Below are 57,671 nucleotides of genomic sequence, written 5' to 3'. Positions count from 1 at the left end.
TCGACGGTGAGCCGGTGTCGTTCGGGCCCGCCGACGGGAACCGTGCCGTCGAGCTGCAGCCCGGTCACCCGCAGCGGCCCGGCCGGCGCGGCACGGGCGCCGGACGCCGACACGTCTAGGTCGAGGGTGACCCGGTGGACCCGCCCGTCGACGGGTATCTCCCCGGCGCTCAGCCGGTACGCGATGCCGTAACCGTCCTCGACGACGACGGTGACCAGGGGCGCCAGTCCGGAAGGGGAACGGCCCGACCTGGCCTCCTCGTCGGTGATCCGCAGGTCGAGCGCGAGCCGCCGGGTGCCGTCGGGCAGCGACACCGAGGGTCCGGCCGCCTTGCTCCGAGGAGCGAGGTCCCGCAGCAGCCGCTGAACGGGCTCGTCGGCGAGATCGCCGCGCATCAGCATCCCCTCCCCGGCGTGCGCCGTGTCCAGAGCGAGCACCGTCGCCCTACGGCCGCCGGAGAGGTCCGTGGTGGCGCGGTAGGCGGGGGCGGCATCCCGTATCCCGGGCAGCGAAGCGTACAGACCGGTCTGGCCGGGGCCGCCCGGCCTGCTGTCCAGCACCCGCACGGAGGCGCCGGTCCCGAAGTCCGCCTGGTCGCCCTGCGACCGCTGCCACGACGCGCTCTGCCCGATCGCCAGCATTCCGGTCGTCACGGCGAGGACCAGCAGCAGCACCGGCCCCGCCCCGCGCAGCGGACGCCGGCTGAACTGCCAGCCCGCCAGCGCCGCCGGCAGGCCCCGCCCGCTCGCGGCGCGCCGCTCCGCCAGCCGCGCCAAGAGCGGCAGCAGCCGCAGCGTCAGCACAGTCCCGGCCAGCAGGGCCAGCGCGGGCGCCGCGACCAGCAGCGGATCGATGCCCAGATCGCCCGCCCGATCACGACTGAGCGCGCCGCCACCGGACGAGCCGGTCTGCCGGTCCAGTTGCCAGTACGCCACCGCCGCGATCAGGAGCAGCCCGACATCGGCCCCGGCGCGCACGGGCGCGGCCCCCGCCGCGGCCCGGACACGCCGCAGCCTCGACGGCGCACCCGCCGTCGAGGCCAGCGCGGGCGCGACGACCGCCGCCGCGCAGCACACCGCGACCCCGGCCGCGACCAGCCAGACCTGGGTCGATGGAGCGTCACCGAGCCGCAGTCCGGTCCGGTCGAGGGACGACCAGCGGGCGAGCAGCCGCACCAGCGGGCCGGACAACAGCGCGGCACCGGCCGCGGCCGGTACGGCCAGCAGCAGCGCCTCCAGCGCGGCAAGGCCCGCGATCCGACGGCGCGAACCGCCCCGCGCCCTCAGCAGATCTCTCTCGCCCGCCCGCTCGGAATCGAGCAGCCGGGCCACCAGCAGCAGGGCGTACCCGGCGAGCAGCACCAGCTGGACGGAGACGATCATCAGGGTGGACCGGGACACCAGCAGCGCCCGCCCGGTCCGGTCGAGCACGGCGGGCAGCGCCGTCCGCACGGTCGCGCCGCCACCGAACACCGGGTTCTCACCCAGTACTTCGGGCACGCGTGCGGACGCCTCGCGCAGCGCGCCGATCCCGTTGATGGTCAGGCTCCGGTAGTCGGCCCTCGCCACCCACCCGGTGGTGCCCGCGGAGGTGCGGCCGGAGGCCAGGACGGACGGGTCGGCGAGCAGCGGGCCGTAGGTGGTGAAGACGACGGTGCGCACCCCGTGGCCGCCGAGCGCGTCCAGCTGCCAGTACGGGTCGGAGCTGTCGGCCACCCGGTACACGCCGGTGACCCGGACCGTCAGGGGCGCGCCGCCCAGCCGGTCGGTGAGGGCGATCCGCGCTCCGGGCCGCAGCTTCAGCCGGTCGGCGGCGACCTCGGGCAGCGCCACGGGAACGGGAGCGGTGAGCGCCGCCGGGGCCGGGCCCGGCAGCGCGCCCGAGACCAGCCTGATCCGTGACCGGTCCAGGGCGGCGAAGTGGGTGAGGTCGGGTTGCCCCGCGCGGGCATCGCTGCCTTGGAGGGAGCGGGGCAGCGCGTACGGCCCCGAGCTCTGCAGCTTTCGTACGGTCACCGGGAGCCCGGCGAAGGTCCCCCGCGCCCCGCGGACCGCCGCGTCCTGCGCCGCGTCCCGCCGGCCTTGGGGCACGTCCGCGGTGATGACGAGTGAGGCGGAGGCCGCGGCCGGGCCGCTCAGATTCTGTCGGAGCGCCGCGTCCCCGACCGAACCGGAGAACGCGGCGAGGGCGGCCAGCACCGAGGTGGTCAGCAGCACCGCGAGCAGGGCGGCGGCGAGCAGCAGCCGATGCGCTCGAACGCGCAGCAACAAGAAGCCCGTCACTCGTCCCCCACCCGATTGCCGAGCTGTCCTCTCGCCAACTCCACACGAATATCACGGGGTTTACGATCTGGCACATGAGTTCAATTCCGTATGGGACGTGTCGATGACGGACAACACCAGCACACGGTCCGGTGCCGCCCTCGCGGGCGATCCGTCCGGCGAGCCGATGGTGCGGGTGGAGAACCTGCACCACTCGTACGGCACGGGCGCCGTGGCCGTGCACGCGCTGCGGGGGGCCTCCTTCGACATCCGGCGCGGTGAGCTGGTCGCCCTCAAAGGCCGTTCGGGCTCCGGCAAGACGACACTTCTCCACCTGATCGGCGGGCTGGACTCCCCGGACCGCGGCCGCGTCGTCATCGACGGCACCGACCTGTCCGCACTCGGCGAGAACGAGCTGCTGGAACTGCGCCGCGACCGCATCGGCTACATCTTCCAGTCCTTCGGGCTGATCCCCATCCTCACCGCGGCCGAGAACGTGGGAGTGCCGCTACGGCTCCGCAGAGCCGATCCACACGAACGTGAGGAGCGCGTGGCCCTGCTGCTCGCCCTGGTGGGGCTCGCCGACCACCACGCCCAGCGCCCGGCGGAGCTCTCCGGCGGCCAGCAGCAACGGGTGTCCATCGCCCGGGCCCTCGCCAACCGCCCGGCCCTGCTGCTCGCCGACGAGCCGACCGGGCAGCTGGACGCCCAGACCGGCCTGGCGGTGATGGAACTGCTGCGGGCCGTGGTCAGCAGCGAGGACGTCACGGCCCTGGTCGCCACGCACGACCCCCAGCTTCTGGGCCTGGCCGACCGGGTACTGGAGTTGAGCGACGGCGAGGTCATCGAACACTGACTAGGCGGCCCCGCTCGTCAGCGCGGACACCTTTCCGACCGCCAGGACCACCAGCAGCACCAACAGCCCCGCGCACACGGCCCCTTGGACGAGGGCCCGGCGACGGTCCCGGGGCGCGTACGCGTACGCGAGGGTCACCACGCCACCCGCCAGCAGCCCGCCGAGGTGGCCCTGCCAGGAGGTGAGTCCCGCCGAGATGAGCAGCCACAGCAGCAGGCCCGCCATGAACCGGTTGACGGCGCTCATGTCGGCGCCGAGACGGCGGGCCATGACGTAGTACGCGGCCCCCAGCCCGAAGATCGCGCCCGACGCGCCGAGCGTGGGCGTGTCCGGCGCGATCACCAGCACGAGGACCGAGCCGCCGAGCGCCGAGAGCAGATAGAGCGCGAGATAGCGGACCCGGCCGAGCTGGGTCTCCACCACCCGGCCCAGGTTCCACAGCGAGACCATGTTCATCACGATGTGCAGAATCCCGAACGTGCCCTCGGTGGGCGGCAGATGGAGGAACGCGCCGGTCAGCAGCCGGTACCACTCCCCGTCAATGACGCCTTCGGGGTGGTAGCCGGAGGGGTAGGTGTGCTGCCAGACGTAGTGTCCGCCGTCCGGGCCCGCCAGTCCCGCCCCCAGCATCTCGAACCGGTCCACGATCGCCGGGCGCACCACCTCACCCACGTACGCCAGCACGTTGAGCGCGATCAGGACGTACGTCACCACGGGCATCGTCGAGATCCGGCCGCCGAAGGCCGTGCGGGCCTGCCGGACGGACCGGGCGCCCTCCTTCACGCACTCCACGCACTGGTGGCCGACGGATGCCTCGCGCATGCAGTCCGGGCAGATGTAGCGGTCGCACCGCGTGCAGCGCAGATGGGACTCCACCTTGGGATGGCGATAGCAGGTGGTGACGGCGGACTCGGTGGACTCGGGTTCCACGGCCGGCTCCTTGGGGGTGCAGAGGGGGACGATGAGCCGGTGGGGGCGGCGGCGAACAAAATAGCGAACGTCGGTGTGCGGGTGGGACGGCAGGGCGCCGGTGGTGACGTAATCTCGGCACTCCCGTCACAGCTCAGCGCACCGAAGGGAGCCCGCATGCCCGAGATCGGCGTCAGCAAGGTGGAGGAGACCGCGCCCGCCCTGGTCAGTCTGTACAAGAGCGCCGGTGTCTCCCTCACCAAGCACGGGCTGAGCGGACAGCGGGCCGCGGTGTATCTGGTGGTCGACTACTCCGGGTCGATGAAGCCGTACTACAAGGACGGCAGCGTGCAGGCGCTGGCGGACCGGGTGCTCGGCCTGTCGGCGCACCTCGACGACGACGGCACCGTCCCGGTCGTCTTCTTCTCCACGGACATCGACGCGGTGACGGACATCGCGCTCGACAACCACCAGGGCCGGGTGGAGAAGATCGTGGCCGGCCTCGGCCACATGGGGAAGACCAGCTACCACCTGGCCATGGACGCCGTCATCGACCACTACCTCGACAGCGGCACCGAGGCCCCCGCCCTCGTCGTCTTCCAGACCGACGGCGGCCCCATCAGCAAGCTCGCCGCCGAACGGTACTTGTGCAAGGCGGCGACGCTTCCGCTGTTCTGGCAGTTCATAGGGTTCGGCGACCCGGACAGCCGTCAGTTCGAATTCCTGCGCAGACTCGACGAGCTGCCGGTCCCGCAGAAGCGGGCCGTCGACAACGCCGGCTTCTTCCACGCCGGTTTCGACCCTCAGAAGGTCTCCGACGGCGAGCTGTACGACCGGTTGGTGGGCGACTTCCCCCAGTGGCTGACGGCCGCGCGCGAGCGGGGGATCGTCCGGTGACCGTGCGCGCGCTGCCGGCCGCCGAGCGGGTCGCCGTGCCCTGGAAGAACGGTGGCGGGGTGACGCGTGAGATCGTCGCCCGGCCCGAGGGCGCGGACATGGGCGACTTCGTGTGGCGGGTGAGTCTGGCCGACGTCGGGGCCGACGGACCGTTCTCGGCGTTCGCCGACGTGGACCGTATCCTCACCATGGCCGAGGGCGAGGGGATGGAGCTGACCGTCGGCGGCGAACGCCGGCGTGTCGACAAGCGGTTCGTTCCGCAGAGCTTCCCCGGCGATCTGCCGACCGACTGCCGCCTCCTCGGGGGCCCGGTCGTGAACCTCAACGTCATGTGGCGCAGGGGCGGCGATGCGGCCCCGACCGTCACGGTCGCGGATTCCTCGCGGCCCCTCGCCCTCCCGGCGGGCCCGGCCGTCCTGGTCGTCGCGCTCGACGGGACCGCCGAGGTGGCCGAGGTGACCCTCGGGCGGTACGACGCCGTGCTCCTGGCCGACGAGGAAGCGACACTCCACGCGACAGGCCGCACCGCCGTCATCGCCCTCACGCCGAGAGGCTGAGCCGCCCGCCCCGAGGCTTTCAGGGGCGCGGGGCTGTGACATTGTGCGGCTCCGTCGCGTGGGCGCGACCAACCCCCACCCACCTGTGGCGCACGAACTCCGCCCGCGGGCTGGGGCGGAGCCCCCAGGCATGGGACGGAGCCCCCAGGGATGGGACGGGTAGGGGCGGCGGGGGCGAAACCCGCTGCGGCGTGACGCCCCGTTGGCTTTGCGGAGGTGTCATGCCACCCTGGTGGGCCGAGGGGAGCGGCTTATGGGTGCACTGGAGAGCAACTCAGGGCGTACTACGGGGACTTCGAGGGATGAAGTCGGCAAGGGGGAGCGGCTCGCGGACTGGGCCGACGGGCGGCTCGGGCTGTACGCACTGGCCAAGGCCAATATGCGCAAGGTCTTCCCGGACCACTGGTCCTTCATGCTCGGCGAGGTCTGCCTCTACAGCTTCCTCATCCTGATTCTGACCGGCGTCTACCTCACGCTCTTCTTCGAGCCGAGCGCCGCCGAGGTCGTCTACCACGGCTCGTACGAGCCGCTCAACGGCATCCTCATGACCCGCGCGTACGAGTCCACCCTCCACATCAGCTTCGACGTGCGCGGCGGACTCCTGATCCGGCAGATCCACCACTGGGCGGCGATCGTCTTCCTCGCCGGGATGCTCGTGCACATGATGCGCGTCTTCTTCACCGGCGCGTTCCGCAAGCCCCGTGAGGTCAACTGGCTGTTCGGCTGGACCCTGTTGATGCTCGGCCTCATCACCGGACTGACCGGCTACTCACTCCCCGACGACCTGCTCTCCGGCACCGGCGTCCGCTTCGCCCAGGGCGCGATCCTGTCGGTCCCGATCGTGGGAACGTACCTCTCCTTCTTCCTCTTCGGAGGCGAGTTCCCGGGCCACGACATCATCCCGCGCTTCTTCCCGATCCACGTCCTCCTGCTGCCGGGCATCATGCTCGGCCTGGTGGTCGCCCATCTGATCCTGGTCTTCTACCACAAGCACACGCAGTACCCCGGGCCCGGACACGACCAGAAGTCGGTCGTCGGTATGCCGTTCCTGCCGGTCTACATGGCCAAGGCGGGCGGCTTCTTCTTCCTCGTCTTCGGGGTGCTGTCGCTGATGGGTGCGATCGCCACCATCAACCCCGTGTGGGCCTTCGGGCCCTACCGCCCGGACCTGGTGACGACCGGCGCACAGCCCGACTGGTACCTCGGCTTCTCCGAGGGGCTGATCCGGGTGATGCCGGGATGGGAGATCAACGCCTGGGGCCACACCCTGCAACTGGGCGTCTTCATCCCGTTCTCGCTCTTCCCGCTCATCATGACCGCCATCGCCGTCTATCCGTTCATCGAGGCGTGGATCACCGGGGACAGACGGGAGCACCACATCCTGGACCGGCCGCGCAACGTCCCCACCCGCACCGGCCTCGGCGTCGCCTGGCTGACACTGTACGGAGTGCTCCTGGTCGGCGGCGGCAACGACCTGTGGGCCACCCACTTCCACCTCTCCATCAACGCCATCACCTGGTTCGTACGGGTCGGCTTCTTCGTCGCGCCCGCGCTCGCCTTCGTCGTGACACGGCGGATCTGTCTGGGGCTCCAGCGACGGGACCGCGACAAGGTGCTGCACGGCAGGGAGACCGGGATCATCCGGATGCTCCCGCACGGCGAGTACGTCGAGGTGCACGAACCACTCTCACCGGCTCAGCGGTTCACGCTCACCCAGCACGAGCAGCCCCCGCCGTACGAGGTGGGACCGCTCGTCGACGCGAACGGCGTCGTCCGACGGGTCGGCCCCGGCCGCAGGCTGCGCGCCCGGCTCGCCCGCGCCATGTACGGGCCCGACACCCAGATCCCGAAGCCGACGGCGGAGGAGTACCGGGAACTCACCAGCGGCGAGCACCACCACTGAGGACCTCGGCCCGGCACTCGGTCGGCGTGCCCCACGCGGTACGCAGGGCGCGGGCCTTGGTCAGCCACAGGGACAGGTCGTACTCCGCGGTGTAGCCGATCGCGCCGTGCAGCTGGAGCGCGGTGCGCGCGGTGGCGTACGCCGCCTCGCAGGCCGTGACCTTGGCGGCGGCCACGTCGGCGGGCGTCATGGTCAGGGCCGCGCCGAACAGCAGCGGGCGCGCGAACTCCAGGGCGATCTTCGCATCGGCGAGGCGATGCTTGACCGCCTGGAACGAGCCGACGGGAACGCCGAACTGGGTGCGCCGCCTGACGTATGCGACCGTCCGGTCGAGGAGCGCGAGACCGACGCCGAGCGCCTGGGCGGCGGTGGCGAGCCGGGCCCAGGCAAGGGCACGGGCGACGGGAGGGTCGGTGGCGAGGAGTTCACCCCCCGGCGTCAGGACGGTGAGGCGGCGGGCAGGGTCCAGGGAGGCGCGTACCGGGCCGTGGCCGGGGGCGAGACGCAGTCCGTCGGCCGCCAGCGCGAGGCGGGTGGTCGCCGCGTCGCCGTCCAGCGCGTACGCCCCGTCGAGGGCCAGGGTCGCCGACGCCTCGCCCGAGGCCAGCGCCGGGAGCAGCCGCCCCGCCGGGCGGGGATCCGCCAGCTCGGCCAGCAGGGTGGCCGCCGCGACCGTCTCCACCAAGGGGCCCGGCACCGCGTGCCGACCCAACTCGACGAAGCCCAAGGCCAGTTCCACCGGGTGCGGGCCCACCCCCTCGTACGCCTCCGGCACCGCGAGCGCGAACACGCCCGCCTTGGCGATACGGGACCACAGCGCGCGACCGCTGCCGTGGTCACCGCGGCTCCAGTCCCGTACGACCGACGGTGTGTCCGCGGCCGTCAGCATCGCGTCCAACGAGTCGGCGAACGCGCGCTGTTCGGCGGTGACGAGGAAACGCATCAGCGGCGGCCCTTCGGGAGGCCGAGCAGACGCTCGGCGATGATGTCGCGCTGGATCTCGTTGGTGCCGGCGTAGATGGGGCCGGCGAGCGAGAAGACATACCCCTCGGACCAGTCCGTGTCCGCCAACTCGCCTGCCTGACCGAGGAGATCGAGCGCCGTCTCGTGCAGCGCGATGTCGTACTCGGACCAGAAGACCTTGTTCAGGCTGGCCTCCGGACCGATCTCCCCCGCTCTCGACCCCGCTCGAGCGGGCGCGCCCCCACCGCCGTCGAGGAAGCGGGAGGCGCCCGCGTAGGTGAACAGCTGGTAGGCACGGGCGCCGATCAGCGCGTCGGCCACCCGGTCGCGCAGGGACGTGTCGGACGGGTCCCCGTGCGTGCGCCACAGCTCGACCAGCCGGTCGGCGGAGGCGAGGAAGCGGCCGGGGGAGCGGAGCGTCAGCCCGCGTTCGTTACCCGCGGTCGACATGGCGACCCGCCAGCCCCCGCCCGGCTCGCCGATCACGTCCTCGTCCGGGACGAAGACCTCGTCGAGGAAGACCTCGGCGAAGGCCGGTCTGCCGTCGAGGCGGCCGATGGGGCGCACGGTGACCCCGGGCGCCCGCAGGTCGAACATCAGATAGGTCAGGCCCTGATGAGGCCTCGGCGTGTCCGGCTCGCTGCGGAAGAGGCCGAACGCGCGGTCGGCGAAGGCGGCCCGCGACGACCACGTCTTCTGCCCGCTCAGCAGCCGGCCCCCGTCCGTGCGCACCGCACGCGAGGTGAGCGAGGCCAGGTCGGACCCCGCCTCCGGCTCGGACCACGCCTGCGCCCAGACGACCTCCCCGGTGGCCATGGAGGGGAGAACCCGGGCGCGCTGCTCCCGCGTGCCGTGAGCGAAGAGAGTGGGCGCCAGGAGGTTGATGCCGTTCTGGCCGACCCGGCCCGGCGCGCCCGCCGCGTAGTACTCCTCCTCGAACACCAGCCAGCGCACGATGTCCGCGTCCCGGCCGCCGTACGCCGCCGGCCATGACACCACCGACCAGCGGTCCGCGGCGAGTTCGGCCTCCCACGCGCGGTGTGCCGCGAAGCCCTCCTCGGTCTCCAGGGACGGGAGGGGCGTCCGTGGCACATGGGCGGCGAGCCAGGCCCGGGCCTCGGCGCGGAAGGCCTCGTCGGCGGGGGAGAGGGTCAGATCCATCGGCAGCACCTTCCCTAACAAGTGTTTGGTAGGTTAGCGTGGAGGTATGAGCGACGTCGAGAGTCCGGCGTACGTCACCGGGCACGGGCTGCTGAAGGGGCGCACCGCCGTCATCACCGCCGCCGCGGGCGCGGGCATCGGCGGGGCGACGGCGCGCAGGTTCCTGGAGGAGGGCGCGCGCGTCCTGATCAGCGACGCGCACGCGCGCCGGCTCAAGGAGACCGCCGCGGCCCTCGCCGAGGAGTTCGGCGCCGCGCGGATCGCCTCCCTGCCCTGCGACGTCACCGACGAGGACCAGGTCCAGGCCCTCTTCGGCACGGCGACCGGGCTGTACGGCGGCCTGGACATCGTCGTCAACAACGCGGGCCTCGGCGGCACGTCCGCCCTCGTCGACATGACCGACGAGCAGTGGTCGAAGGTCCTCGACGTGACACTGAACGGCACGTTCCGGTGCACGAGGGCGGCGCTGCGGTCGATGAAGGAAGCCGGCCACGGCGTGATCGTGAACAACGCCTCCGTCATCGGCTGGCGCGCCCAGGCGGGTCAGGCGCACTACGCCGCCGCCAAGGCCGGGGTCATGGCGCTCACCCGGTGCGCGGCGATCGAGGCCGCCGAGTACGGGGTGCGTGTCAATGCGGTGTCACCGAGTCTCGCCATGCACCCGCACCTGGTGAAGGTGACCACGCCCGAGCTGCTGGAGGAACTGACGGCCCGCGAGGCCTACGGCCGGTACGCGGAGCCCTGGGAGGTGGCCAACGTGATCGTCTTCCTGGCGTCCGGCTACTCCTCGTACATGACGGGCGAAGTCGTCTCCGTCAGCAGCCAGCATGCGTAGGGCGTCGGCGGTCGGCACCCCTGGGACCACAATGGAACCGTGCCTACCAAGAAGAAGCCCCAGGTGACCGCCACCCCCGAGCGGCGCCGCGAACTCCTCGACACCGCCGCCGAGGTCTTCGCCGAGCAGGGCTACAACGCCACCACCGTTCGCAAGATCGCGGACCAGGCCGGGATGCTCGCGGGCAGCCTCTACTACCACTTCGACTCCAAGGAATCGATGCTGGAGGAGATCCTGCGGACCTTCCTCGACGAGCTCTGGCACGGTTACGACGCCGTCCTGGACGCCGAACTCGACCCGCGCCGGACGCTGGAAGCCCTGGTCACCGAGTCCTTCCGGGAGATCGACCGGCACCGCGCCGCCGTCGCCATCTACCAGAAGGAGTCCCGGCACCTCGCCGCCCAGCAGCGCTTCGCCTTCCTCGCCGAGTCGCAGCGCAACTTCGAGAAGGCGTGGCTGAGCACGCTGGAGCGCGGCGTGGCCGCCGAGGTCTTCCGGGCCGACCTCGACATCCGGCTCACCTACCGGTTCGTGCGCGACACCGTGTGGGTCGCCGCGTCCTGGTACCGGCCCGGCGGACAGCACAGCCCCGAGGAGATCGCCCGGCAGTACCTGTCGATGGTGCTGGACGGCATCTCCGTACGCGAACAGCCCATGTCCTGACCCATGTCCGAGAGGGAGTCGTCATGGCCGAGGCCTACATCGTCGAAGCGGTCCGTACGCCCGTCGGGCGGCGCGGGGGAGGCCTGAGCGCTGTCCACCCGGCCGACCTCGGCGCGCATGTCCTCAAGGCGCTGGTCGAGCGGTCCGGCGTGGACCCGGCCGCCGTGGAGGACGTCGTCTTCGGCTGTCTGGACACCGTGGGGCCGCAGGCCGGGGACATCGCCCGCACCTGCTGGCTGGCGGCCGGGCTCCCCGAGGAGGTGCCGGGCGTCACCGTCGACCGGCAGTGCGGCTCCTCCCAGCAGGCCGTGCACTTCGCGGCCCAGGGCGTCCTGTCCGGCACCCAGGACCTGGTGGTCGCGGGCGGCGTGCAGAACATGAGCCAGATACCCATCGCCTTCGCCTCCCGTCAGGCCGCCGAACCCCTCGGCCTCACCGAGGGCCCCTTCGCGGGCAGCGAGGGCTGGCGGGCGCGCTACGGCGACCGGCCCGTCAACCAGTTCGCCGGCGCCGAGATGATCGCCGCCAAGTGGGGCATCAGCCGCCGCGACCAGGAGGAGTTCGCCCTCCGCTCGCACCGGCGGGCGATCCGCGCCATCGACGAGGGCCGCTTCGCGCGCGAGACCGTGGCGTACGGCGAGGTCACGGTCGACGAGGGCCCGCGCCGGGACACCTCACTGGAGAAGATGGCGGGCCTGAAGCCGGTCGTCGAGGGCGGCACCATCACCGCCGCCTGCTCCTCCCAGGTCTCCGACGGCGCCGCCGCGATGCTGCTCGCTTCCGAGCGGGCGGTACGGGAGCACGGGCTGACCCCGCGCGCCCGCGTCCACCACCTCTCCGTACGCGGCGAGGACCCCATCCGCATGCTGTCTGCGCCCATCCCGGCCACCGCGTACGCCCTGAAGAAGACCGGCATGTCTCTCGACGCCATCGACCTCGTCGAGATCAACGAGGCCTTCGCCCCGGTCGTCCTCGCCTGGCTCAAGGAGACCGGCACCGACCCGGAGAAGGTCAACGTCAACGGCGGCGCCATCGCGCTGGGGCATCCGTTGGGGGCGACGGGCGTGAAGCTGATGACGACGCTCCTTCACGAACTGGAGCGCACCGGCGGCCGGTTCGGCCTCCAGACCATGTGCGAGGGCGGCGGCCAGGCGAACGTGACCATCATCGAACGGCTCTGACGACTCTCTTGCGAGCATCTGGTCGGCTGCCTCCTCGACCGCGTCCAGAACCGCTATGGGCACGACGGCACCGACTCGCTCGCCTTTGCGGGTGATCACCGTGACTTCGCCGGCCTCGGCGTTACTCAGGATCTCGGCCAGTCGCGCACGGGCCTCGCGGATGCTCAGCGTCTCGGTCATGCCACATGTGTACACCGTGCTGTGTACATACATCATCTGCGGGAAGACTGCGGAGAACCGCCCCCGCTTCCGTCATCACGCGCTCGACCAGCTCCGCGCACGACGGCAGATCCTCGATCACTCCCGCCACCTGTCCCGACGCCATCACCCCCAGATCCGTACGCCCGTCCACCATCGACGACTTGAGCAGCATCGGCGTGTTCGCGGCGAGCAGCACCTGGCTCCAGGTCAGCTCCTTGCCGTGCTTCATGGCGAGACCGTCGCGGACCATCCGCGACCAGGACAGCCCGGATATCCTCCGAAAGCCCGCGGCCCGGCGGACGGCATGCGCGAGGGCCCTCGCACGGCCGGACCTCTCCAGGGAGTCGACGAAGTCCGTACGCAGCATGCGGTGCGGGAGGCCGTCCACGGCCGTGGTGACCGTGACGTCCTTGACCGTCGCCGCCAGGTACTTCGCCTTCACCGCGTCAGGGACCGTCGAGTCCGAGGTGAGCAGGAAACGGGTACCCATCGCGATGCCCGCCGCCCCGTACGCCAGCGCCGCGACCAGCCCCCGTCCGTCGTGGAAACCGCCCGCCGCGACCACAGGGATGTCGACCGCGTCCACCACCTGCGGCAGCAGCACCGTCGTCGCGACCTCGCCGGTGTGTCCGCCGCCCTCGCCGCCCTGCACGATCACCGCGTCGGCACCCCAGGCGGCCACCTTCTCGGCGTGCCGGCGCGCCCCGACGGAGGGGACGACGATCACGCCCGCCTCCTTCAGCTCGGCGATCAGCTCGCGGGAGGGCGCGAGGGCGAAGGACGCGACGCGTACACCCTCGTCGATGATGATCCGTACCCGCTCGCCCGCGTCCCCGGCGTCGGCGCGCAGATTCACCCCGAACGGCGCGTCCGTACGGGACTTGACCTCACGTATGGCCTCTCTCAAGTGGTCGAGGGCCATCGTCGCGGAGGCCAGGATGCCCAGCGCTCCCGCGTTCGCCGTCGCCGACACCAGGCGGGGGCCCGCCACCCAGCCCATGCCGGTCTGTACGACGGGGTGGCGGACACCGACGAGGCGGGTGAGCGCGGTCTCCATCAGCTCCTGACCTCTCGGTCCCGGGCGCCGCCCGGATCGATGACCTCGCGGATCAACTTCCGTTCCTCCGGCGTCGGTTCACGGGTGCCGGGCACCTCGTCCGGGATCGACAGAGGAAAGCCCGTCGCCTCCCGCACCTGTTCCACGGTGACGCCCGGGTGCAGCGAGGCGAGGCGCATCGAGTGGTCAGGGGTGGCGAAGTCGAAGACGCCGAGGTCGCTCACCACGCGCGGGACGCGGTGGAAGCGGGTGGCGCTCGGGCCCGCGGCGGCGGCACGGTCGTACCCCACCCCGCACACCATGTCGACCCGCTCGACGAAGACGCGCGGGGAGTGCCTCGGGACCCAGTAACTGGTCGGGTTGTTCAGGGTGTTGACCGGGGCGCCGCGCACGCCGAGCAGCTGGCGCGTGGGCCTGGACCAGTCGCCGATGCAGGAGATGTTCTGGTTGCCGAAGCGGTCGATCTGGCTCGCGCCCATCATCACGTGCCGGCGCCCGCCGGTGACCATGGTCAGGTGCTGTCGGTACGGCAGCCAGCCCTCCGGGGTGCCGTCGAGGCCGACGAGCATGGCCTCGCCGTCGGTCAGCAGCAGGTCGGGGGAGAAGGTGCGCTTGGCGAGACGGGCGCCGATGGAAGGGATCGCGCCCATGGGGCTGGCGAGCACCTCGCCGTTGTCCCGCCAGGCCTCGGCGCAGGCGATCACGCAGTACTCGGCGCGGGTGACCGCGGGTGCGGGTGAGGGTGAGGGTGAGGATGCGGGGCTCAACGCTGCTCCTTGTGCCAGGCCCGTACGGCGGACTGGTAGGCCTGTTCGTCGCCGGCGAGGAAGCGTGCGGCGAACTCGGCGTAGGGCGTGGTGGCGTACAGCTTCTGGAAGGGCTCGTCGCGTCCGTGGTCGGGGACGCAGGACGTGAAGTGCGCGCCGTTCGGTGTCTCGACGACGCCCGTCACGCTCGACCGCTTGAGCAGCAGGGTCTGCGGGGCGGCCTCCTTGGTGAGCTCCGCCGTGTCGACCATGCGCTCGCAGGAGACATACGCGGCGTCGGCCGCCTCGCAGAACAGGTCGTCGAAGTACGGGTCCGGGCCCAGATACTGCCCGTTGCCCAGGCGGTCGGCGCGGTTCATGTGGACCAGGGCCGCGTCCAGGCGCAGGGCGGGCATGGCGACGAGCTCCTCCCGTACCCCCGAGGAGACGTCGGCGTACGGCGAAGTGACCGTGCGCAGAGTGGGGTTGACCCGCATCACGTCCGAGCCGAGCCCGGCCCGGACGGGGAGGAAGGGCAGGCGGTTCGCGGCGGCGTGCAGGCCCCACATGAACATCGCCTCGTCGACCTCCATCAGCTCGAACGCCCCGCGCTCGCGCGCCGCCCGGTAGTGCGGTTCGAGCGGGATCGAGTCGAGGGTGGTGAAGGCGGTGACGAGCACCCGGATCCGGCCGGCGGCGGCGAGCAGGCCGACGTCCGGGCCGCCGTACGAGACCACGGTGAGATCGGTGATCTCGGACCGGAGCAGTGCTCTCACCAGGGCCATCGGCTTGCGGCGCGAGCCCCAGCCGCCGATGCCCAGGGTCATCCCGCTGTGCAGCCGGGAGACCACCTCGTCGGGAGTCATGGTCTTGTCGCTCATGTGCCGACCCCCTCCTTCCCGAAGGTGTCGCGGACGCGGTCGGCGACCCCGCTGAGGTTCGCCTCGAAGGTGAAGCCCTGCTCGAAGCGGTAGCTGCGGCGCACGTCCACGGGGTCGATGCCGTTGAGCGCGGCCTTTGCGAGCCGGATCAGCTCGCCGTCCTTGGCGGCGATCTCGCGAGCCAACTCCAGCGCGGCGCCTCGGAGCTCCTCGCGCCGTACGACCCGCCACACCGAGCCGTGCGCGTGCAGCTCGGCGGCGGTCGCCGTGCGCGAGGTGTAGTACAGCGCGCGCATCAGATGGCCCGGGACCAGGCGGGCCAGATGCGTGGCCGCGCCGAGGGCGCCGCGGTCCAGCTCGGGCAGGCCGAAGGTGGCGTCCTCGCTCGCCACGATCGCGTCCGCGTTCCCCACCAGCCCTATCCCGCCGCCCAGGCAGAAGCCGTGCACCGCCGCGACCACGGGCACCTCGCACTCGTAGACGGCGGCGAAGGCCTCGAAACAGCCGCGGTTCGCCCCTATGAGCGCGCGATGGCCCCCGGTGTCCCTGGTGTCGCGCTGCATCTCCTTGATGTCCACGCCCGCGTTGAAACCGCGCCCCTCGGCCGTCAGCACGACGCACCGGACGCCGGGGTCGCGGCCCGCCGCGCGGAGGGCGTCGGCCAGGTCGAACCAGCCGCGCACCGGCAGCGCGTTCACCGGTGGGAAGTCGACCGTGACGACGGAAATCCCCTTTTCCGGGGACGAGGTGGAGACACCCATGGACGCATCAGCTACCTTTCCACCTCAGTACCGTTCCACCAAACGTTTGTTAGGTGCACACTCTCGAAGCTAGCAGTGAATGCATCCGGGCGGGAGGCCCTGTGGACAACCTGGATCTCGGGGGCAGGACCGTCGTCGTCACGGGCGGCACCCGCGGAGTGGGGGCCGGGATCGCGCGGGCGTTCGTCGAGGCGGGCGCGGCCGTGGTGGTCTGTGCGCGCAGACCCCCCGACGTGCCGCTGGAGGGAACGGAGTTCGCGTCCGTCGACCTCCGTGATCCGGCCGCCGTGCACGCCTTCTTCGCCGCGCTGCCCCGGCTCGACGTGCTGGTGAACAACGCGGGCGGCGCACCCTACCGTCCGTTGACGGAGGCGGACGGCGAGCGCCACGCCCGCGTGATCGAGCTGAACCTCATCGCGCCGCTGACCGCCTCGCTCGCGGCGTACGAGCACCTCAGGCGGGCCCGGGGATCGATCGTGATGATCGGCAGCGTGAGCGGGGCGCGGCCGTCACCCGGGTCGGCGGCGTACGGGGCGGCCAAGGCGGGCCTGGAGAACCTGGCCCGTTCGATGGCCGTCGAGTGGGCCCCCGACGTCCGGGTCAACACCCTCGTCGTCGGCATGGTCCGCACCGAACTGTCCCATCTGCACTACGGGGGCGAGGACGGCATCGCCGCCGTCTCCCGGACCGTCCCGCTGGGCCGCCTCGCCGACCCCTCCGACATCGGCGAGGCCGCCGTCTTCCTCGCCTCGGACGCGGCGAGGTACATCAGCGGGGCCTCGCTGCTCGTCCACGGCGGCGGTGAGCGGCCCGCCTTCCTGGACGCCGCGACCGCCAACAAGGCCGACACATCAGACACATCCGACACGTTCGACACGTTCGACACGTTCGACATGTTCGACACGTCGGACAAGGAGGACTGAGATGAGTGGACCGCTGCTGTGCGAGGGGCGAGTCGTGATCGTCACGGGCGCCGGGCGCGGACTCGGCCGCGCGCACGCCCTCGCGTACGCCGCCGAGGGGGCGCGGGTCGTCGTGAACGACCTCGGGGTGGGCCTCGACGGCACCCCCGGCCCGGAGGGCCCGGCCGTGCGGGTCGTGGACGAGATCCGGGCGGCGGGCGGACAAGCGGTCGCCCACGGCGGCGACATCGCCACCACCGAGGGCGCCGCCTCCGTCGTACGCACCGCCTTGGAGACGTACGGACGCCTGGACACCCTCGTCAACAACGCGGGGTTCCTGCGCGACCGGATGCTCGTCAACCTCGACGAGGACGACTGGGACGCCGTGCTCCGTGTCCACCTCAAGGGTCACTTCCTGCCGCTGAAGTACGCGGCGGCGCACTGGCGGGCGGAGGCGAAGGAAGGCCGCACGCCCCGGGCCAGGGTCGTCAACACCAGCAGCGGGGCCGGGCTGTTGGGTTCGGTCGGACAGGGGAACTACAGCGCCGCCAAGGCCGGGATCATCGGGCTGACCCTGGTCGCCGCGGCCGAACTGGGCCGCTACGGCGTCCAGGTCAACGCGATCGCCCCCGCGGCCCGCACCCGGATGACCGAAGGCGCCTTCGTGGACACCATGGCGGCACCCGACGCCGACTCCTTCGACGCGATGGCACCCGAGAACGTCTCGCCCCTGGTCGTCTGGCTCGGCGCGACCGCGAGCACCGGCGTCACCGGCCGCGTCTTCGAGACCGAGGGCGGCCGCATCACCGTCATGGAGGGCTGGCGCCCGGGACCGAGCGCGGACAAGGGGGCACGGTGGACTCCGTCCGAGGCCGGCGAAGCGGCCCTGAAGCTCCTGGCGGAGGCGGAGGTTCCGGGGGCGGTGTACGGGGCGGGGCAGGGGGCGGGGTAGCGGGCCTCGCAGGTCGGATGCGCCAGGTGATCTCAGGTCTTCCGGTCGAGCCTCGCCAGCGCGCGTGTCGCGTGCTCTCGTACCTTGCTGTCGGCGCCCTCGGCGAGGGCGCGCAGGATCGCCAGGCCTTGGGGGGTGCCCAAGCGGCCCAGTACGTCCGCGCCGAAGGCCTGGCGGAGGGGGTCGGGCGCGGCGCACCACTGGACCGCAGCCCGGAACGTTTCCTCGTCGCCGCGGTGGCCGAGTGCCGTCGCCGCCTCGGTCCAGTCGTCGTTGTCGGGGTCCGCGGGGCGCAGGGCGCGGGCGGCCAGTTCGGCGGCCGGGGCGGCGATGCCGAGGGCGGATTCGAGGAGGGTCGCTATCGCGGCGTGGCCGGTCTGCTGGTCGTTGCCCGCGACGGGGTTCCCGGCCGGGTCGAGGAGCTGGACCTCGACGGTGATGCCGCCGTCCTCCGGACAGCGGTGGGTGACGGAGGGGTGGCCGGGGCCCCAGGTCTCTTCCAGGCCCGCGCGCAGTTCGGCCTCCACATCGAGGGCGAGCCGGCGGTGGGCCTCGGCGAGGGCCGCCGACCGCGCCCGCGCTCCGCGCCGCAGGAGGGCGCGTACACAGCCGGGCGAGCCCCGGCGGGCGGCCGCGACGAGCGGGGGCTCACCGGTGGGGCCCGGGCGGTCGGGGTCCGCGCCGGCCGCGAGGAGCTCCGTCACCACCGCGACCCGGCCCAGCCGCACCGCCCAGGTCAGCGCCGTGAACCCGAACTCCTCCACCGTGTCCGGAGCGGCCCCGGCCGACAGCAGGGCGTGTACGACCTCCGTGTGTCCACCGCACGCCGCCCCGCACAGCGGCGCGTCCGTGCCCTGGCTGAGCCGGTCGGGCGCGGCCCCGGCCGCCAGCAGCAGCCGTACGACGCCGGGCCGGTCGCTCACCGCCGCCAGATACAGCGCCGTCTGGCCGTCCTCGTCCACCGACTCCGGACTCACCCCGGAGCGCAGCAGCCGTACCACCGCGTCCTCGGCACCCTCGTACACAGCCGTGAAGAGGAGTGCCGCGGGGTCGTTCGTGCTCATCCTTCGACCTTCGCTCGCGAAGGACGCGCGAGGCAAAGGCTTTTGGGGTGTTCTGTCTCACCCCTTGGGTCTCTTACGTCCCTCAGGTGTCGCACTCCAGCACCGTCCTGCACAGCGCGCAGCGCGCCCGCACCCGGCCCCGCACCGGCACCCTGATCCGCTGGTGGCAGGTCGGGCAGGGGAAGGAGACGCGCAGCGGGCCGCGGCTGTCGGGGGTGAACGCGTAGGGGACGCCGGGCTGCGGGCCCGGGGTGTGGTGGTCCTGGGCGTGCCGCCGGTCCTTCGCGTAGCGGCGGCGGCCCGCCCAGCCGGCCGCGGTCAGCGGGGGCTGCTGCTCGTCGCTGCGGGCCTGCGCCATGCCCTTCGTGTACGCCGTGTACGCCTGCGGGCTGGTGAACCAGATCGAGGGGTCCTCGCCGAAGACCAGGGCGCGCTTGGCGAGGACGTAACCGAACTCCTCCGGGGTGAGGTAACCGAGCTTCTGCGAGGAGACCGCGTCCTCCCGGTAGGCGTCGAGAAGCAGCCAGCCCGCGCCGAGGTAGGTCGCCGCGGTGTCCGTGAGGATCTCATTGTCGCGTGTGCCGGGGAAGCAGAGGTCGAGGCGGTGCAGGTAGACGTGCATCGCCTCGTGGGCGAGGGCCGCGCCGATGTCCCGGCGGTGGGTGCGGAAGCGGTCGTTCAGTTCGACGAAGTACTCCGGGCCCGCCGTGAGTTCGACGTTCGCCGCCTGCGTCATCTCACGGAAGTTGATGATCATCCGGGCGTCCGGGAGGTGGTAGTGGCGCACCAGCTCGCGGGCCACGCGCTGCGCGCCCAGGTGCAGATCGTCGATGTCGCCGAAGGCCACGTCGGCGGGGGGCACGCTGGTCGCGAAGGTCTGGATGGTGTCGTACGAGAGCCGTTTGTAGAGCGCGGTGATCGATGCCCGCACCGTGTCCAGATGCGGGTAGCCGTGCTTGACGGGTCCGCCGTTCGCCACGTCCGCACCCCCTGAAGACGTCGGCCCTCTTGAACTCAACCGTGAACTCCACTCTAAGCGCGGATTCGGTGAGCGGAGGGGTGTGACCGGCCGAATCGCGGTCCTTGCCGGAGCACACGGGTGTCTCAATAATTCGCAAAGGCTTGGCTGGGGCATGTCATTCGGTATGCGTGACGAGTCGCGGGTGGAGGCCGGTCGCGCAGTTCCCCGCGCCCCTTACAGGGCGCTGTTGTCAGCGCGGGCCGGCAGCTTCAGCCCGTCCGGCGTCCGAGGACGAGGCCGTTCAGGCCGATGCGGGGGTCTGGGGGCGGAGCCCCCCAGGGACGGGACGGGTAGGAGCGGCGGGGGCGAAGAACTCGGTTGCCCCTGCCGCGCCGCTGAACGCAGAGTCATCGACCCGTCGTCGGCGAAGCCGGGTCCGGGCCGCGCAGGACCGGTGCCGTCGGCGTCAGCGAGGTCTCCTGGAGCTCCAGGATCCACACGTCGTTGGCACCCTCGCGCAGCACCGGCCCGGGAACGTACAACGACCGCTGCGGCCCCACCGACCAGTACCGGCCCAGATTGAACCCGTTGATCCACACGAACCCCCGCGTCCAGCCCGGAAGTTCGAGCAGGGCGTCCCCGGCGCCGCGCACCTCCACGGCGCCCCGGTACAGCCCACGGGCACCCTCCGCCGAAAGCCCCTCGAACGGCACCCCGCCCACGCCGTCGTCGTCGAACGCGTCGAGGCGCAGCCCCCGAGCCCGTACCCCGTTCAGATACTGCCGCTCGTGCAACAGCCCCCCGGTGATGCCCTTCGGCTCGCCCGAGCGCGGCCCGTAGTTGACCCTCCCCAGGGACTCCACCCACGCCTCCACGCGCGCGTGCCCCGCGACGGGCTCCTTGAGCCGCGGATCGTCCTCGGTGAGCACCCCGGCCGCCGCCCCGTCGACGTACACCACCGCCAGATCCCGCAGCCCGCGCAGCAGGAGCGGGTACGGCTGCCGCGGACCCGGGACGGTCACCTCGTACTTGACCAGGCCACGGTCGACATCCAGTTCCTCGAAGGTGGGCGGGACAGGGTATTCGGCATCCGGGCCGCCCAGCGTCTCCAGTACGGCGTCCAGGGAGGCCCATTCCCGAAGCTCCACGGCCGCGGACGCGCCCAGCGATGCGGGCGCCGGCGGCAGATCCGGCAGCGGCCCGTCCGCGTACTCGGCCAGGATCTCCCTGAAGCGCCAGAACTTCTCGGTGGGGCGCCCGAGTTCGTCGATCGGCGCGTCGTAGTCGTACGAGGTCACGTCCGGCTTCAGCGGGCCCTCGTGCAGCGCGCCGCCACCCCGGTCCGCGCCCGCCCAGCCCGCGAAGTTGGTGCCCCCGTGCGCCATGTAGAGGTTGACCGACGCCCCGCACTCCAGGATCTCGCGCAGCGCCTCCGCCGCGTCCCCGGCATCCCGTACGACGTGCTCGCCGCCCCACCGGTCGAACCAGCCGCACCAGAACTCCATGCACATCAGCGGCCCCTCGGGCCGGTGCCGGCGCAGCACGTCGAAGGCCTCACGCGCGCGGGAGCCGAAGTTGGCGGTCGCGAGGACGCCGGGGAGCGAGCCGCTGGTGAGCATGTGGTCCTCGGGACCGTCCGAGGTGAACAACGGGACGCTCACGCCCTCGGCGCGCAACACCTCCGCCAGACGGCTCAGATACACCTGGTCGGAGCCGTAACTGCCGTACTCGTTCTCGACCTGCACCATCAGCACCGGCCCGCCGCGGTCGATCTGCCGCGGCACGACCTCCTGCAGCAACTGGTGGAACCAGTGCTCCACCTGCCGCAGATACTCCTCGTCCCTGGTGCGCAGCTTCCCCGTCAGCCAGTGCGGCAGCCCGCCGTTCTCCCACTCCCCGCAGATGTACGGGCCCGGACGCACGATCGCCCACAGGCCCGCCTCCCGCGCCGCGTCCAGGAACCGGCCCAGCGCCTGGACATCCCGGAACTCGCCCGGGCGCGGCTCGTGCAGATTCCACGGGACGTACGTCTCCACACAGTTGAGCCCCATCGCCCGCAGCATCCCCAGCCGATGCCCCCAGTGTTCCTCACGCACCCGGAAGTAGTGCAGCGCGCCGGACAGCAGCCGCACCGGGCGCCCGTCCAGCAGAAAATCCGTGTCCCCCACCGTGAACTCGCTCATGCGCTCACCCTCACCCCTGGCGGCGGCCGCGTCCATGGACAAAGATCGGCTCTGGTTGGACCAAAGAGTGACGCCAACCGGACGGGCGGCAGGACGCCGTCGGCCGCAAGGGCGGGGTGGAGCCGGGAGGACAGCGGATGTACCACACCTGGATGCGGTATTTCACTCCCGCTCCCGTCCACCACCGACTCGGCCTCGCCTGCCTCGGTGTCGGCCTCCAGCACGGCGAACTGCCCACCGTAGGGCCGCGCACCCTCGACCACCACGTGGCCGTCGTCGTCAGCGCGGGCGGCGGCTGGTTCCAAGGCACCGACGGACACCGCCACGCCGTCACCGCCCCCGCCCTGCTCTGGCTCACCCCCGGCGTACCGCACCACTACGGGCCCGACCCCAGCTGGGACGAGTGCTTCGTCGACTTCACCGGGCCCGCCACCGCCACGTACACCGAACTCGGCTACATCGAACCGGACCGCCCCGTCGTACCGCTCTCCGACGCGGCCGACGCCCGCGCCACCGTCGGCCGCATCGCCCGCGCCGCCCGCCGCGGCAACCCCCTCCTCGAAGTCGAGACCGGCGCCGCCGTCCACGAACTCCTCGTCGCGCTGCGCCGCGCCCGCGCCGACCTCGCCCCCGACGGCGACCCGGTCCTGCACGCCCTCGCCCGCGACGCCTTCCAGCCACTGTCCGTCGCCGAGCACGCGACCCGGCACGGCATGACCCCCGCCGAACTGCGCGCCACCGTCCGCCGCGGCGCCGGCTGCAGCCCCAAGGACTACCTCCTCGGCATCCGCCTCGGCCGCGCCAAGGAACTCCTCGCCGCCACCGAACTCCCCGTCGCCGCCGTGGCCCGCCGGGTCGGCTACGACGACCCCGCCTACTTCTCCCGACTGTTCACCCGCCGCGTCGGCATCCCCCCGGTCCGCTTCCGCGAACAACAGGGCCGCACCCTGTCCGGCGGCTGGAACAACCGGATTCCGGACCCCGACGATCCGCCCATGATCGAGAGCCCGCACGCCACGTAGGGTGGGTCCCCATGACCAGCGACACCAATGGCACCAGCGACACCAGCGGCATCAACAGCACCAGCGGCGCCGGCGAAACCAACGCCCGGGTCGACCCCGCCGTCCGCGCCGAACTCGCCCGGCTGCGCGACAGCATCGACAACATCGACGCCGCCGTCGTCCACATGCTCGCCGAACGCTTCAAATGCACCCAACAGGTCGGCCACCTCAAGGCCGCCCACCAACTGCCGCCCGCCGACCCGTCCCGCGAGGCCCACCAGATCGCCCGGCTGCGCCGCCTCGCCGAGAACGCCAAGCTGGATCCGGCCTTCGCGGAAAAGTTGCTGAATTTCATCATCGCCGAGGTCATCCGCCACCACGAGCGCATCGCGGACGGCACCGGACACGGCAGCGCGGCCACGGGGGAGTGACACCGGACGCCCCCAGCGTGCATCCTGCGTGAGCACTCCCTGTCAGGTGTCAGGCCAAGGGCACATGCCACCCGCCCGTACCGGACCAAGGGCACACGCCACCCGTCCGTACGGGCCCGGGTCGACATGCGACCGATCGAGGGGACGTCGCGCCATGCCGTCGGATGCCAAGATCCTCATCGTCGACGACCACGAGGACACGCTCTACGCGCTCGAAAGCGCCCTGGCCCCGCTCGGCCACCCCGTGACCCGCGCGACCAACGGCGACGACGCCCTCAAGGAGGTCCTGCGCGGCCAGGTCGGGCTGCTCCTCCTCGACGTGCGCATGCCCGGCGTCAGCGGCCTCGACGTCGTGCGCTACATGCGCCGCGTCGAACAGACCCAGCACATCCCGGTCATCCTGCTCACCGGCTTCGGCCCGGACACCGAACTGTCCGCCATCGCCTTCGGCCTCGGCGTCGCCGACCTCGTCATGAAACCCGTCGACCCCTGGGCCCTGCGCACCAAGGTCCGCTACCTGTACGACACCCACCAGCGCCGCCAGGCCCTGGAGGCGGAGGCACGCGAGTTACGCGCCCAGAGCAAGGAACGCGCGTCACCGCCCGCCCCGGGCCGCCCGCACCCCGACACCCGCGTCCCCCTGCAACGCGACGGCCACACCGGCGCACGGGAACAGGATCGCACCCCGTGACCACCAGGGGACAAACAGTGCATACCGGTCCACCCCTGTGCCCTGTCGGCGCCATCAGGCAGCATGTCCCCATGTCCGTACTGACGCGCGACGAAGCGCAGACCCGTGCCCAGCTCCTCGACGTCCACCACTACGGGATCGCACTCGACCTGACCCGCGGGGACGAGACCTTCGACTCCCTGACCGTCATCCGGTTCACCGCCCGCGCCGACGCGGACACCTTCGTCGAGCTGAAGCCCGCCGAGCTGCGCTCAGCCACCCTCGACGGACAGCCCCTCGACCCCGAGACCCTCGACGAGAACCGGCTGCCCCTCAAAGGCCTCACCGCCGGCGAGCACGAACTGCGCATCGACGCACGGATGCGCTACTCCCGCACCGGCGAAGGCATGCACCGCTTCACCGACCCCACCGACGGCGAGACCTACTTCTACACCCAGCTGTTCATGGAAGACGTCCAGCGCGTCTTCGCCGCCTTCGACCAGCCCGACCTGAAGGCCGTCTTCGAACTCTCCGTGACCGCCCCCGACGGCTGGACCGTCCTCGCCAACGGCGTCACCGAACACCTGGGAGAAGGCCGCTGGCAGGCCGCCCCCACCCCACTGATCTCCACCTACCTCGTCGCCGTCGCCGTCGGCCCCTGGCACTCCGTCCGCACCGAGCACCGCGGCCTCCCCTTCGGCATCCACTGCCGCCGCTCGCTCGCCCCCTACCTCGACGCCGACGCCGACGAGATCCTCGACGTCACCCGCGCCTGCTTCGACCGCTACCACGAGAAGTTCGACGAGCCCTACCCCTTCGACTCCTACGACCAGGCGTTCGTCCCCGAATTCAACGCCGGCGCAATGGAGAACCCCGGCCTCGTCACCTTCCGCGACGAGTTCGTCTACCGCTCCGCCGTCACCGACACCGAACGCCAGACCCGCGCCATGGTCATCGCCCACGAAATGGCCCACATGTGGTTCGGCGACCTCGTCACCCTGCGCTGGTGGGACGACATCTGGCTGAACGAGTCCTTCGCCGAGTACATGGGCTACCAGACCCTCACCGAAGCCACCCGCTTCACCGACACCTGGACCGACTTCGGCGTCACCCGCAAACCCTGGGGCTACGACGCCGACCAGCGCCCCTCCACCCACCCCGTCGCCCCCGACCCGGACGCCGTCCCCGACACCGCGTCCGCCCTGCTCAACTTCGACGGCATCTCCTACGCCAAGGGCGCCTCCGCCCTGCGCCAACTCGTCACCTGGCTCGGCGAGAAGGACTTCCTGGCCGGCATCAACACCCACTTCGCCCGCCACAAGTTCGCCAACGCCACCCTCGCCGACTTCATCGACAACCTCGCCTCCGCCACCGAACGCGACGTACACGCCTGGGCCGACTCCTGGCTGCGCACCACCGGCGTCGACACCCTCACACCCTCGATCGACGAGTCCGAGGGCCACTGGCACCTCACCGTCGACCGCGACGGCAGCCGCCCGCACCGCATCGCCGTCGGCGCCTACGACACCGTCCCCGGCGAGGACAACCGACTGATCCCGCGCGACCGCCTCGAACTCGACGTACCACAGGCCGACCCCGTCACGCTCGGCCCGGGCCGCCGCCCCGCCCTGCTCCTCCTCAACGACGGCGACCTCTCCTACGCCAAGATCCGCTTCGACCCCGACTCCTTCCAGACCGTCCGCACCGCCCTCTCCGGCCTGCCCGAACCGCTCACCCGAGCCGTCGTCTGGAACGCCCTGCGCGACGCCGTCCGCGACGGCGAACTGCCCGCCATGGCCTACGTGGACGCCACCCGAGCCCACCTCCCGCACGAGAGCGACCTCGCCCTCGTCCAGGGCGTCCTGTCCTTCGCCACCGCCCACGTCGCCGACCGCTACCTCCCCGCCGAGGACCGCCCCACCGCCCTCGCCACCCTCACCGACCTGTGCCGCGACCTCATCCGCCGCACCGAGGACGGCTCCCACCCCGGCCTGCGCCTGACCGCCGTACGCCACTTCATCGACGTCGCCGCCCACCCCGACACCATCAGCGCCTGGTTCTCCGAAGGCACCGTCCCCGGCGGCCCCGAACTCGACCCCGAGCTGCGCTGGCGCATCCTCGGCCGACTCGCCGTCCTCGGCGCCATCGACGACGCCGTCATCGAGGCCGAACTCGTCCAGGACCCCAGCGCCACCGGCCAGGAAGGCGCCGCCCGCTGCCGCGCCGCGCTGCCGGACCCGCAGGCCAAGCGCAAGGCGTGGGAGGAGATGTTCGCCTCCGACCACCTCTCCAACTACCTCTTCACCGCCACCGCCCAGGGCTTCTGGCAGCCCGAACAGACCGACCTCGTCCGGGAGTACGTCGACCGCTACTGGCCCGACGCCGTCGCCCTCGCCGCCCGCCGCGGCCCCGCCATCGCCGACGCCGCCGGCCGCTATGCCTTCCCCGTCCACGCCGTCACCCCCGAAACCCTCACCCTCGGCGAAGCCTGCCTGCGCGACGCCGACCCCATCCCGGCCCTGCGCCGCAAACTCATCGACCAACTCGACGACCTGGCGAGGGCATTGAAGGTCCGCGGGATGTAGATCCGCGGGATGCAGGTCCGCAGTACGTAGGTCCGCAGTACGTAGGCCGGGGGCCGGAGGACATCCGGTCCCACACGACCACGCGGCGGGCTGATCACCCCTCCCAGGCTCGAAAAGGCCAGGGGTGATCAGCCGAACGCGCCCTTTCAGGAGCGCGGGGCTGCGCCATGGTGCGGCCCCGCCGCGTGGACGCGACCAGCCCCCACCGCCCCGCTCCCAACAAACCACCGCACCACCCCCACCCCACCGCCGAACCCGCGTAGCACCTACGTCCCCCACCCACATTTCCTCCGCCCGCCAGTACCCCCTTTCGGGTCGGATCGTTGCCCTTTCGGGGCGCGCAGACCCTGTTTCCGTACAGGCTGGTACTCCCCCCTGCCGCGCGCCCACCGGAGGACACCCCATGAGCACGCCGCCCCTCGCCTCAGGACCCGAAGGCCCCGGCGCACTGCGGCCGCTGCTCGACACCGTGCTCGACGCCCTGCGGGAGGGCGGCGCCGCCCGCGGGGGACCGCTGCCCGCGGGCGGCCCGGAGCGCGTGGCCCGGCGCGTACGGGACGCCGTCGGCGACGTACTGCCCCAGCAAGGCACCGACGACGCCCTACGCGTCCTCGTACGAGTCCTCGCCGAGGGCGCCGCCGACCCCGCCGACCCCCTGTGCGCCGCCCACCTGCACTGCCCACCCCTCGCCGTCGCCACCGCCGCCGACCTCGCCGTCTCCGCCCTCAACCCGTCCATGGACTCCTGGGACCAGGCCCCGGCCGCCTCGGCGCTGGAAGCACTCGTCACCCGCGCGCTGGCCCAGGAGATCGACGCCGGCGACGCGCTGGTCACCACCGGCGGCACCGAGTCCAACCAACTCGCCCTCCTCCTCGCCCGAGAAGCCCACGCCGGCGTACGCCTCGTCTGCGGCGCCAACGCCCACCACTCACTGCCCCGCGCCGCCTGGCTGCTCGGCCTGCCCGACCCCGTCGTCGTCCCCGCCCCCGCAGGCACCATGGACCTCGCCGCTCTCGACGAAGCCCTCACCGACTGCGGCGATCAGCGGCTCCGCCGCGGGCAGGGCCCCCGCGGCACCCACGGCAGCCTCCTGGTAGCCGCCACCGCAGGCACCACCGACGCCGGACTCATCGACCCCCTGCCCGACATCGCCGACCTCTGCGCCGCCCACGGCGCCCGCCTCCACATCGACGCCGCCTACGGCGGAGGCCTCCTCTTCAGCGACCACCACCGCACCAAGCTCGACGGACTCGACCGCGCCCACACCGTCACCCTCGACCTGCACAAACTCGGCTGGCAACCCATCGCCGGGGGCCTCCTCGTCGTCAAGGACCCCCACGACCTCGACGCCCTGGACCACCGCGCCGACTACCTCAACGCCACCGACGACACCGAAGCCGGCCTCCCCGACCTCCTCGGCCGCTCCCTGCGCACCACCCGACGCCCCGACATCCTCAAAATCGCCGTCACCCTCAAAACCCTGGGCCGCGAAGGACTCGGCGCACTCGTCGACCAGGTCTGCGCCCGCGCCCGCGAACTGGCCGACCTCGTCGAAGCACACCCCGGCTTCGAGCTCTACGACCCGCCCACCCTCAGCACCGTCCTGTTCCGGCCCGCCGAAGCCTCGGACGAAGCCGTCGCCGCCGTACGCCGCACCCTCCTGCACGAAGGCCGCGCCGTCCTCGGCCGCGCCCTGCTCGACGACCGCCTCTGGCTCAAAGCCACCCTCCTCAACCCCCACACCCGGCCGGGCGACCTGGCCGCGCTCCTGAAACTGGTGGAAGGACACACACCACGATGAGCCCGACGCCCCTCCTCCCACCCCACGAGCCCGACGCGCCCCGCGACGTCGTGGGCATCGGCATCGGCCCGTTCAACCTCTCCCTCGCCGCCCTCGCCCACCCCCTGCCCGAACTCGACACCGTCTTCTACGAACAACGCCCCGGCTTCGACTGGCACCCCGGCCTGCTCATCGACGGCGCCACCCTCCAAGTCCCCTTCCTCGCCGACCTGGTGACTCTCGCCGACCCCGCCAGCCCCTGGTCCTTCCTCAACTACCTCAAGGACCGCGACCGCCTCTTCCCCTTCTACTTCGCCGAGCGCTTCCACATCCAGCGCGCCGAATACGACGCCTACTGCCGCTGGGTCGCGGACAACCTCCCCGGACTCCACTTCGGCCACCAGGTCGACGCCGTCAGCTGGGACTCCGAACGCGCCCTCTTCGAAGTCGACTTCACCCGACTCGACACCGACGGCGAAGCCGAAGCCCTCGGCCGCACCTACACCCGCAACATCGTCCTCGGCGTCGGCACCGCCCCCCACATCCCCGACGCCCTCAAACACCTCGCCGAAGCCCCCGGCGTCCCCGTCATCCACGCCGCGGACTACCTCGCCCACCGCGAACGCTTCCTCACCGCCGACCACATCACCGTCATCGGCGCGGGCCAGTCGGGCGCCGAGGTCTTCCTCGACCTCCTGCGCAACCGGCCCGCCGGCCGCGAGAAGATCCACTGGCTCGCCCGCACCGAAGCCTTCGCCCCCATGGAGTACTCCAAGCTCGGCCTCGAACACTTCACCCCCGACTACACCCGCTACTTCCACGCCCTCACCGAACCCGTACGCGACCGCCTCCTCGCCGCCCAATGGCAACTCCACAAAGGCATCGACGCCGACACCATCGCCGCCATCCACGACGAGCTCTACCGCCGCACCCTCCACGGCGGCTGGCCCGACGCCGTCCTCACCCCCGCCGTCACCGTCCGCACCGCAGGCCGCGTCGCCACCACCAAGGTCGAACTCCACCTCGAACACGGCCATCAAGGCGCCCACACCCGCCTCACCACCGACGCCGTCGTCCTCGCCACCGGCTACCGCGAACGCCCCCTCGGCCAGATCCTCGCCGGACTCGACCCCTACCTACACCGCGACAGCGCCGAACGCCCCCGCATCGACGACCAGTTCCGCCTCGTCCTCGACCCCACCGTCACCGGCCACGCCTACGTCCAGAACGCCGAACTCCACACCCACGGCGTAGGCGCCCCCGACCTCGGCCTCGCCGCCTGGCGCAGCGCCACCATCCTCAACTCCCTCACCGGCAAAGACCCCTACCCGCTCCCGCGCCGAACGGCCTTCACCACCTTCGGCCTCGAACCCCAGCTCCAGATCCCACCCACCCGTCACACCACCCAGACCCTCACCCCGCTCGTCGAGGGACGGTAGGAAAACCACGGACACGGGCTCACGCCAACGACGCCGGCGAGAAATCCATCGCCGGCGTCGTGGACGCATCACCCCCGAAGCTCCGAGAGCCCCAGCCAGGGTCCAGAAAATTACCCCCTGCCGCCGCCGAGGCCGCCGTCGCCGCCTGCGCGGACGGAGCCGCGACCGCACCGGTCAACGCCACCCCCGCACCCGTCACGGCGGACTTCTTCAGGAACTTCCGGCGGTTCAACGGCATCTCTACGGCTCCTTGGGGAATGGTCAACGACGCGCGTAGATTCTGACCCACACATGACACTCCGGAACAGGTCCGGAAGGTTTCCGTCTGGTGACCAGCGAGCACCACAACACCCCTCCCAGTGACAGAGTGGGACGTATGGCCCCCACCGCAGAGGAACCCCAACCCGCACTCCCCTACGGAACCCCCGCATCACCCCGCATCGCCGTCCGCGGCGAATCCCACCTCGAAGTCGACCCCGAAATCGCCCGCATCGGCATCACCGTCAGCGCCCGCGGCACCGACCGACGAGAAGCCCTCGCCGACCTCACCCGCCGCAACACGACGGCCATGGACCTGGTGAAGTCGTACGGAGACGCCGTCGAACGCCTCGAAACCGGCGCCTTCTCCATCAGCCCGGAACTGACGAAACACGGCCGCGGCGAACGCGTCCACGCCTACCACGGCCGCGTCCACATCACCGCCGAACTCACCGACTTCACCGCACTCGGCGAACTGACGACACGCCTCGCAGACCTCGACCTCACCCGCGTCGACGGCCCCTGGTGGGCCCTGCGCCCCGGCTCACCCTCCCACCGCCAAGCCCGCCAACAAGCGGTCCGCGAAGCCGTCCAACGCGCCCGCGAATACGCCGAAGCCCTCGGCACCACCCTCGCCGCCCTCGTCGAACTCGCCGACATCGGCGCCGAGAGCGCCCAGCCCTACCCCGCCGCCCCCGGCCGCGCCATGCGCTCCATGTCCTTCGCCGGAGCCGCCCCCGAAGAAGCCGCCCCCCTCGACCTCGAACCCCAACGCCAACACGTCTACGCCCAGGTCAACGCCCGATTCACCATGGCACCACCGGAGCTGTGAACCGCAGGGGAGAGAACAGGGGCGGGAAGTCGCCTTTTCCTCTTAGATATATGCAGGAACAGATCCACGCGGCCGGGGGATCGCAAAGAATCAATCCGCTCATCAGAGCACCCCGGCGCACAATTCAACTGTTGTCAATAAGGCTTCACGCAAAGGTTGTTGAGTAGTCACGCTGGACCAATTCTCTACCCACCGGTAAGGCCTAGGCTCAAACCATGCGCCGAGCAAAAATCGTCTGTACATTGGGCCCCGCCACCGACTCGTACGACCAGCTCAAAGCCCTGGTCGAAGCCGGAATGGACGTAGCCCGCTTCAACCTCAGCCACGGCACCCACGCCGAACACGAGGAGCGCTACCAGCGCGTGCGAAAGGCCTCCGACGAGACCGGCCGCAGCGTCGGACTGCTCGCCGACCTTCAAGGCCCGAAGATCCGACTCGGCCGCTTCACCGAAGGCCCCGTACTCCTTGAACGCGGAGACACCTTCACCATCACCGTCGAAGAGGGCGCCGAGGGCGACCGCCTCACCTGCGGCACGACGCACTCGGGCCTCGCGGCCGACGTCACCCCCGGCGAACGCATCCTCGTCGACGACGGCAAGGTCTGCCTCGAAGTCACCACCGTCGACGGCCCCCGCGTCCACACCACCGTCATCGAAGGCGGCATGGTCTCCGACCACAAAGGCCTCAACCTCCCCGGCGTCGCCGTCTCCGTCCCCGCCCTCTCCGACAAGGACGAAGCAGACCTCCGCTGGGCCCTGCGCACCGGCTTCGACGTCATCGCCCTCTCCTTCGTCCGCAGCGGCCACGACATCCACGACGTCCACCGCATCATGGACGAAGAAGGCCGCCGCCTCCCCGTCATCGCCAAGGTGGAGAAGCCCCAGGCCGTCGACAACATCGACGACATCGTCGCCGCGTTCGACGGCATCATGGTCGCGCGAGGCGACCTCGGCGTCGAAATGCCCCTCGAACAGGTCCCGATCGTCCAGAAGCGCGCGATCAAGCTCGCCAAGCGCAACGCCAAGCCGGTCATCGTCGCCACCCAGATGCTCGACTCGATGATCGACCACTCCCGCCCGACCCGAGCGGAGGCGTCCGACGTCGCCAACGCCGTCATCGACGGCACGGACGCGGTGATGCTCTCCGGCGAGACCAGCGTCGGCAAGTACCCCATCGAAACGGTCCGGACGATGGCCCGCATCGTCGAGGCCGCGGAGGAAGACATCCTCGCCAAGGGCCTCCCGCCCCTCACCGAACGCAACAAGCCCCGCACCCAGGGCGGCGCGGTCGCCCGAGCGGCGGCGGAAATGGGCGACTTCCTCGGCGCCAAGTTCCTGGTGGCGTTCACCCAGTCCGGCGACACGGTCCGCCGCCTGTCGCGTTACAGGTCGCCGATCCCTCTGCTGGCCTTCACCCCGGACCCGGCGACCCGCTCGCAACTGAACCTGACGTGGGGCGTGGAAACGTTCCTGGGCCCGCACGTCGATTCCACCGACGCGATGGTCGACCAGGTGGACGAGCTGCTCCTGAAGTACGGCCGCTGCGAAAAGGGCGACATAGTGGTCATCACGGCTGGCTCGCCGCCCGGGGTGTCGGGCACGACGAATCTGGTACGGGTCCACCACATCGGGGAGGACGACAGTCCCAAGTAGGTCCGGCTGTCAGTACTTGGGACCGACGTGGGCGTCCATGAGAACGACGGAGGCTTTGCGGGCGACGGAGATGTTGAACGGGTCGCTGCCGCGCGCCAGCGTCGTCCACTCGACGCCCACGCGGTCGAGGGTGTCGGTAAAGAGCTTCCGGATGTCGTCGGACTTGTTGGCGAAGAAATACCGTGGGTACTCGTAGCGCTTGCGCTCGCCGGCGACGAGGCGGGTCGTCCAGTTCGTGATGCGACAGCCGTCGGAGTGGATGAGCCCGCGGATGAATTCCCACGGGTGAGCGTCGACGATTTCCTGTTGCCAGGGTTCGAGGACGATCGGGCGCTCGTGCTTCTTGCCGGGGCCGTGCTGGGGAAACATGCAGTACAGGTGTTTCGAGTAGACCTTCACGTTGCGGCAGCCTGTCTTGCGGACGCGACATACGGCGTTGTCGGGGAAGACCGCGCGCATGGCTTGCTCGCAGTCGTCCATGAGTCCGGGCCATGCTTCACAGCACGTGATCATGAGGTTGGGCACGCGGTGCTCGGAGTAGCGACTGATGTGGCCGTCGCCCAGATACAGGCCGAGTAAGTAGCTGTAGGCGGGCTCGTCAAGGTCGCGTCCATCGCACCGTGGGCACTTGGGGTCATGCTTGCCTGGGCACTCGCCGCGTTTCGCGCGGTCCATGTGCTTCCAGTAACTGACCGTCCCGAGCGGGACGTTGAATCGCCGCGCCACGTCTGCGTTCCGTGCGCCGTCGCGCAGCAACGAGAGTGCCTGCCGTCTAACCTCGGTTCCGTGAAAGATCATGCGGCCACTCTGTGTCACTGATCGTGGCGTTGCGCAGCAAAAAGCGGATGTTCACGAGAAGGGGAACATCCGCTTAGCTGGAAAACTGTGCCGGGTGCGGGATTCGAACCCGCAAGCCCTCACGGGCAGAGGTGTTTGAGACCTCCGTGTATGCCGTTCCACCAACCCGGCGTAAGTGGCTGTCCGGAAGCATACCGGGTCACCGCAGCTCGCTGCAGCTAGGTAGGCTCTTGGTCAGCAGCACATGCCCGGCCCGTAACGAGGAGCCCCCGTGACCGCCCCCGAGTCGCCCCAGCCCGTCGCCGACGACGACAAGTCGCACGTGCCTCCGCTGACGACCCGTGTCGTCATCGCTGAGGACGAGGCGTTGATCCGCCTCGATCTGAAAGAGATGCTCGAGGAGGAGGGCTACGCCGTCGTGGGCGAGGCGGGGGACGGGGAGCAGGCCGTCGAGCTGGCCCGTGAGCACAGGCCCGACCTCGTGATCCTCGACGTGAAGATGCCCAAGCTCGATGGGATCTCCGCCGCCGAGAAGATCGCCGAAGAAGGCATCGCCCCGGTGCTGATGCTCACCGCGTTCTCGCAGCGCGACCTCGTCGAGCGGGCCCGCGACGCCGGCGCGATGGCGTACCTCGTGAAGCCCTTCAGCAAGAGCGACGTCGTACCGGCGATCGAGATGGCCGTCTCGCGGTTCACGGAGCTGAAGCAGCTGGAGAAGGAGGTCGCGGACCTCAGCCAGCGGCTGGAGACCCGCAAGCTCGTGGACCGTGCGAAGTCCGTGCTGCAGACGGAGTACGGGCTGACCGAGCCCGCCGCTTTCCGGTGGATTCAGAAGACCTCCATGGACCGCCGTATGTCCATGCAGCAGGTCGCCGAGGCGGTCATCGCGGACGCCGACGAGAAGAAGTCCTCGAAGGGCTAGCCGGACACGAGTACCCGGACATCAGTACCCGGACATCAGGACAACGAAGAGGCCCGCACCCCCGGATGGGGGCGCGGGCCTCTTCGTATCGGCGTAGGAGCTAGTCCTCGCCCAGGTACGCCTTCCGCACGGACTCGTCGTGCAGGAGGTCCTGTCCGGTGCCGGAGAGGACGATGTTGCCGACCTCCATGACGTGGCCCTGGTCGGCGAGGGAGAGCGCCGCCTGGGCGTTCTGCTCGACGAGGAGGATGGTCGTGCCGGTGGACTTGAGTTCGGCGATGGTGGCCATGATCTTCTGCATCATGATCGGCGAGAGGCCCATGGAGGGTTCGTCGAGCATGAGCAGCTTGGGCTGGGACATGAGGGCGCGGCCCATGGCGAGCATCTGCTGCTCGCCGCCCGACAACGTTCCCGCGGCCTGCTTGCGGCGTTCCCCGAGGATGGGGAAGAGGTCGTAGGCGCGCTGGATGTCCTTCTCGATGCCTGCCTTGTCGTTGCGGAGGAAGGCGCCGAGGCGGAGGTTGTCCTCGATGGTCATGCGGGGGAAGATGTGCCGCCCCTCGGGGGAGTGGGCGAGTCCCAGCGAGACGATCTGGTGGGCGGGGGTCTTCTTCAGCGACTTGCCGTCGAACTTGATCTGTCCGCCGACTGGCTTGAGGAGGCCGGACAGGGTGCGCAGCGTCGTGGTCTTGCCGGCGCCGTTGGTGCCGATGAGGGTGACGACCTGGCCGGCGTCGACCTTGAAGGAGATGCCCTTGACGGCTTCGATCTTGCCGTAGGCGACCCGGAGGTCCTCGACTTCCAGGAGTGCGGTCATCGGTCGGTCTCCTTGCCGGGCGCGGCGTCCGTGGTGGTGTCGGCGTGTGCCTCGGCTGCCTCGATCTCGGCGATCTCCTCGGCGCCGGGGGCGCCTTCGAAGGGCTCTCCGAGGTAGGCGGCGATGACGCGTTCGTCGCCCTGTACGGTCGCGCTGTCGCCTTCGACGAGTTTTTCGCCTTGTACGAGGACGGCGACGCGGTCGCAGAGGTTGAAGATGAACCGCATGTCGTGCTCGATGACGAGGACGGCGATGCCCTTGTCGCGGATGGCGAAGACCAGTTCCTCGGTGGCCCGGGTCTCCTGGGGGTTCATGCCGGCGGTGGGCTCGTCGAGGAGGAGGAGGCCCGGCTCGCTGGCCAGGGCTCGCGCGATTTCGAGCTTGCGCTGTTCGCCGTACGGGAGGTTCCTGGAGAGGTGGTCGCGCTTGTGGGCGAGGCCGATGAACTCGAGGAGTTCCATGGCGCGTTCTTCGGAGGCTTTCTCGGCCTTCTTGAAGCCGGGGCCGCGCAGGAGTGCGGACCACAGGCCTTCCTTCGTACGGGTGTGGCGGCCGACCAGTACGTTTTCCAGGACCGTCATGTTGGCGAAGAGACGGATGTTCTGGAAGGTGCGGGCGACGCCGGCCGCGGTGACCTTGAAGGACTTGGGCGGCAGGAGGTTGCCCTTGTAGCGGACCTCGCCCTCGGTGGGGGTGTAGAGGCCGGTGAGGCAGTTGAAGAAGGTCGTCTTGCCGGCGCCGTTGGGGCCGATGAGTCCGACGATCTCGCCGCTGTTGACGGTGAGGTTGACGTTGCGTACGGCGGTGAGGCCGCCGAAGCGCATGGTGACGCCTTTGGCGTCGAGCACGGTTTCGCCGGGGGCGGTGGCGCCGGCGGCGTCCTGGGTGGTGGTGTCGGTGGTCATGGTGGTCAGGCCCCTGCCTTGCTGAGGACTGCGGGTGCTTCGGCCTCTTCGTGGAATTCGAGTTGGCGGCGCCGGTTCGGGATGAGGCCTTCCGGGCGGAAGCGCATCAGCAGGACGAGGGTGAGGCCGAAGGCGAAGAGTTGGTAGTTGCCGAGGAACTGGAGCTTGGCCGGGATGAGGTAGAGCAGTGCTGCGCCGACGAGGGGTCCGCTGATGGTGCCCATGCCGCCGAGGACGACGGCGGCGAGCAGGAAGGCGGAGTTGGGCGGTACGACGTGGGCGAACTGGTACTGCTCGGGGGTCACGGTGTAGGTGACGTGGGCCTGGACGGACCCGGCGAGGCCGGCGAGGGAGGCGCCGAGGGCGAAGGCGATGAGCTTGACGCGGAAGCCGTTGATGCCCATGGCGAGTGCGGCGGTCTCGTCCTCGCGGATGGCGATCCAGGCGCGGCCGATGCGGGAGTTGCTGCTGCGCTGGAAGACGACCACGACGACCAGTGTGATGAGGAGCATCAGCAGGAAGTAGTTGGCGAATCGCGCGATGGTGAATCCGGCGAAGCTGTGTTCGGCGCCGAAGTCGAAGCCGAGGATGTTGAGGTTGGGGATCGCGGAGATGCCGTTGGAGCCGTTGGTGACGTCGGGGCCGGAGGTGCCGTCCATGTTGAGGACGGTGATGCGGAAGATCTCACCGAAGCCGAGCGTCACGATGGCGAGGTAGTCGCCGCGCAGACGGAGGGTGGGGGCGCCGATGAGGACGCCGAAGATCATGGCGACGGCCGCGCCGAGCAGGGCGGAGGCCCAGAAGGGCCAGTGGACGTGGAGTGGTGAGGAGGGGGAGCCGGAGACCAGGGCCGAGGTGTAGGCGCCGACGCCGAGGAAGGCGACGTATCCGAGGTCGAGGAGGCCGGCGAGGCCGACGACGATGTTGAGGCCGAGGGCGACGGTGGCGAAGATCAGGATGTAGACGCCGATGGTCGCGTACTGGTCGTCGGACTGGGTGAAGGGGAAGGCGGCGGCGGCGATGAACGCGCCGATCATCGTGATCGTGCGGTGCTTGGCGGTGAGCGCGGAGACCCGGGCCACGAGTCCGGCCTTCGAGGCGGCGGCGAAGCCGAAGCCGACGGTGATGAGGAAGCCGACGAAGAGTTCGTCGTATTGGGTGCCGATGCCGTAGGTGAAGACGGTCAGGCCGAGGGTCAGCGCGACGACGATGATCAGGATCTCGGCGTATGCGGGCAGTTTGCGGGCCGGGGTGGCGCGTCCGGCGGCGAAGGCGGCCTTGATGACGGTGCGGGTGTGGCGCGCCTTGTGCTGGAACTGCTCCCAGGAGGTGTCCTCCGGGTCGGCGGGGTCGGGCTCCGGCCGGGTGAAGGGCAGGGAGAGCGAGCCGAGCAGTGCGGCGAGGGTGGCGGCGGCCACGATGAAGCCGCCGGCTTCGAGGTTGACGACGCCGCCGAGTTCGTCGCTGATCGCGATGACGGTGTACCAGGCGGTGGCGAAGGTGCCGAGTGCGGCCAGTTTGAGGGCGCTGTCGGCGCCGGCGGGTACCAGCCAGCGCAGGCCCTTGACGCCGTAGGAGGCGAGGCTGAAGAGGGTGGTGAGGGCGCCGCCGATGAGGACGAGGACCTGCAGGCCGCCGGGGTAGCCGTAGACGGTGAGGTCGCCGGGGAAGGCGGGGGTCCAGGTCCAGGCGAGGAAGGCGGAGATGATGGTGAGGGCGCCGCCGCCGACTGTGAGGGCGCGTCCGATGTGTGGCGGGATGCCGATGAGACCGGAGGTGGCGCCGGAGGCGGGGGTGCTGGGGGTCTCGGGTGCGGTGGTCTGTGTGGTCATCGGTGTCACGCCCTGTCCGCGACGCGCTCGCCGAGCAGGCCCTGGGGCCTGAAGAGGAGCACGAGGATGAGGAGTACGAAGGCCCAGACGTTGGCCCAGGACTGGCCGCCGAGCTGGTCCATGCCGGGCACGTCGGCGATGTAGGCGGTGGCCATGGTTTCGGCGATGCCGAGGACGAGGCCGCCGATCATGGCTCCGTAGATGTTGCCGATGCCGCCGAGGACGGCTGCGGTGAAGGCTTTGAGGCCGAGGATGAAGCCCATGCGGAACTGGACCTGGCCGTATTTGAGGCCGTAGGCGACGGCTCCGACGGCGGCGAACGCGGCGCCGAGGGCGAAGGCGACCACGATGATGCGGTCGGTGTTGATGCCCATGAGTTTGGCGGTGTCGGGGTCCTGGGCGGTGGCCTGCATGCCGCGTCCGGTGCGGGTCTTCATGACGAAGTAGGCGAGGATCGCCATGCTGATGGGGGCGGCGATCAGCAGGAAGACGTCGCCGGTCTGGATGGTGACGTTGCCGATCTGGAAGGGGCCGCCGTTGATCTGCGGGAAGTTGATCGATTCCTTGGCGCCGGGGTACCAGGCCCACACGGCCTGCTGGAGGGCGAGGGAGAGGCCGATGGCGGTGATGAGGGGGGCGAGGCGTGGTGCGGTGCGCAGGGGGCGGTAGGCCAGCCGTTCCGCTCCCACGGCCACGGTGACTGCGGCGATGACGGCTCCGAGGAGCATCAGTGGCAGTGCGATCCACATGGAGGTGCCGTCCGGCAGGACGTACAGATAGACCGTGAGGGCGCCGAACCCTCCGATCATGAAGATCTCGCCGTGGGCGAAGTTGATGAGCTGGACGATGCCATAGACCATTGTGTAGCCGATGGCGACCAGCCCGTACATGGATCCCAGTAGCAGGCCGTTGACCAGCTGCTGCGGCAGTTCGTTCACCGCATGTCCTCCGAGACTTCGGATATTTGACGGATGTGGCCGAATGTGAGTCCGCGCGGGGCGCCTGTGGTACAGCGCCCCGCGCGGCTCATCATGTGGTGCGGCTGTGGGTCAGCCTGTGAAGGTGCCGGACTTCACGGCCTTCCAGGCACCGTTCTCGACGGCGTAGACGGTGAGCTGCTTGTTCGTCGCGTCACCGAACTCGTCGAAGGAGACCTTGCCGGTCACACCGTCGAAGGACACGTTCTGCACGGCGGCCGTGACCTTGTCGCGGGGGTCGGACGGCAGCTTGCCGTTGTTGGCGTCGACGACCGACTTCACGGCCTGGATGATCGCCCAGGCGGCGTCGTAGGAGTAGCCGCCGTATGCCGCGTACTCCTCCTTGTAGCCGCCCGCCTTGTAGTTGGCCACGAACTGCTTGGCGGAGGGGAGTTCCTCGACCGGGGCGCCGACGGAGGTGGCGAGGTCACCGGCGCTGTCGCTGCCGGCCAGCTTGATGAACGTGGGGTCGTAGATGCCGTCGCCGCCGACCACCGGGATCTTGGCGCCGGCGGCCTTGATCTGCTTGCTCAGCGGGCCGGCCTGCGGGTACTCACCGCCGTAGTAGACGACGTCCGCGCCGGAGTTCTTCACCTGGGTGGCGACGGCGGAGAAGTCCTTGGTGTCGGGGTCGATGTGCTGGGTTCCGGCGATCTTGCCGCCGAGCTTCTTGAACTCGTCGGTGAAGGTGGCGGCCAGGCCGGCGCCGTAGGTCTTCTTGTCGTCGATGACGAAGACCTTCTTCTTCTTGGAGTCGTTGAAGACGTACTGCGCGGCGAACGGGCCCTGGATGGCGTCCGTGGTCGCGGTGCGGAAGTACGACTTGTACGGGCGGACCTTCTTGGTCCGCCAGTCGGTGCCCTGGGTGAGGGCCGGGCCGGTGTTGGCGGGGGAGATCTCGACGAGCTTGGCGTCGTCGAAGACCTTCTGCATGGATTCGGCCACGGAGGAGTTCAGCGGGCCCACGACGCCGATGGTGCTCTTGTCGGCGACCAGGGTGGAGGCGTTCTGCTGGCCCGATGAGGGCTGTGCCTGGTCGTCGAGCGCCTTGACCTGGAAGGTGACGCCGGCGACGGTCTTTTCTTTGTTGGCCGTCTTGGCCGCGAGGTCGACGGAGTTCTTGATGCCGAGGCCCAGCGCGGACAGGTCGCCGGTCAGCGGTGCGTCGACACCGATGGTCACGGTGGTGCCACCGCTGCCGGAGTCCGAGCTGCCCTTGTCGCGCGAACCGCAGGCGGTGAGTGTGAGAGCTCCCGCCGCCAGCGCGGCGGTGATGGCGATGAGCGAACGTTGACGCACGATCAGTCCTTTCCTGGCACGTCCCTTCCCCGTGGAAGCGACCGAGTCGAGCGCTGGGCCGAAATGAGACTGAATCCGACGGCGCGGTGACTGGCCGTGACTCTAAGCGCGGGTGGGGAACTGGGAGGAGGGTCTGACCGAGGCTGTGATGCTCTTGTTATGACACGAGGTAATGCAGAGCGGTACCGAGTGGGTGGAAAAGCAGAATTCAGGCCGATTTGCTCGGTCCACATAGTGAGAACCCGCAGGACCCGCCGGGGTGCGTTCAGGGGTGTTCGCTATTTTGGTCCTGACGTGGAGTTGGTGCTGCAGGCGACGTGAAGTGCTTGTGAGAGGTCGTGTGCATAGCGGTCGCCAAGGATGAAACTGTGGACTTGTATTGCACGCGTATTACGCAGAGTTACATCCAGGAAAGGGAGTCCGGCGTTCTCCGGCACTTTTGCACATTCGGTCACATGCATGGTGATGGTGATCTTTCGGGGAGAACCGGCTCTCGTGCGCAGCGGCGGGTGCGGGTGCCACGTCAGGGAAACGCTGGCATAGGGCTGGGTTATCCGTGTCGTCGTTACCGGCGGGCCGGATTGCACGCTCAGTTCCAGCGCGAAGCTGAAGCTCCCGCGTGGCGCGGTGCCGGGCGGGGTCGCCGGGCCCCGGTAGGTGACGTCGACGACCTGGGAGGGGTACGGCGCGGGGGGCGGCGGCGGTTTCTGCGGCCGGGTGGCGAAGAGGTAGCCGCCGGCCGCGAGGAGGGCGGCGGTCGCCGTGGCCGTCAGAGCCGCTCTGTGGTGCCGTGCGTACAGCTGGGCGAGGCGCCCCCGCGGGGGGTCAGGCAGGAGCGGGGCGCCCGGTTCCAGGACGTCCCGCGGGTGCGTGCCCTCGCCGGGCTCGACGGGGCCGATGCCGCTCACTGCCAGGGCCCCGCGGTCGGACCGCCGCCGCGGTACCAGTCCTCGCAGCCCGCGCGCGCCCTGCGGTCGATCAGTCGCTCCGCCGCCTGTGCGCCGTTGCGTTTCTTCTCGGCGCGGGCGGCGTCCACGACGTCCCTGAGGATCTCGTACTGCCCGTTGGACAGGCCCATTGACTGGTAGTCCCCGTAGGTGTTGCTGTCCAGGACCTTCCGCGACCAGTACGCGACGATCCGCGCGCACACGTCCTCGCGGGGCGTGGCGCTCGGCGAGGGGGAGCCGGACGACGTACCCGTTCCGGCTCGGGAGCCGGACTCCCCGCACCCGGTGAGCAGACCACCCGTCAGGAGCACCACTCCGAGCCCTAATCCGAGCGCCGCCCGTGACCGGGTGGCTCCTCCCGTTCTCATGCCTTGACGCTAAGGCTCCTGGTGCCCGGGATCAACGGGGCTGCGGGTTGACGTCCCGCAGGAGGCAGGTGAGGCGGGCGGTGCAGACGCGCTTGTCGTGCTCGTCCGTGATGACGATCTCGTACGTCGCTGTCGTGCGCCCGCGGTGTACGGGGGTGGCCACGCCGGTGACGAGGCCGGAGCGGGCGCCGCGGTGGTGGGTGCAGTTGAGGTCGACGCCGACGGCGATCTTGGAGCTGCCGCCGTGGAGCATGGAGCCGATGGAGCCGAGGGTCTCCGCGAGGACGGCGGAGGCGCCGCCGTGCAGGAGGCCGTAGGGCTGGGTGTTGCCCTCCACGGGCATGGTGCCGACGACCCGGTCCGGGGAGGCCTCGACGATCTGGACGCCCATGCGGGTGCCGAGGTGGCCTGCCGAGAAGAGGGCGGGCAGGTCGACACCGAGCGAGGCGTACTCGTCGATGACCTCTTGCGGGAACTTCACGTGACTCTGCTCGCCCATGGGGCCCGGCTCCGATCGTCGTCGATCTCTCTGGTACTGGCTGAGCAAACGCTCAGTCGGTTGTCGATTGTTCCAGACGGACCACGACGGACTTGCTGGCCGGGGTGTTGCTGGTGTCGGCGGTGGCGTCGAGCGGGACGAGGACGTTGGTCTCCGGGTAGTACGCGGCGGCGCAGCCGCGGGCGGTCGGGTAGTGGACGACGCGGAAGCCGGGGGCGCGCCGTTCGAGGCCGTCCTGCCATTCGCTGACGAGGTCGACGTACGAGCCGTCGGTCACGCCGAGGGAGCGGGCGTCCTCGGGGTTGACGAGGACCACTCGGCGGCCGTTCTTGATGCCCCGGTAGCGGTCGTCGAGGCCGTAGATGGTGGTGTTGTACTGGTCGTGCGAGCGCAGGGTCTGGAGGAGCAGGCGGCCTTCGGGGAGCCCCGGGTACTCGACGGGTGCGGCCGTGAAGTTGGCCTTGCCGGTGGTGGTGGGGAAGCGGCGTTCGTCGCGGGGGGCGTGGGGGAGGGTGAATCCCGCAGGGCGACCAGCAGAACCAGTGACGCGCGCGTTGAAGTCGTCGAAGCCGGGGATCACGCGTGCGATGCGGTCGCGGATGGTGGCGTAGTCCTTCTCGAACTCCTCCCACGGGGTGCGGGAGGCTTCGCCGAGGACGCGGCGGGCGAGGCGGCAGACGATGGCCGGCTCGGACAGCAGGTGTTCGCTCGCGGGTTCCAGGCGGCCGCGTGAGGCGTGGACCATGCCCATGGAGTCCTCGACGGTCACGAACTGCGCCGTGCTTTTCCCGTTCGGGCCGAGCTGGAGGTCGCGCTCGGTACGGCCGAGGGTGGGCAGGATCAGGGCGCGCGCGCCGGTGATCACGTGGGAGCGGTTGAGCTTGGTCGAGACGTGCACGGTGAGGCGGGCGCGGCGCATGGCGGCCTCGGTCACCTCGGTGTCGGGGGAGGCGGAGACGAAGTTGCCGCCCATGGCGAAGAAGACCTTGGCGTCGCCGTCGCGCAGGGCGCGGATGGCTCGTACGACGTCGTAGCCGTGCTCGCGGGGCGGGGCGAAGCCGAACTCCTTCTCCAGGGCGTCCAGGAAGGCCGGGGCGGGGCGCTCGAAGATGCCCATGGTGCGGTCGCCCTGCACGTTCGAGTGGCCGCGGACCGGGCAGACGCCCGCGCCGGGGCGGCCGATGTTGCCGCGCAGGAGAAGGAAGTTGACGACTTCGCGGATCGTGGGCACGGAGTGCTTGTGCTGGGTGAGGCCCATGGCCCAGCAGACGATGGTGCGCTTCGAGGCGAGGACCATGCGGAGGGCCTCGTCGATCTTCGCGCGCTCCAGGCCCGTCGCGGTGAGGGTCTCGTCCCAGTCGGCGGCGCGGGCGGTGGCCGCGAACTCCTCGTAGCCGTGGGTGTGTTCGGCGATGAAGTCTTCGTCGACCGCGCCTTCCGTCTCCAGGATGAGCTTGTTGAGGAGGCGGAAGAGGGCCTGGTCGCCGCCGAGGCGGATCTGCAGGAACAGGTCGGTGAGGGCGGCGCCCTTGAGCATGCCCTGGGGGGTCTGCGGGTTCTTGAAGCGTCCCAGGCCGGCTTCGGGCAGCGGGTTGACGGTGATGATCTTCGCGCCGTTGGCCTTGGCCTTCTCCAGGGCGGAGAGCATGCGCGGGTGGTTCGTGCCGGGGTTCTGCCCGGCGACGATGATCAGGTCCGCCTTGTAGAGGTCGTCGAGCAGGACGCTGCCCTTGCCGATGCCGATGGTCTCGGTGAGGGCGGAACCGGAGGACTCGTGGCACATGTTCGAGCAGTCGGGCAGGTTGTTCGTGCCGAGTTCGCGGGCGAACAGCTGGTAGAGGAACGCGGCCTCGTTGCTCGTACGTCCGGAGGTGTAGAAGAGGGCCTCGTCGGGGGAGTCGAGGGCGGCGAGCTCCTCGGCGACGATGTCGAAGGCGCGCTCCCAGGAGACCGGCTCGTAGTGGTCGGCGCCCTCGGGCAGGTACATGGGGTGGGTGAGGCGGCCCTGCTGGCCGAGCCAGTAGCCGCTGCGGCCGAAGAGGTCGGTGACCGGGTGCGCGGCGAAGAAGTCCGGGGTGACCCGGCGCAGGGTGGCCTCCTCGGCGACCGCCTTCGCGCCGTTCTCGCAGAACTCCGCGGTGTGCCGGTGTTCCGGCTCGGGCCAGGCGCAGCCCGGGCAGTCGAAGCCGTCCTTCTGATTGACGCGCAGGAGGGTCAGCGCGGTGCGCTTCACCCCCATCTGCTGCTGGGCGATGCGCAGGGTGTGTCCGATGGCGGGCAGCCCGGCCGCCGCGTGCTTCGGCTCGGCGATCTGCGGCGCGTCCTGAACCGGATCGCTTGTCGGCGGCTTGCTGGCCATCGCTGAACCCCTTCGCATGCACGTATGAAGTACATCGTCGATCCTCGCACGCGCCGGTGACAGTGACCGTGGCCGGTCCCGGAAGGTCCGCACTGTCAGTGGGGCGTGGCAGGATCGGGGGCGTGGCAGAAACAGCATCGAAGAAGACCGAGAAAACCGCAGGTGCGGGCCGTCCGCGGCTGATGCTCATGGATGGGCACTCGCTGGCGTACCGCGCGTTCTTCGCGCTGCCCGCGGAGAATTTCACGACCGCGACGGGTCAGCCGACGAACGCGATCTATGGTTTCGCGTCGATGCTGGCGAACACGCTGCGCGACGAGGCGCCCACGCATTTCGCGGTGGCGTTCGACGTCTCGCGCAAGACGTGGCGCTCCGAGGAGTTCACGGAGTACAAGGCGAACCGGTCGAAGACCCCGGACGAGTTCAAGGGGCAGGTCGAGCTGATCGGCGAGCTGCTGGACGCGATGCACGCGCAGCGGTTCGCGGTGGACGGCTTCGAGGCCGACGACATCATCGCCACGCTCGCCACACAGGCCGAGGCCGAGGGCTTCGAGGTCCTGATCGTCACCGGTGACCGTGACTCCTTCCAGCTGGTGTCCGAGCACACGACGGTGCTGTATCCGACGAAGGGCGTCTCCGAGCTGACCCGGTTCACTCCGGAGAAGGTCGTCGAGAAGTACGGGTTGACGCCGGCGCAGTACCCCGACTTCGCGGCGCTGCGCGGCGACCCGTCGGACAACCTGCCGGGCATCCCCGGGGTCGGCGAGAAGACGGCCGCGAAGTGGATCAACCAGTTCGGTTCGTTCGCGGACCTCGTCGAGCGCGTCGACGAGGTGAAGGGCAAGGCCGGGCAGAACCTCCGGGACCACCTGGAGGCGGTGAAGCTCAACCGCCGTCTCACGGAGATGGTGAAGGACGTGGAGCTCCCGAAGACGGTCACCGACCTGGAGCGCGCGGCGTACGACCGTACGGCGGTGGTGATGGTCCTGGACACCCTGGAGATCCGCAACCCCTCGCTGCGTGAGCGGCTCTTCGCCGTCGACCCGGGTGCGGAGGAGGCCGAGGAGGCGGCTCCGGTCGTCGAGGGTGTCGAACTGGACGGGGTGGTGCTGGGTGCGGGCGAGCTGAAGCCGTGGCTCGCCGAGCACGATGGCAAGGCGGTCCTGGGTCTGGCCACCGTCGACACGTGGGCGCTGGGTTCGGGTTCGGTGGCCGAGGTCGCGCTCGCCGCGGCGGACGGGGCGGCGGCGTGGTTCGACCCCTCGCGGCTGGACGAGGCCGACGAGAACGCGTTCGCGAAGTGGCTCGCCGACCCCAAGAAGCCCAAGGTGCTGCACAACGCCAAGGGCGCGATGCGGGTCTTCGCCGAGCACGGCTGGACGATCGAGGGCGTGTCCATGGACACCGCGCTCGCCGCCTATCTGGTCAAGCCGGGCCGCCGCTCCTTCGCGCTGGACGCGCTGTCCCTGGAGTATCTGGGCCGGGAGCTGGGGCCCGCTGCCGCGGCCGACGGCCAGCTGGCCTTCGGCGCGGACGACCAGGCCGAGGCCGAAGCGCTGATGGTGCAGGCGCGCACGATCCTCGACCTGGGCGAGGCGTTCGGCGAGAAGCTGGAGGAGGTCGGCGCGGCCGAGCTGCTGCGTGACATGGAGTTGCCCACGTCTGCGCTGCTGGCCCGGATGGAGCGGCACGGCATCGCGGCGGACCGGGCGCACCTGGAAGCCATGGAGCAGATGTTCGCGGGCGCCGTGCAGCAGGCGGTGAAGGAGGCGCACGCCTCCGTGGGGCACGAGTTCAACCTCGGCTCGCCCAAGCAGCTCCAGGAGGTCTTCTTCGGCGAGCTGGACCTGCCCAAGACGAAGAAGACGAAGACGGGTTACACGACGGACGCGGACGCGCTGGCCTGGCTGGCCACGCAGACCGACCACGAGCTGCCGGTCGTCATGCTCCGCCACCGCGAGCAGGCCAGGCTGCGGGTGACGGTCGAGGGCCTGATCAAGACGATCGCCGCGGACGGCCGCATCCACACCACCTTCAACCAGACGGTGGCCGCGACGGGCCGTCTCTCGTCGGTGGACCCGAACCTGCAGAACATCCCGGTCCGTACGGAGGAGGGCCGCGCGATCCGCCGCGGCTTCGTGGTCGGCGAGGGCTTCGAGTCGCTGATGACCGCGGACTACAGCCAGATCGAACTGCGTGTGATGGCCCATCTGTCCGAGGACGAGGGCCTGTTGGAGGCGTTCACGTCGGGTGAGGACCTGCACACGACAGTGGCGTCGCAGGTGTTCTCGGTCGAGCGGTCGGCGGTCGACGCGGAGATGCGCCGCAAGATCAAGGCGATGTCGTACGGCCTTGCCTACGGCCTGTCGGCGTTCGGCCTCTCCCAGCAGTTGAACATCGACGCGGGCGAGGCGCGTGCGCTGATGGACACGTACTTCGAGCGCTTCGGAGGCGTACGGGACTATCTGCGCCGTGTGGTGGACGAGGCCCGCGCCACGGGCTATACGGAGACCCTCTTCGGCCGCCGCCGCTATCTGCCCGACCTGAACAGCGACAACCGTCAGCGCCGCGAGATGGCCGAGCGCATGGCCCTGAACGCGCCCATTCAGGGCACGGCTGCGGACATCGTCAAGATCGCGATGTTGAACGTCGACCGGGCGCTGCGCGAGGCCGGCCTCAAGTCCCGCATGCTCCTCCAGGTCCACGACGAAATCGTGCTGGAGATCGCCCCCGGGGAGCGCGCGAAGACCGAGGAACTGGTCCGCCGGGAAATGGCCGCCGCCGTCAACCTCAGGGCCCCCCTCGACGTCTCCGTCGGCTCGGGCCCGGACTGGGAATCGGCGGCCCACTAGCCTCCGGCGACCCGAGAAGCGCGGCTGGGTGCCGCAGGCAGGCATGCGGCACCCGCCGGGCGGCGGCAGCTCGAGCCCGGGAGGCGAGACCCGATCTCGGCCGGGCCGGGGCGCAGAGCCCGGGCCCGGCCCTGGAAGCCACCCCGGGGAAGGCCGCCCCCAGCCGTTTGCAGGGCAAGCCCCGAGCCCGGTCCCGACCCGTCCCGCGAGCCGCCCGCGGGGCAAGCCCCACTTCGGTGGGCGGGAGACGTGCGGCAACGTGTGCTCTGCTCAGCCCCCGGAGGGAACCGTCACTCGCGTGGCCCTCGACAAGACGCCGCCCGCGCAAGGGGACCGTAAGGATGCGGGCATGGGTATAAGCATGCTCCACCGCCGCACGGCCATGGCCACAGCCGTCGTCTCGGCGCTGCTCGCGCCGGTACCCGCAGTGGCCGCGAGCGCGAGCACCGCCCAGGTGCCCGCAGCCTGCCGCTCGACCCGCAACCCCGCCCTCGCCGCCCGGATGTCCCGCGACATTCAGGCGGTGCTGTCGTCACGCCAGGGCACCGTCTCCGTGGCGGTGCAGGACGACGACACCGATCTGACCTGCGCCCTCGCGAGTGAGCGCCAGTACGACTCGGCGAGCGTCGCCAAGGTCACGATCATGGAGGCCACCCTGCGCCGCGCGGAAGAGCTGCGGCGCACCCTCACGGAATGGGAACTGGCCAACGTACGCCCCATGATCACCATCTCGGACAACACAGCCGCCCAGCATCTGTGGAACGACCTGGGCCACACCTACCTCGGCCGCTTCCTGGACCGTGTCGGAACGCGCCGTACCGAGCTCGGGCCGGCCGGCTACTGGGGTCTGACCCGCACCACGGCCGCCGACCAGATGCGGCTGCTGGACGTGCTCACCAATGCCCGCTCCTTCCTGAAGAGCCGCGCCTATGGTCTGAAGCTGCTGAGTCAGGTCCGTAGCGACCAGCGCTGGGGCGTCCCCGCCGGTATGCCGGTCGGCCTGGAGGCGCACATCAAGAACGGCTGGCTGCCGCGGTCCACCCACGGCTGGCGGGTGCACAGCGTCGGCGCGTTCACCGGCGACGGCCGCACGTACCGCATCGTCGTCCTCTCCCACGACAACCCGACGATGGAGTACGGGGTGGGCACGATCGAGCGCATCGCCCAGGTCGTCCACCGCGGTCTCAACCAGGGGCGCGGCCTCGTCCAGGGCCCCACCCCGCAGAACAGGATCAGCGAGGTGCCGGACGGTTCGGCTCCGTACGAGCCGCTGCCGGGCTGGGACGAGCCGGAGCGGGACGCCACACCCTGACCCCGACGGCGTACACCGCGAGGCCGAGTACGAGCCCGGCGCCCGCGCCGAAGCACAGCGCCGGGATCAGCTCCCACGGCTTCGCGTCGGCGCCCCAGTAGGCCCACCAGCGCGAAGCCCGCTGCGCGGCGCCCACCAGCCCGCAGCCGCCGATGACGGCAGCCGCCAGCCACCGGTCGGAACGCGACAGCACCGGCACCCCCACCGGCTCGCCGGAGGGCGTCCGCCGCAGCGCGACGACCATGAAGGCCACGATCACGACGGCCCCCACCAGCGAACTGGCGTACTGCGCGTACGTGAATCCCGGCGTGCCGTCGGTGTTCCGTCGCAGGACGGGGATCAGCCGTACCCCCCACCGGTCGTGATGTGTGAACGCGTCCCACACGACATGCGTCAGCGCGCCGAGCGCCGCGGAGACGTACCACCGGAGCGCCGACGTCGGGCCCACGGGCCGGCCCGGCGCCCCGCAGCGCAGCAGTTCCGCCGGGCGGCCCTGCCGGGCCCGCGGCAGCAGCGCCACCAGCGGCTCGCGCAGCACCAGCCAGGCGCCCACGAGCGCCCAGGAGACGAGCACGTCGAAGGTGAAGACGCCGGTGAACGAGTGCGTGAAGTCGCCGAATTCCATCGCTCCGGGGAGCACGCTCGCCGCGTAATAGGTCATGTCGGGCGAGAACGAACCGGCCACGAGCACCGCCGTCACCAGCCGGCCACGCCCGCTTCCGTTGCCGCGCACGGCGGGCAGTACGGCCGCCGCATGGCTGAGAGTGAAGGGCAAATCGTCCCCCTGTGGCTGACGTCGGTCGGACATGTCGGCCTCGGTGATCGCCGACGCTCAGTATGAGGGACGTATGAAAATGCCCGGAGGGGCCACCCCGGGATCGGCTTTTCCTTGGACAATCCAACATGGCCAACCGGTGAATATCGGGCGCGAACGGGTGTCCGAGCGACGGAAGTTGTCGTAGGGTCACCTGGGTCACAGAGCCAGCGAACGCGCGGAGCGCGGACGGTCGTCCAAGGGAGGGGTTCACTCAATGGCGGTGCATTTCGGCAGATTGCGCAGGGGAGCGGTGACAACCGCCGCGGCCGCGGTCGTGGTCGCGGCTCTGTCCGCCTCCCAGGCACCCGGAGTGACCACCGAGGACCTCGGTAGACAGGCCGCCGGATCCCAGCCCTCGGCCGACGTGAGCACCGGCACTGAAGGTGGCGGCGCGACCGGCGACTCGCCGTACTACACCGACCTTCCGCCGCTCAACAGCCCCAACCCGAGCCCGAGCCCCTCGGTGACTCCGACTGCGGGCACGCCCGTCTCCGTGGGTGGGGGCGAGGCAGGCATACCCGCGACCGTCCTCGACGCCTACAAGAAGGCCGAGGCCGAGCTGCGCGCGTCCAAGCCGGGCTGCAACCTGCCCTGGCAACTCCTGGCCGCCATCGGCGAGGTCGAGTCCGGCCAGGCCCGCGGCGGCCAGGTCGACGCGAGCGGCACGACGTACTCGCCGATCCTCGGCCCCAAGCTCGACGGCAACGGCTTCGCGCTGATCGCCGACACCGACAACGGCGCGTACGACGGCGACCCGGCCTACGACCGGGCCGTGGGCCCCATGCAGTTCATCCCCTCCACCTGGGAGTGGGCGGGCCGCGACGGCAACGGCGACGGCAAGAAGGACCCCAACAACGTCTACGACGCGGCGCTCGCGGCCGGCCACTACCTGTGCCGGTTCGACCGCGACCTGTCCGTGCAGTCGCAGATGAACGCCGCGATCCTGAACTACAACAACTCGACGGAGTACCTCAACACGGTCCTGTCGTGGCTGGAGTACTACCGCAAGGGCACCCACGAGGTCCCGGACGGCACCGGCACCCTGCCCTCGCACAGCAGCAACGACGGTTCCGCGAGCCCCAGCCCGTCCACGCCCTCGACGTCGACACCGAGTACGACGCCGAGCACCAAGCCGAGCACCAAGCCGAGTACCCCCAAGCCGGGCGGTAGCGGCTCGGCGAGCCCCAGCCCCAGCCCCAGCCCGTCCACGCCGAGTTCGCCCTCGCCGAGCCCGAAGCCTCCCACGCCCACCGAGACGGTGGACCACCTCGAGGACGCGAACACCGGGAAGCTCACGGCGACGGCGGGCTCCGCCTTCGACGCCGAGGTCGCCGTGCGGAGCGAGACCAAGGCGGGCAAGGCCGTGGCGAAGGTCCGGGTGCGGTTCATGATCATCGGTGACACGGACGCCACCTTCGCCGGCGGCGAGAGCGTCGCCACGCTCGTCACCGACGCCACCGGCACCGCCACCGCGCCCGCACTCGTCGCCGGCGAGAAGACCGGCGACTTCACGGTCCGCGCCACCGTCGTGGGCCGCGCCCTGAGCGGCCTCGACTACGCGGCCACCGTCACCCCGCGCCAGGCCGACACCCTCACCCGCACCAGCGACACCGCGCTGACCTGTGTGCCGGGCGGCGAGTTCGCCGACCAGGTCGAGGTGAAGGCCACCTACCAGGGCGCCGTCGCGGGCAAGGTCGCGGCCGTCGCGACCCTCATCAAGGCGGCGGACGACGCCACCGAGAACGACAAGGGTCCGTACTTCAAGGACGCGGACGGCAAGACGATCCGCACCCTCACGGACCTCACGACGGACGCCGACGGCATGCTCAAGCTCCCGAAGCTGTACGCGGACGACACGACCGGCACGTTCCTGCTCCGTATCAACACCACCGGCGGCGCCACGCTGACGGTCGAGCTGCAGGTCGCCGCGGCCGCCTCGTAGGCCGTGGTGTGCAGTTCGTAGCTCGTAACTCGTAGTTCCGCAGTTCCGTACTTCGTACGTGCATCGAGGGCGCCCCTCCGTTTTCCGGCGGAGGGGCGCCCTCGTCTGTGTGTGCAACGTGTTCTCATTTCGCCCCGCCGTTGCTACGGTGCCCCGACCTGACGATGTATCAGGTCTCGTGATCAGGTGTTGTGATCGGGGCTCGTGATGCTGTCTCGATCCTCCGTCCCCCGGGAGGCCCCGCATGCGCGCCCTCATCGCCGCCGCGACCGGTCTCGCCGTGGCGCTCGCCCTGGTGCTCACGATCACGGCCATGGGCTCACCGGCCGGCAAGACGTCACCGAAGCCGCTGCTGACGACCGTGCCCGCACACCCGTAACGCTCAGGGAGGGACGCCGAGATGCGTCGCAAGGCCAGCCTGATCCTGCTCGCCTTCGCCGTGTTCTTCGCGGCGCTGTCCCCGCTGCTGCGCTGGTACGCCTTCCCGCGGCTGGCGAAGATCCCCGCAGGCCAGTACCAGGACATGGTTCTGGAGGCGAAGGACGCGACCCTGCTCGACTACGGCACCATGCAGGCCAGGAAGGTCCCCAAGGTCACCGTCGTACAGACCATCAAGGGCAACGTCGAGGCCTCCGACCGGATCGAGAAGACCGCGGGCCGTGACGTCGTCGTCTGGGACACCCTCTCCTACGTGCAGGGCCCCGACGGGAAGATGGTCTCCAAGCTCCCCGAGCGCTACATCTTCGACGCGCACACCCAGGACCCCGTCCACGCCACCGGCGAGTCCGTCGACGGCGACCCCGTCACCCGCGAGGGCATCGAGTTCAAGTGGCCCTTCCAGACGGAGAAACGGGACTACGAGTACTTCGACGCGCAGACCCGCACCTCGGCCCCCATCCACTACAAGGGCACCCAGGACTTCCGCGGCGTCAAGGTCTACTACTTCGAGCAGACCATCCCCTGGACGAAGGTCGCGTTCCCCAAGGTCATGCCCGTGCAGGGCATCACTCCGGAGTCGGTCGCCAAGACGGGCACGACCCGCTGGTACACGACCGTCCGCAAGTTCTGGGTGGAACCGGTCACCGGAGCGCCGGTCTACGGCGAGGAGATCCACAAGGAGGAGCTGCGGGGCGGCACGCTCCTCGGGGGCCGCGACAAGGTGACCGCCTTCGCCGGGCACGTGAAGATGCGCGAGGACTACATCGAGCACACGGTCGCCCTGGTCAAGTCGAACCGCACACTGGTCCTCCTGATGACCTCGTACCTCCCCTGGGGCTTCCTGGTCCTCGGCGTGGCCCTGCTGTCGCTCTCCCTCTACCTGGAGGCGCGCGGCCGCCGTCCCGGCGACCCGGCGCCCACCCGGGCCGTGGAACCGGAGCCGGTCAACGCCTGAGCCGCGCGTTCGTGTGCCGGGTCGGCGCGGCGGTGGCCGGATGCTCGGGCCACGGATGCTTGGGGTACCGCCCCCGCAGCTCCGCCCGCACCGCCTTGTAACCGTCCCTCCAGAAGGAGGCGAGGTCCGCGGTGACGGCGGCGGGGCGCCCGGCGGGCGAGAGCAGATGGACGACCACGGGCACGCCGGCGACGGCCGGGGACTCGTGCAGTCCGAACATCTCCTGCAGCTTGACGGCGAGTACCGGCTGTTCGGGGTTGCCGTAGTCGATCCGGATCCTGGACCCACTGGGCACCTCGATCCGCTCCGGCGCGAGCACGTCGAGACGGGACGCGTCGCCGGTGGCCCAGGGCAGCAGCCGGGTCAGTGCCTGCCCGGCATCGATCCGCGCCAGATCGGCCCGCCGCCGGGCGCGGCTCAGCTCCGGCTCCAACCACTCCTCCACGCGCGCGTGGAGCGCGTCGTCGGACACGTCGGGCCACGGCGCGCCGAGGTGCAGACGGAGAAAGGCGAGCCGCCGCCGCAGCCCCTCGGCATCCGGGGACCACCGCAACAGGCCGAGCCCGTCCTCCCGCAGCCCTTCGAGCAACGCTTCTCGTACGAGCCCGGAGTCGGCGTTCTTCAGCGGACGCACCGCCAGCTCCACTGCGCCGAGCCGCTCGACCCGCCGTGCGACGACGTCGCCGTCGGCCCAGTGGACCTCGTCGCCCTCGCTGTGCAGGGGCGCCGCGGCCCGCCGTGCCGTGTCCTCGTCGACCACGGCGGCGAGCCGCACACGCGCGTGCCCGGCGCCGACGGGCCGGTCGGCCACGGCGACCGCCAGCCAGGGCGCGCCGCGCAGGGCGGAACCGTCGCCGACATCGGCGCGGGTCCCGTTGACCATGAGATGGGACCCGCCCTGCGCCCGTGCGAGCCGCTCGGGAAACGCCAGGGCGGCCACGATCCCGACCACTTGATCATCGCCGACACGGGCCGGCCCCTCGGCGTTCGCCTTTTGTGGAGAGGAGCCACGGGTGAGTGGGCGGGAAAGCGCCGTTGACGCGGAGCGGAGGCGGTGGGATTCCGTGCGCCAGCGGGGCGCGTAGGCGTCGCCACCGCGCCGGGCGGCACGCCAGGCCGCCGCGAGGTCGTCGCCGTACTCTCGCGGTGGCTCCTCGCTCAGCAGGGCGACGACTTCGGCGGCCCGGTCCACGCCCACCGCGGGGGCCGCGTCCAGCAGGGCCCGGGCGAGCCGTGGGTGCAGGCCCAGGCGGGACATGCGTACACCCCGTTCCGTGGCCCGACCGGCGGGGTCCACGGCACCCACCGCCGCGAGGACGGCGCGCGCCGCCGCCATCGCCCCGCCCGGCGGCGGGTCGAGCAGCGCCAGCCCCGACCCCTCAGGATCGCCCCAGCAGGCCGTCTGCAGGGCGAACGCCGTCAGGTCGGCCACCTTGATCTCCGGGGCGGGGAAGCGCGGGAGACGGGCATCCTCGGCCTCCGTCCAGCAGCGGTACACCCGTCCCGGCGCCTCACGCCCGGCCCGTCCCGCCCGCTGCCGCCCGGCCGCCTGCGAGGCCCGTACCGTCGTCAGCGCGCTCAGCCCGCGCGCGTGGTCCACCCGCGGCTCCCGCGCCAGCCCGGAGTCGACCACCACCCGTACCCCGGGAACCGTCAGCGACGACTCCGCCACGGAGGTGGCCAGGACCACCCGGCGCCGCCCGGCCCCGGCCCCTGGTGACAGCACCGCGTCCTGCACCGCCGCCGACGCCCGGCCATGCACCTGGAGCACCTCGACGGCGCCGCCCAGGTCTCCCAGCCGACCCGCCACGCGCGCGATCTCCCCGACTCCGGGGAGGAAACAGAGGACGTCTCCCTCGCGCTCCGCCAGCGCCCGTCGTACCAGCGACGCGACGTGCGTGAGCAGCGCCGGGTCGACGCGCATGCCGTGCGGCGGCCGGACCGGACGCACCGGAGGCGCCCACACCACCTCCACCGGGTACGAGACACCCTCCGCCTCGACCACGGGAGCGTCGCCCAGCAGCCGTGCCCACCCCGCGGCGTCCGTCGTCGCCGACGCGGCCACGAGCCGCAGCTCGGGACGGAGAGCGGCTCGTACGTCCAGCAGGAAGGCGGCCACCGTGTCGGCGTCCAGATGCCGCTCGTGGCACTCGTCGAGCACCACCACGTCGACGCCCGTCAGCTCCTGGTCCCGCTGCAGCCGTTGCAGGAGGACCCCCGTCGTGACGACCTCCACGCGCGTGCGCGGCCCCACCGCCCGCTCCCCGCGCACGGTGTACCCCACGCTCTCGCCGACCTTCTCGCCGAGCAGCCACGCCATCCGCCGCGCGGCGGCCCGGGCGGCGATCCGCCGCGGCTCGGCGACCACGACCCGGCGTACCGGCCGCCCGTCGCCCCGGTCGTCCTCCTCTTCCAGGAGACCGGCGAGCGCCAGCGGCACGAGGGTCGTCTTGCCGGTCCCGGGCGGCGCCACGAGCACGGCGCTGCCGTCGGACTCCAGGGCGTCGTTCAGCGCGGGCAGGGCGCCGCGTACCGGCAGCGCGTCCAGGGCGTCGTAACGGATCACCCGTTCAGTCTCGTACGCACACGAAGATCGCCGTTCCCGGGATCAGATTCCCGCGCAGCGGGGACCAGCCGCCCCACTCCTGGGTGTTCCAGGCGGGCCACTCCGGCTCGACCAGGTCCAGCAGCCGGAAGCCCCCGGCCACCACGTCACGCACCCGGTCGCCGACCGTCCTGTGGTGCTCGACGTACACCGCGCGGCCCTCCTCGTCCTGCTCGACGTAGGGGGTGCGGTCGAAGTAGGAGGAGGAGACGGACAGGCCCTCGGGGCCGGGCTCGTCCGGGAACGCCCAGCGGATCGGGTGCGTCACGGAGAACACGAAGCGGCCCCCGGGGCGCAGGACGCGGTGGACCTCACGCAGGACGCGCACCGGGTCGGCGACGAACGGCAGCGCGCCGTACGCCGAGCACGCGAGGTCGAAGGAGCCGTCGGCGAAGGGCAGCGCGCCCGCGTCGGCCTCTACAAGGGGCACCCGGCCGCCGATGCGCAGCGCGTGCTGGAGCTGGCGGTGGGAGAGGTCCAGGGCGACCGGACGCGCCCCCTGGGCGGCCAGCCAGCGCGAGCACTGGGCGGCGCCGGCGCCGATCTCCAGGACGTCCTTGCCCTTGAGGTCCTCCGGCGGGCCGAGCAGCTCGGCCTCCACCTCGTCGAGGCCCTCGGGGCCCCATACGAAACGGTCGTCCCCGAGGAACGTGCCGTGTTCTATCTGGTAGTCGTCCGCGTTCCGGTCCCACCAGCCGCGATTGGCGCGGGAACTCTCCGTGACGCCCGCGTCGCGCCGGGTCGCCTCCGGCTCGACGGGTTCGGGCTCCCGGACCTCGGAAGGTTCCGGTTCGTGGATCTGGGGCTCTTGGATGATCGGCTCCCTCGTATTAGTGTGCGGGCTCTTCCGTCCAACCGGTCGCGGGGGTGTCACGACAGGGGCCGCCTATGGCCCGCGTGGCCTCGTGAGACAGGTTTTGTGCCGGGTATGCGGCGATCCGCCCCGGGTGTGCGCCTTCGCGCATTGACCCTGCCCGGCTGCCCCCGTATGCTACAAGTTGCGCTGCGAGCCTGCGCACCTCAGACGTAGCAGGCTGTGCTCGCATCTGTATGTATGTCCCCTCGGTTGTCGAGGCGCCTACGGCAGTGTTTGTGGCACGTCTTTTGTGACGCAGGCACTTCGGTGGGGCGCTTCCTTGGCTGTCCGGCTTCTACAGGGCGAAACGGGCTCCCGGCGTAAGCAGTACCTACGACTCTCTGTCCGTACCGGAGCCCTTTCCCACATGACGAGCAGCACCGAGACCACCGCCACCACCCCGCAGGTTGCGGTCAACGACATCGGTAACGAGGAAGCCTTCCTCGCCGCGATCGACGAGACGATCAAGTACTTCAACGACGGCGACATCGTCGACGGCGTCATCGTGAAGGTCGACCGGGACGAGGTCCTGCTCGACATCGGTTACAAGACCGAAGGTGTCATCCCGAGCCGCGAGCTCTCGATCAAGCACGACGTTGACCCGAACGAGGTCGTCAAGGTCGGCGACGAGATCGAAGCCCTTGTTCTCCAGAAGGAGGACAAGGAAGGCCGCCTGATCCTCTCGAAGAAGCGCGCCCAGTACGAGCGCGCCTGGGGCACCATCGAGAAGATCAAGGAAGAGGACGGCATCGTCACCGGTACCGTCATCGAGGTCGTCAAGGGTGGTCTCATCCTCGACATCGGCCTCCGTGGCTTCCTGCCGGCTTCTCTCGTCGAGATGCGCCGTGTCCGCGACCTCCAGCCCTACGTGGGCAAGGAGCTCGAGGCCAAGATCATCGAGCTGGACAAGAACCGCAACAACGTGGTCCTGTCCCGCCGTGCCTGGCTGGAGCAGACCCAGTCCGAGGTTCGCCAGACGTTCCTCACCACCCTCCAGAAGGGTCAGGTCCGCTCCGGCGTCGTCTCCTCGATCGTCAACTTCGGTGCCTTCGTGGACCTGGGTGGCGTCGACGGTCTCGTGCACGTCTCCGAGCTCTCCTGGAAGCACATCGACCACCCCTCCGAGGTTGTCGAGGTCGGCCAGGAAGTCACCGTCGAGGTCCTCGACGTCGACATGGACCGCGAGCGCGTCTCCCTGTCGCTCAAGGCGACGCAGGAAGACCCGTGGCAGCAGTTCGCCCGGACGCACCAGATCGGTCAGGTCGTCCCGGGTAAGGTCACCAAGCTCGTTCCGTTCGGTGCGTTCGTCCGCGTGGACGAGGGCATCGAGGGTCTGGTCCACATCTCCGAGCTGGCCGAGCGCCACGTGGAGATCCCGGAGCAGGTCGTCCAGGTCAACGACGAGATCTTCGTCAAGGTCATCGACATCGACCTCGAGCGCCGCCGCATCAGCCTCTCGCTGAAGCAGGCCAACGAGTCCTTCGGTGCCGACCCGGCCTCGGTCGAGTTCGACCCGACCCTGTACGGCATGGCCGCGTCCTACGACGACCAGGGCAACTACATCTACCCCGAGGGCTTCGACCCCGAGACCAACGACTGGCTCGAGGGCTACGAGACCCAGCGCGAGGC

General features: G+C 70.6%; 49 protein-coding genes, 1 tRNA gene and 1 pseudogene (2 of these 51 only partly in view). 24 read left to right on the top strand and 27 right to left on the bottom strand.

Translation table 11 applies throughout. The features are described from left to right. Window positions 1–2,282 carry the 5' portion of an FtsX-like permease family protein gene (locus OG747_RS11095; RefSeq protein WP_405879135.1) on the bottom strand. It extends 1,108 nt beyond the left edge of the window, so only the first 2,282 of its 3,390 coding nucleotides appear in the window; the start codon lies at window positions 2,280–2,282; the stop codon falls past the left edge of the window. Between the two features lie 103 nt (window positions 2,283–2,385). On the opposite strand from OG747_RS11095, the gene OG747_RS11090 reads away from it, so the two are divergent. Next, window positions 2,386–3,117 carry an ABC transporter ATP-binding protein gene (locus OG747_RS11090; protein ID WP_405879134.1) on the top strand — a complete coding sequence of 244 codons (732 nt, stop codon included), beginning with the start codon at window positions 2,386–2,388 and terminating at the stop codon, window positions 3,115–3,117. Here the strand turns inward: OG747_RS11090 and OG747_RS11085 are convergent, their stop codons facing one another. Continuing rightward, window positions 3,118–4,047, bottom strand: coding sequence for a rhomboid family intramembrane serine protease (locus OG747_RS11085; protein ID WP_405879133.1), 930 nt, complete (start codon window positions 4,045–4,047; stop codon window positions 3,118–3,120). A 156-nt stretch (window positions 4,048–4,203) separates the two neighbouring features. On the opposite strand from OG747_RS11085, the gene OG747_RS11080 reads away from it, so the two are divergent. From OG747_RS11080 to OG747_RS11070, 3 genes are all read left to right on the top strand, one after another. Next, complete coding sequence (locus OG747_RS11080; protein ID WP_405879132.1) at window positions 4,204–4,923, top strand: vWA domain-containing protein; 720 nt, start codon at window positions 4,204–4,206, stop codon at window positions 4,921–4,923. After that, window positions 4,920–5,480 carry a HutD family protein gene (locus OG747_RS11075; protein ID WP_405879131.1) on the top strand — a complete coding sequence of 187 codons (561 nt, stop codon included), beginning with the start codon at window positions 4,920–4,922 and terminating at the stop codon, window positions 5,478–5,480. Before OG747_RS11080 ends, OG747_RS11075 begins: the two co-directional genes overlap by 4 nt. Window positions 5,481–5,733: 253 nt before the next feature. Beyond that, a complete protein-coding gene (locus OG747_RS11070; protein WP_405879130.1) occupies window positions 5,734–7,383 on the top strand; it encodes a cytochrome bc complex cytochrome b subunit in 1,650 nt (549 codons plus the stop codon). On the opposite strand, the gene OG747_RS11065 is transcribed toward OG747_RS11070, so the two are convergent. Both OG747_RS11065 and OG747_RS11060 read right to left on the bottom strand, forming a co-directional pair. After that, window positions 7,358–8,326: an acyl-CoA dehydrogenase family protein gene (locus OG747_RS11065; RefSeq protein ID WP_405879129.1), complete on the bottom strand. Its 969-nt coding sequence runs from the start codon at window positions 8,324–8,326 to the stop codon at window positions 7,358–7,360. The genes OG747_RS11070 and OG747_RS11065 overlap by 26 nt on opposite strands. Continuing rightward, window positions 8,326–9,507: an acyl-CoA dehydrogenase family protein gene (locus OG747_RS11060; protein WP_405879128.1), complete on the bottom strand. Its 1,182-nt coding sequence runs from the start codon at window positions 9,505–9,507 to the stop codon at window positions 8,326–8,328. Before OG747_RS11060 ends, OG747_RS11065 begins: the two co-directional genes overlap by 1 nt. A gap of 46 nt (window positions 9,508–9,553) precedes the next feature. Here OG747_RS11060 and OG747_RS11055 point away from each other — a divergent pair, with 46 nt between their 5' ends. Genes OG747_RS11055 through OG747_RS11045 form a run of 3 tightly spaced genes read left to right on the top strand, consistent with a single transcriptional unit; the run spans window position 9,554 to window position 12,186 of the window. Then, window positions 9,554–10,342, top strand: coding sequence for an SDR family oxidoreductase (locus OG747_RS11055; RefSeq protein ID WP_405879127.1), 789 nt, complete (start codon window positions 9,554–9,556; stop codon window positions 10,340–10,342). 39 nt (window positions 10,343–10,381) lie between these two features. Next, window positions 10,382–11,005, top strand: a complete 624-nt coding sequence (locus OG747_RS11050) for a TetR/AcrR family transcriptional regulator (protein WP_405879126.1) — start codon at window positions 10,382–10,384, stop codon at window positions 11,003–11,005. 23 nt (window positions 11,006–11,028) lie between these two features. After that, window positions 11,029–12,186, top strand: coding sequence for an acetyl-CoA C-acetyltransferase (locus OG747_RS11045; RefSeq protein ID WP_405879125.1), 1,158 nt, complete (start codon window positions 11,029–11,031; stop codon window positions 12,184–12,186). A gap of 54 nt (window positions 12,187–12,240) precedes the next feature. Here the strand turns inward: OG747_RS11045 and OG747_RS11040 are convergent. The 5 genes and pseudogenes from OG747_RS11040 to OG747_RS11020 form a co-directional block, all read right to left on the bottom strand. Continuing rightward, window positions 12,241–12,366, bottom strand: a pseudogene (locus OG747_RS11040) (type II toxin-antitoxin system Phd/YefM family antitoxin); the annotation flags it as partial. Next, entirely contained in the window at window positions 12,308–13,444 is a 1,137-nt protein-coding gene (locus OG747_RS11035) for an NAD(P)H-dependent flavin oxidoreductase (protein WP_405879124.1), read from the bottom strand. The pseudogene OG747_RS11040 and the gene OG747_RS11035, both read right to left, overlap by 59 nt. After that, a complete protein-coding gene (locus OG747_RS11030; protein ID WP_405879123.1) occupies window positions 13,444–14,211 on the bottom strand; it encodes a CoA-transferase subunit beta in 768 nt (255 codons plus the stop codon). The genes OG747_RS11035 and OG747_RS11030 overlap by 1 nt, the downstream gene beginning before the upstream one ends. Next, window positions 14,208–15,071, bottom strand: coding sequence for a CoA transferase subunit A (locus tag OG747_RS11025; RefSeq protein ID WP_405879122.1), 864 nt, complete (start codon window positions 15,069–15,071; stop codon window positions 14,208–14,210). The genes OG747_RS11030 and OG747_RS11025 overlap by 4 nt, the downstream gene beginning before the upstream one ends. Further along, window positions 15,068–15,832 carry an enoyl-CoA hydratase family protein gene (locus OG747_RS11020; RefSeq protein ID WP_405879121.1) on the bottom strand — a complete coding sequence of 255 codons (765 nt, stop codon included), beginning with the start codon at window positions 15,830–15,832 and terminating at the stop codon, window positions 15,068–15,070. Before OG747_RS11020 ends, OG747_RS11025 begins: the two co-directional genes overlap by 4 nt. A 110-nt stretch (window positions 15,833–15,942) precedes the next feature. Here OG747_RS11020 and OG747_RS11015 point away from each other — a divergent pair, with 110 nt between their 5' ends. Together OG747_RS11015 and OG747_RS11010 are read left to right on the top strand one after the other, a co-directional pair. Further along, window positions 15,943–16,755 (top strand): SDR family oxidoreductase, encoded by an 813-nt coding sequence (locus tag OG747_RS11015; protein WP_405885505.1) that lies wholly within the window; start codon window positions 15,943–15,945, stop codon window positions 16,753–16,755. 1 nt (window position 16,756) lies between these two features. Further along, window positions 16,757–17,686, top strand: coding sequence for an SDR family oxidoreductase (locus OG747_RS11010; RefSeq protein ID WP_405879120.1), 930 nt, complete (start codon window positions 16,757–16,759; stop codon window positions 17,684–17,686). A gap of 32 nt (window positions 17,687–17,718) precedes the next feature. Here the strand turns inward: OG747_RS11010 and OG747_RS11005 are convergent, their stop codons facing one another. From OG747_RS11005 to OG747_RS10995, 3 genes are all read right to left on the bottom strand, one after another. Next, complete coding sequence (locus tag OG747_RS11005) at window positions 17,719–18,750, bottom strand: ankyrin repeat domain-containing protein (protein ID WP_405879119.1); 1,032 nt, start codon at window positions 18,748–18,750, stop codon at window positions 17,719–17,721. Between the two features lie 82 nt (window positions 18,751–18,832). Further along, a complete protein-coding gene (locus tag OG747_RS11000) occupies window positions 18,833–19,729 on the bottom strand; it encodes a hypothetical protein (protein ID WP_405879118.1) in 897 nt (298 codons plus the stop codon). A gap of 389 nt (window positions 19,730–20,118) precedes the next feature. Then, window positions 20,119–21,894 carry a glycoside hydrolase family 35 protein gene (locus OG747_RS10995; RefSeq protein WP_405879117.1) on the bottom strand — a complete coding sequence of 592 codons (1,776 nt, stop codon included), beginning with the start codon at window positions 21,892–21,894 and terminating at the stop codon, window positions 20,119–20,121. A gap of 137 nt (window positions 21,895–22,031) precedes the next feature. On the opposite strand from OG747_RS10995, the gene OG747_RS10990 reads away from it, so the two are divergent. The 6 genes from OG747_RS10990 (at window position 22,032) to OG747_RS10965 (ending at window position 29,800) form a co-directional block, all read left to right on the top strand. After that, window positions 22,032–22,916 carry a helix-turn-helix domain-containing protein gene (locus OG747_RS10990; RefSeq protein ID WP_405879116.1) on the top strand — a complete coding sequence of 295 codons (885 nt, stop codon included), beginning with the start codon at window positions 22,032–22,034 and terminating at the stop codon, window positions 22,914–22,916. Window positions 22,917–22,927: 11 nt separating this feature from the next. Beyond that, entirely contained in the window at window positions 22,928–23,326 is a 399-nt protein-coding gene (locus OG747_RS10985) for a chorismate mutase (protein ID WP_405879115.1), read from the top strand. A gap of 154 nt (window positions 23,327–23,480) precedes the next feature. Then, window positions 23,481–24,017 (top strand): two-component system response regulator, encoded by a 537-nt coding sequence (locus tag OG747_RS10980; RefSeq protein WP_405879114.1) that lies wholly within the window; start codon window positions 23,481–23,483, stop codon window positions 24,015–24,017. A 71-nt stretch (window positions 24,018–24,088) separates the two neighbouring features. Then, window positions 24,089–26,581 (top strand): aminopeptidase N, encoded by a 2,493-nt coding sequence (gene pepN, locus OG747_RS10975; RefSeq protein ID WP_405879113.1) that lies wholly within the window; start codon window positions 24,089–24,091, stop codon window positions 26,579–26,581. A 403-nt stretch (window positions 26,582–26,984) separates the two neighbouring features. Then, a complete protein-coding gene (locus tag OG747_RS10970) occupies window positions 26,985–28,382 on the top strand; it encodes a pyridoxal phosphate-dependent decarboxylase family protein (RefSeq protein ID WP_405879112.1) in 1,398 nt (465 codons plus the stop codon). Further along, on the top strand, window positions 28,379–29,800 hold the full coding sequence (locus OG747_RS10965) for a lysine N(6)-hydroxylase/L-ornithine N(5)-oxygenase family protein (RefSeq protein ID WP_405879111.1): 1,422 nt from the start codon (window positions 28,379–28,381) through the stop codon (window positions 29,798–29,800). The genes OG747_RS10970 and OG747_RS10965 overlap by 4 nt, the downstream gene beginning before the upstream one ends. Before the next feature lie 19 nt (window positions 29,801–29,819). Here the strand turns inward: OG747_RS10965 and OG747_RS10960 are convergent, their stop codons facing one another. Continuing rightward, on the bottom strand, window positions 29,820–30,038 hold the full coding sequence (locus OG747_RS10960) for a twin-arginine translocation signal domain-containing protein (protein WP_405879110.1): 219 nt from the start codon (window positions 30,036–30,038) through the stop codon (window positions 29,820–29,822). A 138-nt stretch (window positions 30,039–30,176) separates the two neighbouring features. Here OG747_RS10960 and OG747_RS10955 point away from each other — a divergent pair, with 138 nt between their 5' ends. Next, entirely contained in the window at window positions 30,177–30,890 is a 714-nt protein-coding gene (locus tag OG747_RS10955; RefSeq protein WP_405879109.1) for an SIMPL domain-containing protein, read from the top strand. Between the two features lie 215 nt (window positions 30,891–31,105). Further along, entirely contained in the window at window positions 31,106–32,542 is a 1,437-nt protein-coding gene (gene pyk / locus OG747_RS10950) for a pyruvate kinase (RefSeq protein WP_405879108.1), read from the top strand. Window positions 32,543–32,551: 9 nt separating this feature from the next. Here the strand turns inward: pyk and OG747_RS10945 are convergent, their stop codons facing one another. Beyond that, on the bottom strand, window positions 32,552–33,340 hold the full coding sequence (locus OG747_RS10945) for a helix-turn-helix domain-containing protein (protein ID WP_405885504.1): 789 nt from the start codon (window positions 33,338–33,340) through the stop codon (window positions 32,552–32,554). Between the two features lie 88 nt (window positions 33,341–33,428). After that, window positions 33,429–33,511: transfer RNA gene (locus tag OG747_RS10940), tRNA-Leu, on the bottom strand. A gap of 100 nt (window positions 33,512–33,611) precedes the next feature. Between OG747_RS10940 and OG747_RS10935 the strand changes: the two genes are divergently transcribed. Then, on the top strand, window positions 33,612–34,262 hold the full coding sequence (locus OG747_RS10935; protein WP_405879107.1) for an ANTAR domain-containing response regulator: 651 nt from the start codon (window positions 33,612–33,614) through the stop codon (window positions 34,260–34,262). A gap of 100 nt (window positions 34,263–34,362) precedes the next feature. Here the strand turns inward: OG747_RS10935 and OG747_RS10930 are convergent, their stop codons facing one another. The 9 genes from OG747_RS10930 to OG747_RS10890 form a co-directional block, all read right to left on the bottom strand. Continuing rightward, window positions 34,363–35,079 (bottom strand): ABC transporter ATP-binding protein, encoded by a 717-nt coding sequence (locus OG747_RS10930; RefSeq protein ID WP_405879106.1) that lies wholly within the window; start codon window positions 35,077–35,079, stop codon window positions 34,363–34,365. Beyond that, window positions 35,076–35,984, bottom strand: a complete 909-nt coding sequence (locus tag OG747_RS10925; protein ID WP_405879105.1) for an ABC transporter ATP-binding protein — start codon at window positions 35,982–35,984, stop codon at window positions 35,076–35,078. Before OG747_RS10925 ends, OG747_RS10930 begins: the two co-directional genes overlap by 4 nt. 5 nt (window positions 35,985–35,989) lie before the next feature. Further along, complete coding sequence (locus tag OG747_RS10920; protein ID WP_405879104.1) at window positions 35,990–37,816, bottom strand: branched-chain amino acid ABC transporter permease; 1,827 nt, start codon at window positions 37,814–37,816, stop codon at window positions 35,990–35,992. Between the two features lie 5 nt (window positions 37,817–37,821). Further along, a complete protein-coding gene (locus tag OG747_RS10915; protein ID WP_405879103.1) occupies window positions 37,822–38,754 on the bottom strand; it encodes a branched-chain amino acid ABC transporter permease in 933 nt (310 codons plus the stop codon). Between the two features lie 111 nt (window positions 38,755–38,865). Then, window positions 38,866–40,092 (bottom strand): branched-chain amino acid ABC transporter substrate-binding protein, encoded by a 1,227-nt coding sequence (locus tag OG747_RS10910; protein WP_405879102.1) that lies wholly within the window; start codon window positions 40,090–40,092, stop codon window positions 38,866–38,868. A 278-nt stretch (window positions 40,093–40,370) separates the two neighbouring features. Then, a complete protein-coding gene (locus tag OG747_RS10905; protein ID WP_405879100.1) occupies window positions 40,371–41,000 on the bottom strand; it encodes a Tat pathway signal sequence domain protein in 630 nt (209 codons plus the stop codon). Further along, window positions 40,997–41,353, bottom strand: coding sequence for a hypothetical protein (locus tag OG747_RS10900; protein WP_405879099.1), 357 nt, complete (start codon window positions 41,351–41,353; stop codon window positions 40,997–40,999). Before OG747_RS10900 ends, OG747_RS10905 begins: the two co-directional genes overlap by 4 nt. 85 nt (window positions 41,354–41,438) lie before the next feature. After that, the gene (locus tag OG747_RS10895) at window positions 41,439–41,906 is read right to left on the bottom strand and encodes a PaaI family thioesterase (protein WP_405879097.1); all 468 of its coding nucleotides are present in this window, start codon (window positions 41,904–41,906) and stop codon (window positions 41,439–41,441) included. A 52-nt stretch (window positions 41,907–41,958) separates the two neighbouring features. Then, window positions 41,959–44,265, bottom strand: a complete 2,307-nt coding sequence (locus tag OG747_RS10890; protein ID WP_405879096.1) for an FdhF/YdeP family oxidoreductase — start codon at window positions 44,263–44,265, stop codon at window positions 41,959–41,961. Between the two features lie 122 nt (window positions 44,266–44,387). Here OG747_RS10890 and polA point away from each other — a divergent pair, with 122 nt between their 5' ends. Further along, complete coding sequence (polA, locus tag OG747_RS10885; RefSeq protein WP_405879095.1) at window positions 44,388–47,117, top strand: DNA polymerase I; 2,730 nt, start codon at window positions 44,388–44,390, stop codon at window positions 47,115–47,117. Window positions 47,118–47,466: 349 nt separating this feature from the next. Beyond that, on the top strand, window positions 47,467–48,429 hold the full coding sequence (locus OG747_RS10880; protein ID WP_405879094.1) for a serine hydrolase: 963 nt from the start codon (window positions 47,467–47,469) through the stop codon (window positions 48,427–48,429). Here OG747_RS10880 and OG747_RS10875 read toward each other — a convergent pair. After that, window positions 48,350–49,204 carry a DUF4184 family protein gene (locus OG747_RS10875; RefSeq protein ID WP_405885503.1) on the bottom strand — a complete coding sequence of 285 codons (855 nt, stop codon included), beginning with the start codon at window positions 49,202–49,204 and terminating at the stop codon, window positions 48,350–48,352. The two genes, OG747_RS10880 and OG747_RS10875, sit on opposite strands and share 80 nt — an antisense overlap. A 256-nt stretch (window positions 49,205–49,460) precedes the next feature. Here OG747_RS10875 and OG747_RS10870 point away from each other — a divergent pair, with 256 nt between their 5' ends. From OG747_RS10870 to OG747_RS10860, 3 genes are all read left to right on the top strand, one after another. Further along, window positions 49,461–51,188, top strand: coding sequence for a lytic transglycosylase domain-containing protein (locus OG747_RS10870; RefSeq protein WP_405879092.1), 1,728 nt, complete (start codon window positions 49,461–49,463; stop codon window positions 51,186–51,188). Between the two features lie 244 nt (window positions 51,189–51,432). Further along, entirely contained in the window at window positions 51,433–51,567 is a 135-nt protein-coding gene (locus OG747_RS10865; protein WP_362519077.1) for an SPW_0924 family protein, read from the top strand. A gap of 21 nt (window positions 51,568–51,588) precedes the next feature. Continuing rightward, window positions 51,589–52,581, top strand: a complete 993-nt coding sequence (locus tag OG747_RS10860; protein ID WP_405879091.1) for a DUF3068 domain-containing protein — start codon at window positions 51,589–51,591, stop codon at window positions 52,579–52,581. Here OG747_RS10860 and hrpB read toward each other — a convergent pair. Beyond that, window positions 52,571–55,147 carry an ATP-dependent helicase HrpB gene (hrpB, locus tag OG747_RS10855; protein WP_405879090.1) on the bottom strand — a complete coding sequence of 859 codons (2,577 nt, stop codon included), beginning with the start codon at window positions 55,145–55,147 and terminating at the stop codon, window positions 52,571–52,573. The genes OG747_RS10860 and hrpB overlap by 11 nt on opposite strands. A 4-nt stretch (window positions 55,148–55,151) precedes the next feature. After that, window positions 55,152–56,060, bottom strand: coding sequence for a class I SAM-dependent methyltransferase (locus tag OG747_RS10850; protein ID WP_405879089.1), 909 nt, complete (start codon window positions 56,058–56,060; stop codon window positions 55,152–55,154). A 349-nt stretch (window positions 56,061–56,409) separates the two neighbouring features. Here OG747_RS10850 and rpsA point away from each other — a divergent pair, with 349 nt between their 5' ends. After that, window positions 56,410–57,671 carry the 5' portion of a 30S ribosomal protein S1 gene (gene rpsA / locus OG747_RS10845; protein WP_405879087.1) on the top strand. The gene runs 238 nt beyond the window's last position, so only the first 1,262 of its 1,500 coding nucleotides appear in the window; it begins with the start codon at window positions 56,410–56,412; its stop codon lies beyond the right edge, outside the window.

The sequence above is a fragment of the Streptomyces sp. NBC_01384 genome, assembly GCF_045040035.1.
Lineage (GTDB): Bacteria > Actinomycetota > Actinomycetes > Streptomycetales > Streptomycetaceae > Streptomyces.
This window is presented reverse-complemented; position numbering and strand designations above follow the sequence as displayed.

Coding starts and splice junctions, on each gene's coding strand:
- OG747_RS10920 (WP_405879104.1), bottom strand. CDS start 37,816: ATGACCACACAGACCACCGCACCCGAGACCCCCAGCACCCCCGCCTCC.
- OG747_RS11065 (WP_405879129.1), bottom strand. CDS start 8,326: ATGCGTTTCCTCGTCACCGCCGAACAGCGCGCGTTCGCCGACTCGTTG.
- OG747_RS11070 (WP_405879130.1), top strand. CDS start 5,734: ATGGGTGCACTGGAGAGCAACTCAGGGCGTACTACGGGGACTTCGAGG.
- OG747_RS10865 (WP_362519077.1), top strand. CDS start 51,433: ATGCGCGCCCTCATCGCCGCCGCGACCGGTCTCGCCGTGGCGCTCGCC.
- OG747_RS10860 (WP_405879091.1), top strand. CDS start 51,589: ATGCGTCGCAAGGCCAGCCTGATCCTGCTCGCCTTCGCCGTGTTCTTC.
- OG747_RS11055 (WP_405879127.1), top strand. CDS start 9,554: ATGAGCGACGTCGAGAGTCCGGCGTACGTCACCGGGCACGGGCTGCTG.
- OG747_RS10995 (WP_405879117.1), bottom strand. CDS start 21,894: ATGAGCGAGTTCACGGTGGGGGACACGGATTTTCTGCTGGACGGGCGC.
- OG747_RS10985 (WP_405879115.1), top strand. CDS start 22,928: ATGACCAGCGACACCAATGGCACCAGCGACACCAGCGGCATCAACAGC.
- OG747_RS11060 (WP_405879128.1), bottom strand. CDS start 9,507: ATGGATCTGACCCTCTCCCCCGCCGACGAGGCCTTCCGCGCCGAGGCC.
- OG747_RS10960 (WP_405879110.1), bottom strand. CDS start 30,038: ATGCCGTTGAACCGCCGGAAGTTCCTGAAGAAGTCCGCCGTGACGGGT.
- pyk (WP_405879108.1), top strand. CDS start 31,106: ATGCGCCGAGCAAAAATCGTCTGTACATTGGGCCCCGCCACCGACTCG.
- OG747_RS10870 (WP_405879092.1), top strand. CDS start 49,461: ATGGCGGTGCATTTCGGCAGATTGCGCAGGGGAGCGGTGACAACCGCC.
- OG747_RS11045 (WP_405879125.1), top strand. CDS start 11,029: ATGGCCGAGGCCTACATCGTCGAAGCGGTCCGTACGCCCGTCGGGCGG.
- OG747_RS10955 (WP_405879109.1), top strand. CDS start 30,177: ATGGCCCCCACCGCAGAGGAACCCCAACCCGCACTCCCCTACGGAACC.
- OG747_RS10925 (WP_405879105.1), bottom strand. CDS start 35,984: ATGACCACCGACACCACCACCCAGGACGCCGCCGGCGCCACCGCCCCC.
- OG747_RS10965 (WP_405879111.1), top strand. CDS start 28,379: ATGAGCCCGACGCCCCTCCTCCCACCCCACGAGCCCGACGCGCCCCGC.
- OG747_RS11010 (WP_405879120.1), top strand. CDS start 16,757: ATGAGTGGACCGCTGCTGTGCGAGGGGCGAGTCGTGATCGTCACGGGC.
- OG747_RS11025 (WP_405879122.1), bottom strand. CDS start 15,071: ATGAGCGACAAGACCATGACTCCCGACGAGGTGGTCTCCCGGCTGCAC.
- OG747_RS11005 (WP_405879119.1), bottom strand. CDS start 18,750: ATGAGCACGAACGACCCCGCGGCACTCCTCTTCACGGCTGTGTACGAG.
- pepN (WP_405879113.1), top strand. CDS start 24,089: ATGTCCGTACTGACGCGCGACGAAGCGCAGACCCGTGCCCAGCTCCTC.
- OG747_RS11090 (WP_405879134.1), top strand. CDS start 2,386: ATGACGGACAACACCAGCACACGGTCCGGTGCCGCCCTCGCGGGCGAT.
- OG747_RS10930 (WP_405879106.1), bottom strand. CDS start 35,079: ATGACCGCACTCCTGGAAGTCGAGGACCTCCGGGTCGCCTACGGCAAG.
- OG747_RS10990 (WP_405879116.1), top strand. CDS start 22,032: ATGTACCACACCTGGATGCGGTATTTCACTCCCGCTCCCGTCCACCAC.
- OG747_RS11035 (WP_405879124.1), bottom strand. CDS start 13,444: ATGGAGACCGCGCTCACCCGCCTCGTCGGTGTCCGCCACCCCGTCGTA.
- OG747_RS10890 (WP_405879096.1), bottom strand. CDS start 44,265: ATGGCCAGCAAGCCGCCGACAAGCGATCCGGTTCAGGACGCGCCGCAG.
- OG747_RS11020 (WP_405879121.1), bottom strand. CDS start 15,832: ATGGGTGTCTCCACCTCGTCCCCGGAAAAGGGGATTTCCGTCGTCACG.
- OG747_RS10880 (WP_405879094.1), top strand. CDS start 47,467: ATGGGTATAAGCATGCTCCACCGCCGCACGGCCATGGCCACAGCCGTC.
- OG747_RS11080 (WP_405879132.1), top strand. CDS start 4,204: ATGCCCGAGATCGGCGTCAGCAAGGTGGAGGAGACCGCGCCCGCCCTG.
- OG747_RS10980 (WP_405879114.1), top strand. CDS start 23,481: ATGCCGTCGGATGCCAAGATCCTCATCGTCGACGACCACGAGGACACG.
- OG747_RS10945 (WP_405885504.1), bottom strand. CDS start 33,340: ATGATCTTTCACGGAACCGAGGTTAGACGGCAGGCACTCTCGTTGCTG.
- OG747_RS10895 (WP_405879097.1), bottom strand. CDS start 41,906: ATGGGCGAGCAGAGTCACGTGAAGTTCCCGCAAGAGGTCATCGACGAG.
- OG747_RS10970 (WP_405879112.1), top strand. CDS start 26,985: ATGAGCACGCCGCCCCTCGCCTCAGGACCCGAAGGCCCCGGCGCACTG.